The 56193-nt window shown below is 70.8% G+C and carries 50 protein-coding genes and 1 pseudogene (1 of these 51 running past the window's edge); 17 read left to right on the top strand and 34 right to left on the bottom strand.

The annotated features are described in order from the left end of the window. Positions 1 to 12 precede the first annotated feature (12 nt). Positions 13 to 939, top strand: a complete 927-nt coding sequence (locus tag J7I98_RS05715; RefSeq protein WP_214919461.1) for a cyclase family protein — start codon at positions 13 to 15, stop codon at positions 937 to 939. Between the two features lie 222 nt (positions 940 to 1161). Here J7I98_RS05715 and J7I98_RS05710 read toward each other — a convergent pair whose 3' ends face one another. The 4 genes from J7I98_RS05710 to J7I98_RS05695 all read right to left on the bottom strand — a co-directional run bounded on the left by J7I98_RS05710 (position 1162) and on the right by J7I98_RS05695 (position 5316). Next, positions 1162 to 1629, bottom strand: coding sequence for an ATP-binding protein (locus tag J7I98_RS05710; protein WP_214919460.1), 468 nt, complete (start codon positions 1627 to 1629; stop codon positions 1162 to 1164). A gap of 461 nt (positions 1630 to 2090) precedes the next feature. Next, a complete protein-coding gene (locus J7I98_RS05705; protein ID WP_214919459.1) occupies positions 2091 to 2966 on the bottom strand; it encodes an acyl-CoA dehydrogenase family protein in 876 nt (291 codons plus the stop codon). Next, positions 2966 to 4120 (bottom strand): acyl-CoA dehydrogenase, encoded by a 1155-nt coding sequence (locus J7I98_RS05700; RefSeq protein ID WP_214919458.1) that lies wholly within the window; start codon positions 4118 to 4120, stop codon positions 2966 to 2968. The genes J7I98_RS05705 and J7I98_RS05700 overlap by 1 nt, the downstream gene beginning before the upstream one ends. Next, the gene (locus tag J7I98_RS05695; RefSeq protein WP_214919457.1) at positions 4120 to 5316 is read right to left on the bottom strand and encodes an amidohydrolase family protein; all 1197 of its coding nucleotides are present in this window, start codon (positions 5314 to 5316) and stop codon (positions 4120 to 4122) included. The genes J7I98_RS05700 and J7I98_RS05695 overlap by 1 nt, the downstream gene beginning before the upstream one ends. Before the next feature lie 149 nt (positions 5317 to 5465). On the opposite strand from J7I98_RS05695, the gene J7I98_RS05690 reads away from it, so the two are divergent. Then, positions 5466 to 7001 (top strand): class I adenylate-forming enzyme family protein, encoded by a 1536-nt coding sequence (locus J7I98_RS05690; protein ID WP_214919456.1) that lies wholly within the window; start codon positions 5466 to 5468, stop codon positions 6999 to 7001. A 59-nt stretch (positions 7002 to 7060) separates the two neighbouring features. Here the strand turns inward: J7I98_RS05690 and J7I98_RS05685 are convergent, their stop codons facing one another. After that, entirely contained in the window at positions 7061 to 7591 is a 531-nt protein-coding gene (locus J7I98_RS05685) for an EF-hand domain-containing protein (RefSeq protein WP_214919455.1), read from the bottom strand. 40 nt (positions 7592 to 7631) lie between these two features. Then, positions 7632 to 8006, bottom strand: a complete 375-nt coding sequence (locus J7I98_RS05680) for an STAS domain-containing protein (RefSeq protein WP_214919454.1) — start codon at positions 8004 to 8006, stop codon at positions 7632 to 7634. Between the two features lie 256 nt (positions 8007 to 8262). Here J7I98_RS05680 and J7I98_RS05675 point away from each other — a divergent pair, with 256 nt between their 5' ends. Further along, positions 8263 to 8886: a sigma-70 family RNA polymerase sigma factor gene (locus tag J7I98_RS05675; RefSeq protein WP_214919453.1), complete on the top strand. Its 624-nt coding sequence runs from the start codon at positions 8263 to 8265 to the stop codon at positions 8884 to 8886. Continuing rightward, positions 8883 to 10256, top strand: coding sequence for a zf-HC2 domain-containing protein (locus tag J7I98_RS05670; RefSeq protein WP_214919452.1), 1374 nt, complete (start codon positions 8883 to 8885; stop codon positions 10254 to 10256). Before J7I98_RS05675 ends, J7I98_RS05670 begins: the two co-directional genes overlap by 4 nt. Before the next feature lie 53 nt (positions 10257 to 10309). On the opposite strand, the gene purU is transcribed toward J7I98_RS05670, so the two are convergent. Both purU and J7I98_RS05660 read right to left on the bottom strand, forming a co-directional pair. Continuing rightward, positions 10310 to 11185 carry a formyltetrahydrofolate deformylase gene (gene purU, locus J7I98_RS05665; RefSeq protein ID WP_214919451.1) on the bottom strand — a complete coding sequence of 292 codons (876 nt, stop codon included), beginning with the start codon at positions 11183 to 11185 and terminating at the stop codon, positions 10310 to 10312. A gap of 29 nt (positions 11186 to 11214) precedes the next feature. Then, positions 11215 to 11661 carry a hypothetical protein gene (locus J7I98_RS05660; RefSeq protein WP_214919681.1) on the bottom strand — a complete coding sequence of 149 codons (447 nt, stop codon included), beginning with the start codon at positions 11659 to 11661 and terminating at the stop codon, positions 11215 to 11217. A 171-nt stretch (positions 11662 to 11832) separates the two neighbouring features. Between J7I98_RS05660 and J7I98_RS05655 the strand changes: the two genes are divergently transcribed. After that, positions 11833 to 13164 carry an ABC transporter substrate-binding protein gene (locus J7I98_RS05655; protein ID WP_214919450.1) on the top strand — a complete coding sequence of 444 codons (1332 nt, stop codon included), beginning with the start codon at positions 11833 to 11835 and terminating at the stop codon, positions 13162 to 13164. Between the two features lie 55 nt (positions 13165 to 13219). On the opposite strand, the gene J7I98_RS42530 is transcribed toward J7I98_RS05655, so the two are convergent. Continuing rightward, entirely contained in the window at positions 13220 to 14350 is a 1131-nt protein-coding gene (locus J7I98_RS42530; protein WP_308377681.1) for a hypothetical protein, read from the bottom strand. On the opposite strand from J7I98_RS42530, the gene J7I98_RS42525 reads away from it, so the two are divergent. Continuing rightward, positions 14342 to 14971, top strand: a complete 630-nt coding sequence (locus tag J7I98_RS42525; RefSeq protein WP_308377680.1) for a hypothetical protein — start codon at positions 14342 to 14344, stop codon at positions 14969 to 14971. The genes J7I98_RS42530 and J7I98_RS42525 overlap by 9 nt on opposite strands. Positions 14972 to 15330: 359 nt before the next feature. Here the strand turns inward: J7I98_RS42525 and J7I98_RS05645 are convergent, their stop codons facing one another. Next, positions 15331 to 16716 carry a transcriptional regulator gene (locus J7I98_RS05645; RefSeq protein ID WP_214919448.1) on the bottom strand — a complete coding sequence of 462 codons (1386 nt, stop codon included), beginning with the start codon at positions 16714 to 16716 and terminating at the stop codon, positions 15331 to 15333. 258 nt (positions 16717 to 16974) lie between these two features. Between J7I98_RS05645 and J7I98_RS05640 the strand changes: the two genes are divergently transcribed. From J7I98_RS05640 to J7I98_RS05630, 3 genes are read left to right on the top strand one after another with little or no spacing between them, the layout of a single operon-like run. Beyond that, complete coding sequence (locus J7I98_RS05640; RefSeq protein ID WP_214919447.1) at positions 16975 to 17673, top strand: bifunctional DNA primase/polymerase; 699 nt, start codon at positions 16975 to 16977, stop codon at positions 17671 to 17673. Positions 17674 to 17714: 41 nt separating this feature from the next. After that, the gene (locus tag J7I98_RS05635) at positions 17715 to 18536 is read left to right on the top strand and encodes an ABC transporter ATP-binding protein (protein ID WP_214919446.1); all 822 of its coding nucleotides are present in this window, start codon (positions 17715 to 17717) and stop codon (positions 18534 to 18536) included. Continuing rightward, on the top strand, positions 18533 to 20158 hold the full coding sequence (locus tag J7I98_RS05630; protein ID WP_308377679.1) for a transporter: 1626 nt from the start codon (positions 18533 to 18535) through the stop codon (positions 20156 to 20158). Before J7I98_RS05635 ends, J7I98_RS05630 begins: the two co-directional genes overlap by 4 nt. A gap of 207 nt (positions 20159 to 20365) precedes the next feature. Here the strand turns inward: J7I98_RS05630 and J7I98_RS05625 are convergent, their stop codons facing one another. Together J7I98_RS05625 and J7I98_RS05620 are read right to left on the bottom strand one after the other, a co-directional pair. Then, entirely contained in the window at positions 20366 to 21241 is an 876-nt protein-coding gene (locus J7I98_RS05625) for an alpha/beta fold hydrolase (RefSeq protein ID WP_214919445.1), read from the bottom strand. A 631-nt stretch (positions 21242 to 21872) separates the two neighbouring features. After that, positions 21873 to 22565 carry a metal-dependent transcriptional regulator gene (locus J7I98_RS05620; protein WP_214919444.1) on the bottom strand — a complete coding sequence of 231 codons (693 nt, stop codon included), beginning with the start codon at positions 22563 to 22565 and terminating at the stop codon, positions 21873 to 21875. 155 nt (positions 22566 to 22720) lie between these two features. Here J7I98_RS05620 and J7I98_RS05615 point away from each other — a divergent pair, with 155 nt between their 5' ends. Beyond that, positions 22721 to 23476: an SIS domain-containing protein gene (locus J7I98_RS05615; protein WP_214919443.1), complete on the top strand. Its 756-nt coding sequence runs from the start codon at positions 22721 to 22723 to the stop codon at positions 23474 to 23476. Positions 23477 to 23511: 35 nt separating this feature from the next. Here the strand turns inward: J7I98_RS05615 and J7I98_RS40775 are convergent. The 3 genes and pseudogenes from J7I98_RS40775 to pdxH form a co-directional block, all read right to left on the bottom strand. Next, a pseudogene (locus J7I98_RS40775) lies at positions 23512 to 23640 on the bottom strand (two-component sensor histidine kinase); the annotation flags it as partial. A gap of 237 nt (positions 23641 to 23877) precedes the next feature. Beyond that, positions 23878 to 25254, bottom strand: coding sequence for a PAS domain-containing protein (locus J7I98_RS05610; protein WP_214919442.1), 1377 nt, complete (start codon positions 25252 to 25254; stop codon positions 23878 to 23880). Between the two features lie 378 nt (positions 25255 to 25632). Continuing rightward, positions 25633 to 26295: a pyridoxamine 5'-phosphate oxidase gene (gene pdxH / locus J7I98_RS05605; protein WP_214919441.1), complete on the bottom strand. Its 663-nt coding sequence runs from the start codon at positions 26293 to 26295 to the stop codon at positions 25633 to 25635. A 319-nt stretch (positions 26296 to 26614) separates the two neighbouring features. Here pdxH and J7I98_RS05600 point away from each other — a divergent pair, with 319 nt between their 5' ends. After that, a complete protein-coding gene (locus tag J7I98_RS05600; protein WP_214919440.1) occupies positions 26615 to 27715 on the top strand; it encodes a citrate synthase 2 in 1101 nt (366 codons plus the stop codon). A gap of 119 nt (positions 27716 to 27834) precedes the next feature. Here J7I98_RS05600 and J7I98_RS05595 read toward each other — a convergent pair whose 3' ends face one another. The 10 genes from J7I98_RS05595 to J7I98_RS05550 all read right to left on the bottom strand — a co-directional run bounded on the left by J7I98_RS05595 (position 27835) and on the right by J7I98_RS05550 (position 42399). Beyond that, positions 27835 to 28428 (bottom strand): TetR/AcrR family transcriptional regulator, encoded by a 594-nt coding sequence (locus J7I98_RS05595; RefSeq protein WP_214919439.1) that lies wholly within the window; start codon positions 28426 to 28428, stop codon positions 27835 to 27837. Beyond that, positions 28416 to 29159 carry an enoyl-CoA hydratase family protein gene (locus J7I98_RS05590; RefSeq protein WP_214919438.1) on the bottom strand — a complete coding sequence of 248 codons (744 nt, stop codon included), beginning with the start codon at positions 29157 to 29159 and terminating at the stop codon, positions 28416 to 28418. The genes J7I98_RS05595 and J7I98_RS05590 overlap by 13 nt, the downstream gene beginning before the upstream one ends. Further along, positions 29156 to 30733, bottom strand: coding sequence for a 4-coumarate--CoA ligase family protein (locus J7I98_RS05585; RefSeq protein WP_214919437.1), 1578 nt, complete (start codon positions 30731 to 30733; stop codon positions 29156 to 29158). Before J7I98_RS05585 ends, J7I98_RS05590 begins: the two co-directional genes overlap by 4 nt. Positions 30734 to 30871: 138 nt before the next feature. Next, positions 30872 to 32029: an acyl-CoA dehydrogenase family protein gene (locus J7I98_RS05580; protein ID WP_374225075.1), complete on the bottom strand. Its 1158-nt coding sequence runs from the start codon at positions 32027 to 32029 to the stop codon at positions 30872 to 30874. Continuing rightward, positions 32026 to 33924: a biotin carboxylase N-terminal domain-containing protein gene (locus J7I98_RS05575; RefSeq protein WP_214919436.1), complete on the bottom strand. Its 1899-nt coding sequence runs from the start codon at positions 33922 to 33924 to the stop codon at positions 32026 to 32028. Before J7I98_RS05575 ends, J7I98_RS05580 begins: the two co-directional genes overlap by 4 nt. Before the next feature lie 47 nt (positions 33925 to 33971). Beyond that, positions 33972 to 35576 (bottom strand): acyl-CoA carboxylase subunit beta, encoded by a 1605-nt coding sequence (locus J7I98_RS05570; protein ID WP_214919435.1) that lies wholly within the window; start codon positions 35574 to 35576, stop codon positions 33972 to 33974. Positions 35577 to 35862: 286 nt separating this feature from the next. Beyond that, complete coding sequence (locus J7I98_RS05565) at positions 35863 to 37551, bottom strand: acyclic terpene utilization AtuA family protein (RefSeq protein ID WP_214919678.1); 1689 nt, start codon at positions 37549 to 37551, stop codon at positions 35863 to 35865. Then, positions 37548 to 38432 (bottom strand): TIGR03084 family metal-binding protein, encoded by an 885-nt coding sequence (locus J7I98_RS05560; protein ID WP_214919434.1) that lies wholly within the window; start codon positions 38430 to 38432, stop codon positions 37548 to 37550. Before J7I98_RS05560 ends, J7I98_RS05565 begins: the two co-directional genes overlap by 4 nt. A 122-nt stretch (positions 38433 to 38554) precedes the next feature. After that, complete coding sequence (locus J7I98_RS05555) at positions 38555 to 39505, bottom strand: DMT family transporter (protein WP_214919432.1); 951 nt, start codon at positions 39503 to 39505, stop codon at positions 38555 to 38557. A 44-nt stretch (positions 39506 to 39549) separates the two neighbouring features. After that, positions 39550 to 42399, bottom strand: coding sequence for an FAD-binding and (Fe-S)-binding domain-containing protein (locus tag J7I98_RS05550; RefSeq protein WP_214919430.1), 2850 nt, complete (start codon positions 42397 to 42399; stop codon positions 39550 to 39552). A gap of 126 nt (positions 42400 to 42525) precedes the next feature. Here J7I98_RS05550 and serC point away from each other — a divergent pair, with 126 nt between their 5' ends. Then, complete coding sequence (gene serC / locus J7I98_RS05545) at positions 42526 to 43644, top strand: phosphoserine transaminase (RefSeq protein WP_214919428.1); 1119 nt, start codon at positions 42526 to 42528, stop codon at positions 43642 to 43644. 121 nt (positions 43645 to 43765) lie between these two features. On the opposite strand, the gene J7I98_RS05540 is transcribed toward serC, so the two are convergent. The 4 genes from J7I98_RS05540 to J7I98_RS05525 all read right to left on the bottom strand — a co-directional run bounded on the left by J7I98_RS05540 (position 43766) and on the right by J7I98_RS05525 (position 47341). Then, the gene (locus tag J7I98_RS05540) at positions 43766 to 44356 is read right to left on the bottom strand and encodes a hypothetical protein (RefSeq protein WP_214919426.1); all 591 of its coding nucleotides are present in this window, start codon (positions 44354 to 44356) and stop codon (positions 43766 to 43768) included. A gap of 178 nt (positions 44357 to 44534) precedes the next feature. Next, positions 44535 to 45842 carry an ATP-binding protein gene (locus J7I98_RS05535; RefSeq protein ID WP_214919424.1) on the bottom strand — a complete coding sequence of 436 codons (1308 nt, stop codon included), beginning with the start codon at positions 45840 to 45842 and terminating at the stop codon, positions 44535 to 44537. Between the two features lie 230 nt (positions 45843 to 46072). Further along, on the bottom strand, positions 46073 to 46264 hold the full coding sequence (locus J7I98_RS05530) for a DUF6381 family protein (RefSeq protein ID WP_214919417.1): 192 nt from the start codon (positions 46262 to 46264) through the stop codon (positions 46073 to 46075). A gap of 84 nt (positions 46265 to 46348) precedes the next feature. Then, positions 46349 to 47341, bottom strand: coding sequence for a WD40 repeat domain-containing protein (locus J7I98_RS05525; RefSeq protein WP_214919414.1), 993 nt, complete (start codon positions 47339 to 47341; stop codon positions 46349 to 46351). 58 nt (positions 47342 to 47399) lie between these two features. On the opposite strand from J7I98_RS05525, the gene J7I98_RS05520 reads away from it, so the two are divergent. Continuing rightward, positions 47400 to 48113 (top strand): GDSL-type esterase/lipase family protein, encoded by a 714-nt coding sequence (locus J7I98_RS05520; RefSeq protein WP_214919412.1) that lies wholly within the window; start codon positions 47400 to 47402, stop codon positions 48111 to 48113. On the opposite strand, the gene J7I98_RS05515 is transcribed toward J7I98_RS05520, so the two are convergent. After that, positions 48091 to 49299, bottom strand: a complete 1209-nt coding sequence (locus J7I98_RS05515; protein WP_214919405.1) for an alpha/beta hydrolase — start codon at positions 49297 to 49299, stop codon at positions 48091 to 48093. The two genes, J7I98_RS05520 and J7I98_RS05515, sit on opposite strands and share 23 nt — an antisense overlap. Before the next feature lie 123 nt (positions 49300 to 49422). On the opposite strand from J7I98_RS05515, the gene J7I98_RS05510 reads away from it, so the two are divergent. Continuing rightward, positions 49423 to 50421: an aldo/keto reductase gene (locus J7I98_RS05510; RefSeq protein ID WP_214919403.1), complete on the top strand. Its 999-nt coding sequence runs from the start codon at positions 49423 to 49425 to the stop codon at positions 50419 to 50421. Between the two features lie 159 nt (positions 50422 to 50580). Here the strand turns inward: J7I98_RS05510 and thpR are convergent, their stop codons facing one another. From thpR to J7I98_RS05495, 3 genes are read right to left on the bottom strand one after another with little or no spacing between them, the layout of a single operon-like run. Beyond that, on the bottom strand, positions 50581 to 51150 hold the full coding sequence (thpR, locus tag J7I98_RS05505; protein ID WP_214919401.1) for an RNA 2',3'-cyclic phosphodiesterase: 570 nt from the start codon (positions 51148 to 51150) through the stop codon (positions 50581 to 50583). Positions 51151 to 51195: 45 nt separating this feature from the next. Beyond that, on the bottom strand, positions 51196 to 52515 hold the full coding sequence (locus tag J7I98_RS05500; protein WP_285437993.1) for an MFS transporter: 1320 nt from the start codon (positions 52513 to 52515) through the stop codon (positions 51196 to 51198). Between the two features lie 37 nt (positions 52516 to 52552). After that, a complete protein-coding gene (locus tag J7I98_RS05495; RefSeq protein ID WP_138898141.1) occupies positions 52553 to 52990 on the bottom strand; it encodes a MarR family winged helix-turn-helix transcriptional regulator in 438 nt (145 codons plus the stop codon). 131 nt (positions 52991 to 53121) lie between these two features. Here J7I98_RS05495 and J7I98_RS05490 point away from each other — a divergent pair, with 131 nt between their 5' ends. Continuing rightward, the gene (locus J7I98_RS05490) at positions 53122 to 53304 is read left to right on the top strand and encodes a ribbon-helix-helix protein, CopG family (RefSeq protein ID WP_214919391.1); all 183 of its coding nucleotides are present in this window, start codon (positions 53122 to 53124) and stop codon (positions 53302 to 53304) included. Here the strand turns inward: J7I98_RS05490 and J7I98_RS05485 are convergent. Continuing rightward, positions 53297 to 54754 carry an NCS2 family permease gene (locus J7I98_RS05485; protein ID WP_214919389.1) on the bottom strand — a complete coding sequence of 486 codons (1458 nt, stop codon included), beginning with the start codon at positions 54752 to 54754 and terminating at the stop codon, positions 53297 to 53299. The genes J7I98_RS05490 and J7I98_RS05485 overlap by 8 nt on opposite strands. A gap of 127 nt (positions 54755 to 54881) precedes the next feature. Between J7I98_RS05485 and J7I98_RS05480 the strand changes: the two genes are divergently transcribed. Both J7I98_RS05480 and J7I98_RS05475 read left to right on the top strand, forming a co-directional pair. Then, complete coding sequence (locus J7I98_RS05480) at positions 54882 to 55178, top strand: DUF2530 domain-containing protein (protein ID WP_214919382.1); 297 nt, start codon at positions 54882 to 54884, stop codon at positions 55176 to 55178. Positions 55179 to 55208: 30 nt separating this feature from the next. Continuing rightward, positions 55209 to 56193 carry the start of an HAD-IC family P-type ATPase gene (locus J7I98_RS05475; protein WP_214919380.1) on the top strand. Its footprint extends 1439 nt past the window's final position, so the window shows 985 of its 2424 coding nt (coding positions 1–985); it begins with the start codon at positions 55209 to 55211; the stop codon falls past the right edge of the window.

Raw genomic sequence — 56193 nt, 5'->3', positions numbered from 1 at the left:
CGAGGAGGCCCCATGTCACTGCCGGCCGAGTTCCACGACATAGCCAAGCGCGTGAACAACTGGGGCCGTTGGGGCGCCGACGACGAGATCGGCACCCTCAACCTCATCACCGACGAGGTCGTACGCACCGCAGCCGCCACCGTCCGCACCGGCCGCCGGATACCCCTCGCGCTCCCCCTCCAGGAGGACGGCGTGCAGGTCGGACTGATCCCCGGCCGCGTCAACCCGCTCCACACCATGGTCCAGATCAACCAGGAGCTCTTCGGCCCCGGCACGGTCGCCACCAGCGACGACGCCGTGACCATGGGACTCCAGGCGGCCACTCACTGGGACGCCCTCACCCACGCGTCGCACTCCGGGAAGATCTACAACGGCCGCCCCGCCGACTCCATCACGCCCCACACCCGGGCCCGTTTCAGCGGCATCGACAAGGCCGGGCATGTCGTCTCGCGCGGTGTGCTGCTCGACGTGGCGCGCGCGAAAGGAGTGGACCGGCTGCCCGGGGACCATGCCGTGACGCCCGAAGACCTCGAAGCCGCCGAGGAGTTGGCGGGTACGACCGTCCGGGGCGGCGACATCGTTCTCGTACGGACCGGGCAGATCCAGGTCTACCTGAGCGGCGACAAGCACGCCTACGGCTACCCGTCACCGGGGCTTTCCGTCCGTACGCCCGAGTGGTTCCACGCCCGCGACGTCGCCGCGGTCGCGAACGACACGCTCACCTTCGAGATCTTCCCGCCGGAGATCGAGAACCTGTGGCTGCCCGTGCACGCCCTCGATCTGGTCGAGATGGGCATGCTCCAGGGGCAGAACTGGAACCTGGAGGAGTTGTCCACAGCCTGTGCGGAAGAGGGGCGGTACGCCTTCCTGCTCTCTGCGATGCCGGAGCCGTTCGTCGGCGGCACAGGAACCCCGGTCGCGCCCGTGGCGATCCTCTGAAGCGGTACCGCATGAACACGGATGAACACCGGGTGGCGACACGCTCTGCGCGCCCCGAGCACGGCACGGCCGCCGCCACCCGGTTCCGGCGTACGCCCTGACGCCGAACAGCGATCCGCACTCGCCAAGGCAGGGTCCTCGGCGTCCCCTCGCAGCGAATCGCTTCACCCAAGGGTCATCAGACCGCCATGAACCGTCAACACCCAGTCGGCAATTTACGCGTTACGCACTATTTGTGACAGCGCACGACGGCTCACGCCCAGGCGCCTCATACGCCCCCGGCGCCACCACGGGCGCCCCCCGGTCCACCTCGCACCAGATGCGCTTTCCAGCACCTTCCGACTGCCAGCCCCACCGGTCGGCCAGCCCGTCGACGAGTTCGAGGCCACGCCCGTTGGTGTCTTCACCCTCCGCATGGCGCGGCTTCGGCGGGCGGGCGCTGGCGTCGGCGACCTCGACCCGCACCGTGCCGTCGTCGGCCGTACCGAAGAGCATGCGCAGGACGGCCGGACAGCCTGTATGCACCACGGCATTGGTGACCAGCTCCGAGATGAGCAGGATCAAGGTCTCGGCCAGCGGCTCGTCGACCCTTATCCCCGAGCCGGCGAGCCGCGAGCGCGCCCACCTCCGGGCCCGCCCCACCTCGGCAGGATCGGCCCCTACCTCCAACTGCACCTGAAGCACCTGCACCGCTCACACCATCCGAACCGGCGGACACATCGCCTCGCGTCTCCACAGGGTCACGGAACGTGATTCCCTTGTGGGACAGCATGGTTGACGTACAGTCACCGCAACAAGCGCTTCAGGCATATTCCAGCGCGAAGGAGTACGCGTGGTGCATACTGTGCGACGCACGCTGCGGGTAGTCGAACAAGGGCGCACACGGCGCCTTCGCACTACGCGAACGGCGCACATTCCGGACCCGGCAGTCACCGCACTGGCGACACCGGGACAGCTGCGCATCACAACCACTCGCATCCCACGGAGAGTACCGGAGGGCACCCCCGACTCCGGCCCGTGACGAGTCACGCAAAGGACACAACCCGATATCGACGCACGGTAGTCGTTCGTGAGTCGCAGCATCGCGTGACCGTCCGATCACTCGCAGGTAAGAAGCACAGGGCGCAGCAAGGCACCACAAAGCACAGAGCTCACAGCGCCCCCGCCAGTACCTCCGCCGCCGCCCCCGCCGTCTGCCACCGTTCGGCGCGCACCCAGGCCCGCTTCAGGTGGAGGTGGACGTCGGCCTCCCAGGTGAAGCCCATGCCGCCGTGGACCTGGAGGCAGTCGCGCGCGTTACGGACCGCCGCGTCGTCGGCGAGCAGCTTGGCCCCGGCGATCTCCACCGGGTCGGCGGTGACGGCGGCCGCGTAGACGGCGCTGCGGGCGAGCTCCGCCCGTACCAGCATCTGCGCGCACAGCTGCTTGACCGCCTGGAAGACGCCGATGGGGCGGCCGAACTGCTCGCGTTCGCGCGCGTACTGGACCGCCGCGTCGGTGGTACGGACGGCGCTGCCGAGCTGTTCGGCGGCGGTCAGCAGGATCGCCTCGGGGTGCGGAGCCGTCCGGGCAACGCCCGGTACGCGGTGCAGCGGCGTCAGCGGGTCCACGGAGCGTACGGGCACGGCTCCCGCCGCATCCCCCAGCACCCGGTCGGCGGCGTCCAGCCACTCCACCAGCCCGCCGTCCACCATCGTCACGACGGTTTCGCCGGTGGCGGCCCCGGCCACCGTGCCGGCCGCGAGGTGCGTGGCCACCAGGGGGCCGGGCAGCAGCGCGCGGCCCGCCTCCTCGAAGACCAGGACCGCCTCGGGCAGGCCGAGGCCCACCCCGCCGTCCTCCTCCGGCAGCCGCAGCGCGAAGAACCCGGCGTCTCCCAGTTCCCGCCACAGGGCCCGGTCGAGGCCAGGGCCCAGACCCGGCCCGTCGACGGCGGCGCGCAGCCGCTCCCGCCCGAAGCGGCCCTCCAGGAGATCCCGCACGCCTGCCTGCAATGCCCGCTGGTCGTCCGTCGGCCGGAAGTCCATCAACGCCCCTTCGGCAGGCCGAGGATGCGCTCGGCGACGATGTTCTGCTGGATCTGGGACGTACCGGCGGCGATGGTGTACGAGAGGGACGACAGGCGGTCCAGGGTCCAGTCGTGGGACAGGTCCAGGGACTCGGGTCCCAGTACGGCGGCCGCCGCGTCGTACAGCTCCTGGCGGGCGTGCGAGTAGCGCAGCTTGAAGACCGAGCCGCCGGTCCCCGGGACGCCTCCGGTCTGCTGTGCTTCGCTGACGTTCCACTGGGTGAGCCGCCACAGGGCCGTGAATTCGGCGTTCAGCCGCCCCAGCCTGCGGCGCAGTTCCTGGTCGTCCCAGCGGCCGTTCGCCCGTGCCGCCGCGGCGAGTTCGCCGAGGGTGCGGCGGCAGGCGACGACCTCGCCGACGAAGGCGGTGCCGCGTTCGAAGGAGAGGGTGACCATGGTGACGCGCCAGCCGTCGTTCTCGTCGCCGACGCGGTTGGCGACCGGGACGCGTACCTCGTCGAGGAACACCTCCGCGAACTCGGCCGATCCCGCGAGGGTGCGCAGCGGCCGCACCGTGACCCCGGGCGCGTCCATCGGCATGGCGAGCCACGAGATCCCGCGGTGCTTGGGCGCCGCCGGATCCGTACGGACGAGAAGCTCGCACCAGTCGGCGACCTCCGCGTGCGAGGTCCAGATCTTGGATCCGCTGACCACATAGTGGTCGCCGTCGCGGACCGCCCTCGTACGGAGCGAGGCGAGGTCCGAGCCCGCGTCCGGCTCGCTGAAGCCCTGGCACCAGACCTCGTCGCCGCGCAGCACGGGCGGCAGCCATCTGGCGCGCTGCGCGGCCGTCCCCTCGGCTGCGATCGTGGGGCCCGCGTGCAGCAGCCCGACGAAGTTCGCGCCGACGTACGGGGCCCCGGCGCGTTCCGTCTCCTCCAGGAAGATCAGGTGCTGGGTGGGCGTGGCGCCCCGGCCGCCGGCGTCGACTGGCCAGTGCAGCCCCGCGTACCCGGCGTCGTACAGCATCCGCTGCCACGTCGTGTCGTACGCGCGCCGCCCCGGCCAGTCCATCGGGTCGGGCTTGGCGGGCAGTTTGGGGAGCGCTACGCCGAGCCACGCCCTCAGGCGGGCTCTGAAGTCCTCTTCCTCCTCGGTCCAGGTGAGGTCCATCAGCGGTCGCGGTCCAGGTCGAGCCCGAGCATGCGGATCGCGTTGCCGCGCATCAGCTTGTAGACCGTCTCGTCGTCGAGGCCCTTGACGTGGTCGAGGGCGACGTCCTTGGTGTGCGGGAACGTCGAGTCGACGTGCGGGTAGTCGGTCTCGAAGGTGGCGTTGTCGCGGCCGACGACGTCCAGCGACGCGATGCCGTGCTTGTCGCGGAAGAAGCAGCAGAACATCTGCCGGTAGTAGTACGTCGACGGGGGCTCGGGGATCAGGTCCCTGACCCCGCCCCAGGCCCGGTGCTCCTCCCACACGTCGTCGGCGCGCTCCAGGGCGTAAGGAATCCAGCCCATCTGACCCTCGCTGTAGGCCAGTTTCAGGCGCGGGAACTTCACCAGTACGCCGCTGAAGAGGAAGTCCATCATCGAGGCCATGGCGTTGTTGAAGCTGAGCGACGCCTGGACGGCGGGCGGGGCGTCGGGGGACGCGGCGGGCATCTGGGACGACGACCCGATGTGCATGTTCACGACCGTCCCGGTCTCCTCGCAGATCGCGAAGAACGGGTCCCAGTGGCCGGAGTGGATGGACGGAAGGCCGAGGTAGGTGGGGATCTCGGAGAAGGTCACGGCCCTGACCCCGCGCGCCGCGTTCCGCTTGATCTCGGCGACGGCCAGCCCGATGTCCCACAGCGGGATGATGCACAGCGGGATCAGCCGGCCGCCGCTGTCGCCGCACCACTCCTCGACCATCCAGTCGTTGTACGCGCGGACACACGCGACTGCCACTTCTTTGTCCTGCGCTTCGGCGAACGTCTGGCCGCAGAAGCGCGGGAAGGTGGGGAAGCAGAGGGACGCCTCGACATGGTTGAGGTCCATGTCGGCCAGCCTGGCCTTGGGGTCCCAGCAGCCGCGCCGCATCTCGGCCCGGGTGATGCCTTCGAGGGTCATGTCGTCGCGGTCGAAGCCGACGGCGGCGATGTTGCGCTTGTACGGGAACTTGAGGTCCTCGTAGATCCACCAGTCGGCCGGCGGCCCGTCCGGGTCCATCGTGATCTGGTATTTGCCCGCTACGTACGCGAGCTCGCCGATGCCGGCGGTCAGCGGCTGCGGGCCGCGGTCGCGGTACTTCGCCGGAAGCCAGGTCTCGAAGAGGTGCGCCGGTTCGATCACATGGTCGTCGACGCTGACAATCCGGGGCAGTTCCATGGGCGTGTCCCTCCGGCTGCGCGATGCGCGTATCTGATGACCCGTCAGAAATCAGGCTAGCCCCGCACCCCTGGACCGACAAGGCGCACGGCCCTACGCTCTCGGCGTGATCTGACTGTCCGTCAGCTACGAGGGACCAGGAGACTGCCGTGACCGACACCGCACACGCACTGGGCGCCTCCCGTACCTTCTGGGAGCTCGTCGACCGCCGCGCCGCTCTCACCCCGGACCGGCCGGTCCTCCTCCAGGACGACCGCACCCTCACGTTCGGCGAGCTCAGGGACCGTGCCGAGCGTGTCGCGGCGGGGCTCTGCGGGCAGGGCGTGCGCCCCGGCGGCGTCGTCGCCTGGCAGCTGCCCACCAGGATCGAGACGGTGCTCCTGTCGGTCGCCCTGGCCAGGCTCGGGGCCGTACAGTCGCCGGTCATCCCGTTCTACCGGGAGCGCGAAGTCGGCTTCGCGCTGCGCGAGTCGAAGGCGGAGTTCTTCGCCGTACCGGGCGAGTGGCGCGGATTCGACCACACCGGGATGGCTCACCGACTCCGTGCGCGGGGCGTTTTCGAGGCGTACGACAGCCTGCCGGACGGCGACCCGTCCGTACTGCCCCCACCACCATCCGACGGCACAGCGGTCCGGTGGATCTACTGGACATCGGGGACGACCTCCGACCCCAAGGGCGTGCTCCACACCGACCGTTCGCTGATCGCGGGCGGCTCGTGCCTGGCGCACGCGCTGCAGCCGGCCTCCGACGACATCGGCTCGATCGCGTTCCCGTACGCCCACATCGGCGGCCCGGACTATCTCGTCATGCTGCTGCTCTACGGCTTCCCGGCCGTCCTCTTCGAACAGTTCGCGCTGCCCGGCGCGCTGGAGAGCTACCGCAGGCACGGCGTGACGGTGGCGGGCGGATCCACAGCCTTCTACTCGATGTTCCTGACCGAGCAGCGCAAGGACCCGTCGCGCAAAATCATCCCCACCCTGCGCCTGCTCGCGGGCGGCGGGGCGCCCAAACCGCCGGAGATCTACCATGCGGTCGTCCGCGAACTGGGCTGCCTGCTGACGCACGGGTACGGCATGACCGAGGTCCCGATGATCACGATGGGCGCACCCGACGACACCCCGGAGAACCTCGCGACCACGGAAGGCCGGCCGCCCGAGGCCATGGAGATACGCATCACCGACGAGGCCGGGAAGCCGCTGCCGGCCGGCACGGACGGGGAAGTGCGGCTGCGCGGCGAGGCCGTCTGCCGGGGCTACCTGGAGCCTTCGCAGACCGAGGCCGCGTTCGACCGGGACGGCTTCCTGATCACGGGCGACGTCGGGCACCTCACCGCGAGCGGCCATCTGGTGCTGACCGGGCGGCTGAAGGACATCATCATCCGCAAGGGCGAGAACATCTCGGCCAAGGAGATCGAGGACCTGCTGCACCAGCACCCGGACATTGCCGACGCGGCGGTCATCGGGCTGCCGGACCCGGCGCGCGGGGAGCGGGTGTGCGCGGTCGTCGAACAGCCGGAGGGGGCGGCGGCCTTGACCCTGGAGGGGGTCACCGCACACCTGAGGGCGGGAGGGCTTTCGGTGCACAAGCTGCCGGAGCAGCTGGAGGTGGTGGACGCACTGCCGCGCAACGAGACGCTGCGGAAGGTGCTGAAATACCGGCTTCGGGAGCGGTATTCGGGTGGGTAGGGCGCGGGACTGCCTGCGGCGCTGCCCGCCGCAGGCGCCCCGCACCCCACAGGCGCCGGCTACGCGCCGGGAAGGTCCGGCTCCGCCGTCGTGTAATACAGGGCGAAAGCCGCAAGGATCTCGTCCTCGCCGATCAGCCCGTCCCCATCCGCATCGAGCGCGATCGCAACCTCACCAGCCACGTCCGCACCCACCCCCAACACCCGCAACACACGCTCCGCAGCCCGGGGAGTGACCCCCGTCCCGTCGTCCTCCGCCGCGATCGCGATGACCGCGTGCAGGAACGGCCGTGCGATCTCGGCGAACCGCTGCGGATTGTCGCGCAGCCGCTTCACCGCCCCGGTGACGAACTCCTCGCGGTTGACCCGCTGGTCACCGTCCACGTCGGCGATGCCCGCCATGCCCTGCCAGAAGGCCTCCGCCCCGCTGTAGAGCGCCTGTCCCTTGTCGGAACGGGCTGTCGTACCGAACTCGGCCAGCAGTGCCGCGGCCGCGGCACTGAAGTCCTCGCGGTCGATGTAGCCGTTGCCGTCCTGATCGAAAGTTGCGAAGCGCGCCGCTGTCTTGCGCTCGTACTCTGCGCTGTCCATGTGCGGAGGGTACGACGTCGAGGGCCGGACCGGGGCATTCTCAGGCGGAGAGGGACTGACTCCCGTCGTCGGCGGCGGTGGGCACATCGGGATAGACCTCGAAGAGGCGGCGTACGCCGAGGGCGGCGAGCACGCGGTTGACGTGGGAGCCTTCGACGGCGCCGCGGGCGGGCAGGATCAGCCGGAGATCTCCGCCGCACGAACGCATCAGGCGGCGGGCGGCTATCAGGACGCCGACGCCGCTGGAATCGCAGAAGAGAACGTTCGACAGGTCGAGCACCACGCGGTGGCGGCCGTCCGCGACGGCGTTGTGGACGTGCTGGCGGACCGCGGGCGAGGTCACCAGATCCAGTTCTCCGGATACGTGCAGCACGGCCCAGGCGTTGTGCTCGGCCTCCATCACCTTCAGCGTCACGCGTGGGACCTTTCGTTCTGCTGATGCGGAAGTTGTCCTTCCATCTCGCGGCTGCCCCCGCCGTCCTCCCACGAAACACAACCGTCCCGGCGGAACTTGCGGAGCATTATCATCCCGGACCGGACCAACGCGCACTTACCGTAAAGGAGCGTGCGTTGTCAGCGGCTCGCACTACATTCGAAGGAAGTGGCGACAGACATACGGTGAGTACGGGCACGAGCACAGAGACAGGCACGCGCACAGGGCTGGGGGCCGCATGGCGAAGGACACACCACCCCGCTGGGACCGCAGGATGCAGCAGCGGCTCGCACGCGGGGAGGCGGCGGCGCTCGGGGAGTTGTACGACAAGTTCGCTTCGCTGGTGCACAGCCTCGCCCATCGGGTGCTCGACAACGACGCGGCCGCCGACCAGATCACGCGCGAAGTGTTCGGTTACGTATGGGAGAACCCGGACGCGTACGACCCCAAGCAGGGCTCGATGAGGTCCTGGGTGGCCGGGCTCACACACCGGCAGGCGGTGCACCGGCTGCGGCAGACCGAGGCCGCGGCGCTGATGAACGGTGGCGAAGGCAGCGCGGAGGAGCTGGAGCTGAAGGTGCGCAGGGCCTCGGCAGCGGCCCGCGCGGATTACATCGTGACATCGATGCCCGCGCCGCTGCGGGCCGCGCTGGAGCTCGCGTACTTCCAGCGCAGGGACTACCGGCAGACGGCGGCCGACCTGGGCGTCACGGAGGACGAGGCGCGCAGGAGGCTGCGGCTGGGGCTGCAGCTGCTGTCCACGGCGAACCCGGGGCGTCCGGAGGCGGCGGCCGAGGGTGCGGCATTTCCGTCCGGAATGTATGGATTTGGGCATACCGGGCAGCAGGGGCTGCCACGATGAGCGGGCTCCACGAGCCCGGCCGCCCCGACGACGCAGCCGACAGGGCCGAAGAGGCCGGCGCGGCCCACGAAGCCAGTGGAGCCGATCGAGCCGACGGCTCCGGCGGCTCGATCGGCTCCGACGGGCGCGACCGGCCGGGGGACCAGGCCCCGCGCATACCGTGGCCGAGAGCGGCGCCGGACGACCGCGAAGTGCTGGACCCCGCACCCCCGGCGCCCGTACCGCCACCCCCTCCGCGCACTCACAAGGTGCTGAAGTCGCTGCTGGGCGCGTGGGCGCTCTCCGCGTGCGCGCCCGAGGAGACAGCGGCCGTCGAGGAGCACCTCACCGCCTGCGCGCCGTGCGCCGACGAGGCCCTGCGCCTGCGGGACGCCGTCGGCCTGCTCCACACCGAGCGCAGCCTGGACCTCGACCCGCTGCTGCGCAACCGCGTGCTCGACGGCTGCCTCGGCCGCAGACCCGCGCGCATACCCGTCCCCGGCTGGGCCACACCGTACGACGCGGAGACGGCACGCCTCGACGCGCTGCTGCGGGACATCGGCGACTCGGAGTGGCACGCTCCGGTGCGCCTCAGGTGGTTCGCGGGCACGAGGGCAACGAACCGCAAGACGACTGTCGCCGGGGTCATCGGGCACCTCATGACCGTCGACGGCCTCGTCGCGACCGCCCTCGGCCTCGACGACCCTTCCCCAGGTTCTCGGCTTCGCTCGAACAGGGGAGACCCCATTGGCGCGGACGCCCCCGCCACCCCGGCCGAGCGCACCGAGGCGTACTGGCGAGGCTCCCACTTCCCGCCGACCCGCACGGTCCGTGAGCCGTGGCGCGAGCAGAGCCACGCACTGGTCCGCACGGTCTCGTTCGCGGGCCGCGGAGTGGCCGAACTGTCGGTCTCGTACGGCGACTTCGCGCTGCCCCTGCGCGACGCGCTGCTCGACCGGGCCTTCGAGTGCTGGGTGCACGCGGGAGACATCGCGGACGCGGTGGACTATCCGTACGAACCGCCGGCCGCCGGGCACCTGAACCGCATGATCGACCTGGCGGCCCGGATGATCCCCGCAACGCTCGCGGCCCGCCGCAGGGCCGGCCTCGCGGCGCCCGCGCGGGGCCTGGTGACGGCGGGCTCGCCCGGCCGGTCCCTGCACCTGGAGATCGAGGGCGCGGGCGGCGGCGACTGGTACATCGCACTGGACTCGCCCGCGGCGGTCGGCTCGCGCGACCACGAGGTGGCGCATGTGGCGCTGGACGGGGTCGAGTTCTGCCAGCTGGCGTCCGGGCATGTGCCGCCGGAGGACGCGGCGGCGGGCCAGACGGGCGATCGCGAGGCGATCAGGGACGTGCTGTTCGCAGCGGCGTCACTGAGCCGGATGTAGGGGGCCGGTAGGGGAAGGCCCCGCCGGAAGGCTTCGCCACAGGCACTCGCGTGCTACGCGAACACCACCGTCCGGCGCCCGTTCAGCAGCACGCGGTGCTCGCTGTGCCACTTCACCGCCCGCGCCAGCGCCTGGCACTCCACGTCCCGCCCGATCGCCACCAGCTGCTCCGGCGTCACGTCGTGGCCCACCCGCTCGACCTCCTGCTCGATGATCGGGCCCTCGTCGAGGTCCGCCGTCACATAGTGCGCGGTCGCGCCGATGAGCTTCACACCGCGCGCATGCGCCTGATGGTACGGCTTCGCACCCTTGAAGCTCGGCAGGAAGGAGTGGTGGATGTTGATGATCCGGCCACTCAGCTGCTTGCACAGGTCGTCCGAAAGAACCTGCATGTAGCGGGCGAGCACGACCAGCTCGACGTTCTCGGAGCGCACCAGCTCCAGCAGCTGCGCCTCCGCCTCCGGCTTGTTGTCGCGTGTCACCGGAATGTGGTGGAAGGGGACGTCGTACGAGCCGACCAGCTCCGCGAAGTCCGTGTGGTTCGAGACGACCGCCGCGATCTCCACCGGCAGGGCGCCGCTGCGCGACCGGAAGAGCAGGTCGTTCAGGCAGTGCCCGAACTTCGAGACCATCAGCACGATCCGCATCCGCTCCTGCGGGCGGTGGATCTGCCAGTCCATCCGGAACGAATCACCGATCGCCGCAAAACTCGCCCGCAGCTTCTCGACCGTCACCGGCGTGTCCGCCGAGAAGTGGACCCGCATGAAGAAGAGTCCGGTGTCGCGGTCGCCGAACTGCTGGCTGTCCATGATGTTGCAGCCGGTCATGAAGAGGTAACTCGACACGGCATGGACGATGCCCTGCTTGTCCGGGCAGGACAGGGTGAGGACGTACTGGTCTGCTGGGGGGACGGGCTGCGCGACGCTCATGCCCCCGAGGATTTCATACCCGGCACCGGTCAGGGGGAGCTGGTCAGGATGCGGATGACGTCCAGCGTGCGCGGCACCGTGTCCGGGTCGTCCCCGTCGTTCACCGCCAGCCGTACGTGCGCCTCGCGGGCCGCCCGTACCGCCTCCGGCCAGGCATGGTGCTCCAGGTACGCCGATACGGGCGCGTCCGCCCCCACCTGGTGCATGATCCGCAGCACCCGCAGGACGGCGACGTCGACGAGCGACGCCTCCTGGGAGTCCCGGAAGATCGTGCCGACGTACTTCTCGGCCGACCAGTTGTCCAGCCAGGTGTCCTCGACCAGGCGGTACACAGCGTCTGTCACGTCCCCGTAGCCCTCGAGACCGGCCAGCCAGCACTCCTGCTGGAAGACGGGGTCGGAGAGCATGTGCAGCGCCGATCGCACGTTCGTGCGCCAGCGCCACCACGGCATGTCATTGAGCGGCATGCCGCCCATGGTGGGGGAGCGACGGCCGCGACGGGAAGAGTTAACCGAACCTTGCACGGTTGCAGATCGTACGTTCCCGGATCGAGCGGACGTAGAGCCCCCCGTAATTCACCTCGATGTCACTCATCGTTGGGACATGCTCACTCCGCCGTTACCCGTGGGGCGGAAGCGTGCTTGCACATGACCGGACGGCGAAGCCCTTCCTCCCACCGCCCACGCCTTACCAGGGCCGCGACGTTATTCGCCGCCTGCACAGCAACGGCGGTGGGGGCGTCGTTGCTGGCCGGTTGCGGGCTGATCCCTGGGGGCTCGGGGGGCTCCAGGGAGCCCGTGACCGTAATGACCTGGGCGCCCGAAGGCACCCAGGCCACGAACATGCCGGGCATGCCCGCCATGGCCAAGGCCTACGCCCGCTGGGTCAACGCGAACGGCGGCCTCTCCGGCCACGAGCTCCGGGTCGTCACCTGCAACGAGCACAACACGACGGTCGGCGCCGCCAACTGCGCCAGGCAGGCCGTCCGGCAGAACGCGATCGCGGTGGTCGGCTCGTACAGCCAGCACGGCCGGGCCTTCATGGCCCCCCTGGAGACCGCCGGCATCCCGTACATCGGTGGCTACGGCGTCTCTGACGAGGAGTTCACGAGCCCGCTCTCGTACCCCGTCAACGGCGGTCAGGCGGCGCTCCTCGCCGGCAACGGCAGGCAGCTCGCCCGCGACTGCGACCGTGTCTCTCTCGTACGCCCCGACACCGTCGCCGGCGACGACATGCCCGCACTCCTCGGCTCCGGTCTCACGGCGGGCTCCCGCAAGCCGGCCGCCGACATCCGGGCGCCGGAGGACGCGGGCGACTACACGGTGCAGGCACGCGAGGCGCTCAAGAGCGCGGGCGCGTTCAATGCGTTCGGCACCGGGAAGGGCTGCGTCACGTCGGTGCTCGGCGACCGTACGGAGACGTTCTTCGACTCGTTCCGGCGGCTGGAGAGCGAGGTCGTCAACGACGTCGGCGTCGCGTCGGTCCTGGGCAGCGTGGGGCAGCCGCTCCTCGACCGTACGGGCGGCAAGAACGGGCCCTTCGAAGGCGCGTACGTCACAGGCTGGTACCCGGTGGCGAGCGACTCGCGCTGGGACCCGATGCGCAAGGTCATCCGCGAGCACGCGTTCGCAGACAACCGGATCGACCCGGCGGACCCCGGGGTGCAGACGACGTGGATCGCGTACACCGTGCTGAACGAGACGCTCAAGTCGGTCGCCGAGGGCGGCGGGGACGGCAAGGGCGGGATTACGGCGTCCGACGTCTTCCGCGCGCTGAACGACGACGCGGGCGTGGAGACGGGCGGCCTCACACCGACGCTCAGCTGGCGCCTGGAGGACATGCTGGCGGCACGTGACTTCCCGCGCATCGTCAACAGGGACGTGACGTTCCAGGTGGTACGGAAGGGACGGCTGGTGTCCGTGAAGAAGGGCTTCGTCAACGTCGGCGAAACGCTCGTACGGGCGCCGTCAGCGGGCTGAATCCTCCGGCCCGGCATGGGGCGGCCGGCGACGCCGGCCGCCGCCGCCCGACCCGTCAGAGCTGCGTCGGGACGCGCTCCGTCAGCCCGTGCTGCTTGGCGATCGCGTTCCACAACCCGACCGCCTCCTTCTTCGCCGCCGACGCCTTGCCGCTCTCACGGTTGCCCGCCTGCTGCTGCGGCGTCGACCGCGCGTGGCCCTTCTTGCAGCCCCTCTTGCCCGCCACCTGGTCTGCCCAGGCCGCGTAGTGGTTGTCGGCCGCGGCCGACGCCTTCCACGCGGTCGTGAGCGAGGCCGACAGCTGCTCGTGCTTCGGCAGCTTGTCGATGGTCAGGCCTTCGAGCCTGGTCACCAGGCCGTTGCGCTGCTTGGCGGCGGCGCGCAGGTCGCCGGCCGCCTCGGACAGGTTCTTGCAGGCCCCGATAGCCTGGACCGCCTTGATCACGGAGTCGCGGCTGTTGTTGCTGTCTGCGAGCAGCGCGTCGAGCGATTCGGCCTGCGGCTCTGCCGGGTCGTCGGCGGCCTGCGGCGAGTTGTCGCCGGCGGGCGAACTCGCCGCTGCGACGGGGGTCTTGTCGTTGTCCTTGTCGTCGCCCCCGCTGAGCAGCGCTCCGGCACCGAGGCCGAGCAGGGAGCAGCCGATGACGACGGCGGCGATCAGCGGCACGCGCGACGACGTGCGGCGCGGAGCGGCGGTGTCGGCGTGCGCGTCCGGTACGCCGTAGGCGTCGGGGGCGTTACGGCGCGCGGCGCGTCCCTGGGGCTGCTGGGGCGGCGGCTGCGGGCTGAAGCGCGGCATCTGCTGGGTGGAGTCCGGCGTCTGCGGGTCGGCGTCGGCCCGGAAGAGGCTGTCGAACTCGGCGGGCGGCGTGCGGTCCTCCGGAGCGCCGGGCCGGATGCCGTACGGGGCGCCGGGGGGCGGTTGCGGGGCGTTCGGCACGGGCGGCAGGTACTGGGTGGCGTCCGCGTCGGCGGGAGCCGGGCCGGGAGCCGGGGCCGACTGGGACCGGCCCAGGAACTGCGTTGATTCCGCGGGGTTTTCGGGAGGCAGGGCGCCGGGCCCGGTCGGCGGTACGTAGGGGATGTACTGAGTGGCATCCGCCTCGCCCCCCGACGCTCCCGGACCGGCCTCCTGCGGCAACGGCTGCGCACCGGGCAACGGCTCCCGGTGCTGCTGGTGCGGCACGGGCAAGGACGACCCGGGCTGCGGCGCCGAGTGCTGCGGCAGCGGCTGGGCACCGTACTGCTGCGGCGACTGCGCTCCGTGCGGCGGCTGCGCCCCCGGCTGGGCACCGTACTGCTGCGGCTGAGTCCCGGGCTGCGGCTGGCTGCCGTACTGCTGCGCTGCTTGCGGCGGCTGCGCACCGTATTGCTGCGGCGGCTGCGGCTGCTGCTGCTGCTGCTGGGCGCCAGGCTGAGGCTGCGCGCCGGGCTGAGGCTGCACGCCGGGCTGAGGCTGCACGCCGGGCTGAGGCTGCACGCCGGGCTGAGGCTGCACGCCGGGCTGAGGCTGCACGCCGGGCTGAGGCTGCACGCCGGGCTGAGGCTGCACGCCCTGCGGCGGCAGCGGCGCCCCCGGCTGCCCGCCGTACTGCTGCGGCTGCTGCCCCCCGGGCTGCGCGCCGTACTGCTGCGGCGACTGCGCTCCGTGCGGCGGCTGCGCCCCCGGCTGGGCACCGTACTGCGGCTGCGCCCCAGGCTGAGGCTGGCTGCCGTACTGCTGCGCTGCTTGCGGCGGCTGCGCACCGTATTGCTGCGGCGGCTGCACCGGCGGGGCTCCGTACTGCTGCTGCGCCTGCTGCTGTGACGCCGCCTGAGGGCCCCACGGATCGCCCCACGGCCGGCCGCCCGCCGGAGCCACCTGCTCCTCGGACGTCCCGGGTATCCAGGGTCCACTGCCATCTGCGGGCAGCACGACACCTTCGTGCGCGGGCGGTCGCGCAGCGGGAAGCTGCGAGTCGTCACCCTGTCCGCTCTGCGTCACCGGGACTCCTACGTGTGGATCTACATGTGGACCTACGGAACCGTCGGTTCACGCTACCGGGTGACAACACCCCTCTGCCACGCACCCACAGTCCCCACACACGCACCCGGCGCCCCGGTAACAAGATCCACGCCCATGACGCTGTTAAAGCCCTGCCACCTCCAGCTCCCGCGTCGCCCCCCCTACGCCGCCTGGATCTCCATCCGTGCCCCGAATTCCCGCACCACCGGCTCGTCCCGGTACGGGTCGAGCCGCTGCTGGAAGTCGTCCAGATATTCCGCGCCCCGGTTCGACCGCAGCCTGCCCAGCAGTTCCACCGCGCGCGTCCCCGTGTGGCAGGCCTGCTCGACCTCGCGCTGCTGCACCTGGGCCGTGGCCAGCAGGACCAGGCCGATCGCCCGGCGCCGCGCCCGCGTTTCCGGGTGACCGTCGAGGGCGTCCTGGGCGCGACGCGCCGCAGCCTCGCCCTGGCCGAGGTCGCGGTGGCAGTGCGCCAGCTCGTCGGCGAGGTAGGCGTGGTCGAAGTGCGCGATCCACGCAGGGTCGTCGCCCGTGTCGGCCTCCGAACGCTCCAGCGCCCCCAGCGCCCGCCCCGCCACCGCGTTGCACGCCCGCGCGTCGCCCATCAGCGCATGCCCGCGCGCCTCCGCCGCCCAGAACATGGCCTCCGCCCGGGGGGTCACCTGTCCCCGCGCCCCCTCCTGCGCGGCCCGCGCCAGCTGCGCGATCTCGCGCGGATTGCCGAGCTGGGCCGCCAGGTGGCTCATGGACGCGGCCAGTACGTACCCGCCGTAGCCGCGGTCGCCCGCCGCCTGCGCGAGCCGCAGGGCCTGGATGTAGTAGCGCTGGGCGAGCCCCGGCTGCCCCGTGTCGACGGCCATGTAGCCCGCGAGCTCCGTCAGCCGCGCGACCGCCGCGAAAAGGTCCCGGCCGACCGATTCGCGGTACGAGCCGGACAGCAGCCCGGACACGACGCTGTTGAGGTAGTGGACGACGATCGGCCGTACGTGCCCGCTGCCGAAGCGGTGGTCGAGGTCCACCAGGGCGTCCGTCGTCGCCCGTACCGCCTCCACGTCGGACGCGCCGACCCGCCCGCCGCCCGCGGTCCTGGCCACCTGGGAGTCCGCACCCGTGATGAGCCAGTCGCGGCTCGGCTCGACGAGCGCCGACGCGGCGACCGTGGACCCCGAAAGGAAATCGCGGCGCCCCACGTCACTGCGCCACAGCTCACAGACCTGCTCGATCGCGCCGAGGACGGTCGGCGAGAACTGGAGCCCGATCCCGGAAGTCAGGTTCTTGCCGTTGGCCATGCCGATCTCGTCGATCGTGACCGTACGCCCGAGTTTGCGCCCGATCGCTTCCGCGATGATGCCGGGAGCGCGCCCGCGCGGCTGCTGTCCGCGCAGCCAGCGGGCCACCGACGTCTTGTCGTACCGCAGGTCCAGCCCGTGTTCGGCGCCGCACATATTGACGCGACGGGCCAGCCCCGCGTTGGAGCACCCGGCTTCCTGAATGAGCGCCTGCAACCGTTCGTTCGGCTGACGGGCGATGAGAGGCCTGGCTGCCATTGACTACCCCCTGGTGCCGCAGTGATCAACGCGTGGACTGATCATTTATCACTGCCCGGCAGATATGCAGAGAATGCCGAACATGCCGGAAGACAGGGCATTGACAGTCTTATGACCGGCATTCCCTGGCTTCCACACATGTGGCTACCCGCCCGCCGCCGCCCGGCCCCCCGCGCGCCCCCACCCATGCACCGGTGCGCCCCGTGTGCAGGATCGATGTTCCTCTCCGAGGGCACCACACGCCCGTAACCCAAGGTGATGCCTGGAGTTGAGCTCTGCGTGGAAGAGACCATCGCAGTCACGGACGCCGCCCAGATTCCCAAGCAGCGCGGCGATCAACTGACGGACAGCGCTGTGCGGTACGCGGAAGAACGGCACTGGGACGTGTTCCCCGGCACCTGGCTGGAGGCTGCCGAGGGCGTCGAGAACTGCTCGTGCGGCGTCCCCTCCTGTGCCTCGCCCGGCGCGCACCCCGCCCGCGCGGACTGGGCGACGCAGGCGACAGGCAGCGCCACCGCGGCGCGCCGGCTGTGGTCGAAACAGCCGAGGGCGTCGATTCTGCTGCCGACGGGCCGCACGTTCGACGCCCTTGAAGTGCCCGAGTCGGCAGGGTTCCTGGCGCTGGCCCGCATGGAGCGCATGGATCTGACACTCGGCCCTGTGACCTGCACGCCCGACCGCAGGATGCTGTTCTTCGTACTGCCCGGCGCCGGCGTCAAGGTCCCTGATCTGGTACGGAAGCTGGGCTGGACACCGACCGCGATCGACCTGATCACGCGCGGCGAGGGCGACTATGTCGCGGCGCCGCCGACCCGGCTCGGCGGGATGGGCGCGGTGCAGTGGGCACGCCGCCCCACGCCCGCGAACAGGTGGCTTCCCGACGCCGAAGAACTGATCTGTCCGCTGGCCTACGCCTGTGGGCGCGAGGCAGCCACGGCGCGCACACGCCGACCGTAGGGTGTCCCCCGTAGGACGGGGACACCGGGAGGCTGTGCGACATGCCGGACCAGGCAGTGGGAGCAGAAGAGGCGGGCGGAGCGCGGAATGCGCCGCCCGCCGCCGTACGTGTTGAGGGCCTGTGGAAGCGCTTCGGTGAGCAGGTCGCCGTCGCGGGAATCGATCTGGCGCTGCCCGCGGGCAAGTTCATCGGCCTGGTCGGGCCGAACGGCGCGGGCAAGACGACCACGCTGTCGATGGTTACGGGGCTGCTCCGCCCCGATGCGGGGACCGCGGTGGTCGGCGGTCACGACGTATGGCAGGACCCGGTCGCCGTCAAAGCGCGGATCGGCGTACTGCCCGAGGGGCTGCGGCTCTTCGAGCGGTTGTCGGGGCGTGAACTCCTCGCGTACTCCGGGCGGCTGAGGGGGCTGCCCGGCGACGAGGTCGACAAGCGGGCGACCCAGCTCCTCGACGTACTGGACCTGGCCGGGGCGCAGCACAAGCTGGTCGTGGACTACTCGACCGGCATGCGCAAGAAGATCGGCCTCGCCGCCGCCCTGCTGCACAATCCCGAAGTCCTCTTTCTGGACGAGCCGTTCGAGGGCGTCGACCCGGTGTCCGCGCAGACGATCAGGGGTGTCCTGGAGCGGTACACGGCGTCGGGCGCGACCGTCGTCTTCTCCAGCCATGTGATGGAGCTCGTCGAGTCGCTGTGCGACTGGGTCGCGGTGATGGCGGCGGGCCGTATCCGCGCGCAGGGGACGCTCGCGGATGTACGGGGCGACGCGCCGTCCCTCCAGAGCGCCTTCCTCGAACTGGTCGGCGCGAACGGGCGCGGGCCCGCGGAGAACCTGGACTGGCTGGGCGGCGGCGCCCGGTGACGGCATCTCAGCCCGCGTCCGGGATCACCTCCGTCTTCGTACGGCTCAAGCTGTCGCTGCTGCGCAATGGGCTGCGGCAGTCGTCCGGCCGCAAGGCCGCGTACATCGCGTCCGGTCTGATCGCGCTGCTCTTCGCGGCGCTCCAGCTGATCGGTCTGATCGCGCTGCGCGGCAGCGAGCACGCGACGACGGTCGTGGTGCTGCTGACGGCCGTGCTGGGGCTGGGCTGGGCCGTGATGCCGCTGTTCTTCCCGAGCGGCGACGAGACGCTCGATCCGACCCGGCTGGTGATGCTGCCGTTGCGGCCCCGGCCGCTGATCCGGGCGCTGCTGACGGCTTCGCTCGTCGGGATCGGGCCGCTGTTCACGCTCTGCCTGGCGCTGGGTTCGGTGATCTCCGTGGCGCACGGGGCGGCGGCCACTGCCGTCGGTGTGCTCGCCGTGGGGCTGACGCTGCTGGTGTGCGTGGCGCTGGCGCGGGCGGTCGCCGCGGCCAACGTCCGCTTGCTGACCAGCCGCAAGGGGCGCGATCTGGCAGTACTGAGCGGCCTGTTGATCGCGGTCGGCATCCAGGTGGTGAACTTCGGCGCCCAGCGGCTGAGCACCGGGCGCGGGCTCGCGAAGCTCGACCCGGTGGCGGACGTCCTGAGCTGGGTGCCGCCGGCGTCGGCGATCGGCGCGGTGGACGCGGTGAGCGAAGGGGCGTACGTCCGCGGCGCGGCGCAGCTGCTGCTTGCCGCGGCGGCGCTGGCTGCGCTGCTGTGGGTCTGGGAGCGCAGTCTGGTCAAGCTGATGACGTCCCCGGACGGCTCGACGCTGGCGGCCGCCTCGGCGCCGTCCCGCAAGGAGTCCTCCGGCAAGGAGTCGTCGGCGGGGCTCGGCGCGCGGTTCCTGCCGGAGGGGCGTACGGGCACGGTGATCCAGCGCAGTCTGCGCTATGTGTGGCGAGACCCCAAGACCAAGTCGGCGTGGGTGACTTCGCTGGCCATCGGCGCAATCGTGCCGGTCTTCAACGCGCTGCAGGGCACGGGCACGATCTACTTCGCGTGCTTTGCGGCCGGGCTGCTCGGCATCCTGATGTACAACCAGTTCGGCCAGGACACCTCCGCGTTCTGGATGGTCGCGATGACGATCTCCACGACGCGGGACGCGTACGCCGAACTGCGGGCGCGGGCGCTGGCGCTGCTGGTGATCACCCTCCCGTACTCGACGCTGGTCACTGTGGTCACGGCGGCGCTCGTGGGCGACTGGCGGGCGCTCCCCGAGGCGCTCGGGCTGTCGTTCGCCCTGCTGGGGGCGATGCTGGCGACGGGCGCTGTGGCTTCGGCCCGCTTTCCGTACTCGATCCCGCAGGACAGCGGCCTCAAGAACGTCGCCCCGGGACAGGCCGGCCTCGCCTGGATCTCCATCCTGGGCGGCATGATCGCGGCGGCCCTGATGTGCGCGCCGCTGATCACGCTGACGGTCTGGCTCCATGGGGCGGGCGAGCAGGGCTGGTTGTGGCTGGTGCTGCCGCTGGGGGCGGCGTACGGGGTGCTGCTGACGTGGGCGGGCCTGCGCTGGGCGGCGCCGCAGACGGCGGCGCGGCTGCCGGAGATCCTTACGGCGGTCAGCAAGGGGTGAGGTGCCGCGTGCGGTGCGCGTGGCGCTGCGGTGCGCGTGCCAGTGCGGTGCGGGCTGCCTGCGGCGCTGTTCCCCTACCCGCCCCTTTCCCGAAACTGAGGGCAAGCCCCCAGACCCCCGGACGAAGTCTGGGGGAGTGTCCTCAAACGCCGGACGGGCTGAAGATCCCCGCAGGAGCGGGGTCTGGGGCGAAGCCCCGGTTCGGGGTCACGGAGCGACGCGCTCCTCCGCGTTCTCCTCCAGGAACGGCTCGATCGCCGCCCGCCACCCCTCCGGCTGGTCGTAATGCACAAGGTGCCCCGCATCCACCACTTCCGCGTACTGCCCGCGCGGCAGCACCCGGACCATCTCCTGCGCCTCCGCGCGCCCCAGTTCGCCGTCGAGGCCACGGACCACCAGGGTGGGGCACTGGACCAGCGCCAACTCCTCCCAGTGCGCGTCGTACACCCAGGTCTCGCGGGACGTGAGCATCTGGCGCCGGGAGAAGACCGGGCGCCAGCCGTCGGCCCGTTCGGCCATGACCTCGGCAAAGAAATCGCCCCGGGCGGGGCTCGGACGCTCCACCCACGGGTCGTCCTCGCCGAACCACTTGCGGACGTCGGCCAGCGTGGCGAACGGGACGGGCCAGGACCGGAACCAGTCGTCCCACTCGCGCTGCGATGCCGCGCCGAGCGCGGTGGCCCGCATGTCGCAGATGACGACCGCGCGCACGAGGTCGGGGCGCTTGGCGGCGAGTTGCCAGGCCGTGAGCGCGCCCATGGAGTGGCCGACGAGGGTGACGGGCGCGAGCCCCAGCTGTTCCACCGCGGCTTCGGCATCGGCGACGTACGCATCGCGGGTGTACGGGCCTTCGGCCGGCTTGTCACTGCGGCCGTGACCGCGCTGGTCGAGGGCGACGGCGCGATGGCGCTCGGAGATCCAGCGGGCGGTGCCCGCCCAGTGCGAGGCGCGGCCCATCAGTCCATGGAGCAGTAAGACTCCTGGGGCGGGGTCCGTCTCGCCGCTTCCCTTGGGAGGGTCCGCGAACTCCCAGGCCGCGAGGCGTACGCCCCCGGCTCCGGTCACGTCGATGCGCCGCACCATATTCCTGGCACCCCCTTCATCCCCCGGGTGGTCCATCCATGAGTGGTTGAGCCCCGCCAGACTATCGAACCCGTATTCGAAAACACGGTTCCCGCGCGCAAGACCCCTCGTTCGAGTGACCACCATCAAGGATTGACGCCCGCTGCCGAGGGGAGATCTTCAGCGGGAGGCGGGCCGCTCGGGGAAGACGGTCCGAGGGGATTGACCCTGAGAGCTCGGGGCTCCGGGTCAGCACAGGGGAGGACAGGCTCCGGCGCCTCAGGGCGCCGGAGCCATCCCCGGCCGAATGCACCGAATGACCGACGCGGACAGCGGGGGCACCGCGCGCAGCGTGAGCAGCACAAATCGCACGAACACGAGCCGCACCTAACCGGTGCCTGCGCGACGGGCGCATCCCCTGCCCCCTCCCCGACCGTACCGGCAGAGCCGGTCGGCGGTCCTCACGTCATGTGCCTCGGTCACAGCCTGGCACGCGATCCGCCCGGTCGCTGGGATTCCGGCGTATCGCCGGAATCAGCGCCGTCCGGCCCCAACTGCCTTGGGACCGGAGGGCGTTGATGCCACAGTGATCGCGCTGCGCTGCGTGCGTCCCCCTGTTCGCGCTTCGTCGCTCGCGTCCCGGCGCCCGGTGTCAGCGCTTGGCGACGAAGACGTGCGACGCCACCTCGGCGTCGAGCTCCGCGGCCTCGCCGCTGCTGCCGACGAGGACACCACCGGGCGACTCCGTCACGCTCACCACCGAGCCGGGCTGCACGCCCGCCCTGCGCAGCGTGTACATCAGCTGGGCGTCCGTCTGGATCGGCTCCCCGATCCGGCGTACGACCACGGTCTTGCCCTCAGGTCCCGGCGCCAGGTCGTTCAGACTGACCATGCTGTCGTCCAGGAAGGGGTCGGCCTCCGCCTTCTCCCCCAGCTCCTCCAGGCCCGGGATCGGATTCCCGTACGGAGACTCCGTCGGGTGACGCAGCAGCTCGAGGACGCGCCTCTCCACCGCCTCGCTCATCACATGCTCCCAGCGGCAGGCCTCCGCATGGACCTGCTCCCACTCCAGGCCGATCACGTCGACGAGCAGGCACTCGGCGAGCCGGTGCTTGCGCATCACGCGCGTCGCCAGCATCCGGCCCTCGCCGGTGAGCTCCAGGTGACGGTCGCCCGCGACCGTCACGAGGCCGTCGCGCTCCATGCGCGCCACGGTCTGACTCACCGTCGGTCCACTCTGGTCGAGCCGCTCGGCGATACGGGCGCGCATGGGGACCACGCCTTCTTCCTCGAGCTCGAGGATGGTGCGGAGATACATCTCCGTTGTGTCGATCAGTCCGGACATACGTGCCCCTCGATTACTCGTGCGCTGGCCCTGACCCAATTCTGACGCATAGCGCTGACAACCGTGCCGCGCCAGTGTGAAGCCGTATTGACAGCGCACTGGTCCAGACCGCAACGTGAGCGCACCGACGTACCGCTGGAAGGGGCTCCTCCGCGATGAGCGAGAGCAAACTGGCAGGTCAGTTCTTCGACGCCGCGATCGGTCTGCTGCAGCGCGTGCGCGACGAGGAGGCCGACGGCATCGTGGCCGCCGGGGCCGCGATCGCCGACACCGTGGAGGCGGGCGGCCGGCTCTTCGCCTTCGGCGCGGGCCACTCCTCGCTCGCCGCCCAGGACGTCGTCTACCGGGCCGGCGGCCTGGCCCTGATGAACCTGCTCGCCGTGCCCGGCGTCGTCGGCGTTGACGTCATGCCGGCCACACTGGGCTCCGCCCTTGAGCGTGTCGACGGGCTCGCAGGTGCCGTGCTGGACAGCAGCCCCGCCAGGCCCGGCGACGTACTCGTGATCATCTCGCTGTCCGGGCGCAACGCGCTGCCGGTGGAGATGGCGATGAACGCGCGGGCGCTCGGCCTGAAGGTCATCGGCGTGACGTCGGTGGCGTACGCGAGGGAGACGAAGGCCCGGCACAAGTCGGGCACGTACCTCAAGGACCACTGCGACATCGTGCTCGACAGCAAGATCGCGGTGGGCGACGCGGAGCTCACGGCAGAGGGAATCGAGGCACCGTTCGCCCCGGCGTCCACGGTCGTCACGAGCGCGCTGATGCAGGCGGTCATGGCTACGGCGGCGGGGGAGCTGGCGGAGCGGGGCATCGAGCCGCCGTTGCTCCGGTCGGGGAATGTCGACGGGGGCCACGAGTGGAACGGGCGTGTGATGACGGAGTACGGGGACCGGATCTTCTTCCGGCACTAATGGGGTGCGGTGCGGGCACGGCCGCCCGCACCGCATCAGCCCGTCACCCGGAATCGCACCCACACCGTAAGCCCGCCCCCCTCATTCGCCTCCGCCGTCGCCTCCGCGTCGTACGCACGGGCGATCGACGCCACGATCGACAGGCCGAGGCCCGCCCCTTCCCCAAACTGGGGGCAAGCCCCCAGACCCCCGGACGCCCTTCGGGCATGTCCTCAAACTCCCCCAAGGACTTCGTCCAGGGGGGACCCCCAACGGGCTGGTGTGCCGAGGAGCGGGGCCTGGGGCGGAGCCCCCACTCGGCGGAAGCCCGCAAAATGTCGAAGCGGGAAGGGGGCGGGGGAACAAGCCCGCCGCGGGCGCCCGCACCCCACCGCGCCCCAGGCGCGTCGCAGCCACCTGCGTCAAGGCGACACGCACTGGGCAAGATCGATCGCCGCCGCCACCCTTACCGCCATGCTCTCCGCGTACGCCGCGTCCGCCCGCTCGAACGCCGCCCGCGTCGGCCCCCGCAGGAACGTCGCCACGCCCAGCGTCCGGCCCCGGCTGCGCAGCACCGTGCACAGGGCGTGCACCGTGTCCTGGGGCCACTGGCGTTGCGTCGCCCAGTCCTCCTGCGCCGGCCCCTCTCCCCCTGCGCTCGCCCGTACCGATCCGTTGCGGTCCAGGCACTGGAGCGCGGGGTGGCCCTGGGTGTAGCGGACGGGGAGGCCCGCTGTGTCGTTCACCGGCAGGCACGGGCCCGGTGCGCCGCCCGACGGCGTGGCCGCCACCCGTACCAGGCGGGTCGGATGCTCCCCCACGGTCAGGTCGATCAGCGCATGGTCGGCGAAGCCCGCGAGCGCGAAGTCCAGGTACGACCTCGCCGCCTCCATCGGGTCCTCGCACTCCGCCGCCGCCCGCCCGGCCCGGTGCAGCTGATTGCCGCGGAAGCGCAGCTGCGCCGCCTCCTGCTGGGCCAGCTTCACCTCGGTGATGTCCTGGAACAGCCAGCCGACCCCCAGCGGCACAGGCTCCTCCGCCAGCGGCGAAGCCAGCCGCAGGAATCCGCTGCGCCAGCACCGCCGCCGCTCGCCCTTCCTGCCGCCCTCGGCCGTACGCAGCGTCACCCACAGCTCGGCGGGGGCGGGCGGCGCCCCTTCTGCCAGCACGTGCTGGAGGGCGCCCTCCAGTTCCTCCACGCCCTGGACGACGAGCTCCCCCAGGGGGCGGCCCAGCAGCGACGTACGCCCCGCGCCCAGCGCACGCGCCGCGTGGGCGTTGACGACGGTGGGGCGCAGGTCGACATCCACGAGCACGACCCCCCAGGACGCGTCCTCGAAGAGCGCCTCGCTCAGCGCGATCGCCCGTTCCAGATCGATCTGCGCATGCACTTCGCTGAACGCGCAGTACACCCCAGCCGGCCTGCCCTCGGCGCCCCTGACCCCCGCCGACTGGGTCCGTACGAGAACACGCCCGCCGTCCTTCCTCAGTAACGCGAACTCGTGCACCTGGCGCCCCAGCGCATGCATCGCCGACATCAGCCGACCCTGCACCTCGTCCGCGTCCGCAGCCCGCGCCGCCCAGCCTGCGAACCCGGCCCGCCCGACGGCTTCGTCGGCCGTCCAGCCGAGAATCCGCTCGGCCTCGCGGTTCCAGTGGGTGATCACCCCGTCCGCGTCGAAGGCGCAGAGCGCGGCGTCCATGCCGTCGAGAAGCGCGGCAAGAAGATCGTCCGAACCGGGTCCTGGCTCGTCGGGACCGAACGCATCGGTGGTCTCGCCAATCCGGGAAGCACTCACCTGGCACCCCCTGCAGGTGTTCACCTGTGCTGCACTGCACTGAACTTGAAGTGAGGATCATTCAACTGGAACGTGACGCAGCACACACACCGTTCAGGGAAATTCGAGTTTGCCGAAATTCGGTTGAGCGGCGTCGGAACGGCTCCTAGTGTGTGGCTCACACCGAAAGGAGGTGATCGGGAAGTGATTTCTTTCCGGACTCGTGAGGTGGCTGCGGGCTGACTGCCTGCTGTCGCACTCAGTGCGGTGCCGGCGCTGCCGGCCCAATCCCAAGCAGTCACCGACCCGCGGGCTCGCCGGTAAGTCCGGCCGGCTCCTCCGCAAGGAGGAACCAGAGCCCGCGGGTTTCTGCGTTCCCAGGGGCGCCGGCCCCGCGCCCTACGGGCAGAGCCGCTCCACCCGCCACGTGCTGCCCTCCGCCACGTACCGCAGGCGGTCGTGCAGGCGGTTTTCGTGGCCCTGCCAGAATTCCACCATTTCTGGTGCTACGCGGTATCCGCCCCAGTCCGGCGGCACGGGAACCCGTTCGGTTTCCGGATATCGGGCGGCGAGTTCCTCGTAGCGGGCCAGCAGTTCCTCGCGGGATGCGATCACCGAGGACTGTGCACTCGCCCACGCGCCCAGTTGCGAGCCGTGCGGGCGGGTGCGGAAATAGGCTGCCGTTTCGTCGCGGCCGATACGGGCGGCCCTGCCGGTGACGATCACCTGGCGGGCGATCTGGTGCCACGGGAAGAGCAGCGAGACGTACGGATTGGCTTCGATTTCGCGGCCCTTGCGGGAGGCGTAGTTCGTGAAGAACACGAAGCCCCGGCCGTCGTACTGCTTCAGCAGGACCGTGCGCGACGAGGGGCGGCCTTCGGGGGTCGCCGTGGAGACGATCATCGCGTTCGGCTCGTGGAGACCGCCGCGGGCGACTTCCTTGAACCAGTGGTCGAACTGGCCCATGGGCTCGGCCGCGAGCTTCGCCTCGCTGAGGGCTTCGCTGCGGTAGTGCTCACGCATGGCGGCGGGATCGAAATCTCGGTTCGGCACAGGTGCCATCCTGCCGCAGTGCCTCAGTCTGCCCGGCACCCGGTGCCGTCAATCCTCCGCGCGGGAAATGGAGCAGTGTGCCGGTAATCACGCTTCCCCGCATAGGCGGAACCCGCCAAAATCTCCCCGTAGGCCACTGTGGCCTCCATACAGCAGGGGATATCGTGCCTGCTCCCGCAGAGGTTGGGTGACCACCGGCCGCGCGGGGCATCACCGGGGTGACCGCCGGCACCTGACAATCTGACGCCGGCGCCTGACACCCAGAGCCGTTCTAGACCTGACATTTGGTCATAAGCCGCTTGTCGCACACATCATGAGGAGCCGCCTGATGTCCGACTTCGTACCCGGACTCGAAGGAGTCGTCGCGTTCGAAACGGAGATCGCAGAACCGGACAAGGAGGGCGGTGCTCTCCGTTACCGGGGGGTCGACATCGAAGACCTCGTCGGGCACGTGTCCTTCGGGAACGTGTGGGGCCTGCTGGTCGACGGTGCGTTCAATCCCGGCCTGCCGCCCGCCGAGCCGTTCCCGATCCCGGTCCACTCCGGTGACATCCGCGTCGACGTGCAGTCCGCGCTGGCGATGCTCGCCCCCGTCTGGGGCCTGAAACCGCTGCTCGACATCGACGAGCAGACGGCGCGTGACGACCTGGCCCGTGCTGCCGTGATGGCGCTGTCGTACGTCGCCCAGTCGGCGCGCGGGCAGGGCCTGCCGATGGTCCCGCAGCGGGAGATCGACAAGGCGGACACCGTCGTCGAGCGCTTCATGAAGCGCTGGCGCGGGGAGCCCGACCCCAAGCACGTCAAGGCCGTCGACGCCTACTGGACGTCGGCCGCCGAGCACGGCATGAATGCCTCCACCTTCACTGCCCGGGTCATCGCGTCCACCGGCGCCGATGTCGCGGCCGCCCTGTCGGGCGCGGTCGGTGCCATGTCGGGGCCGCTGCACGGTGGTGCTCCGTCCCGTGTGCTCGGGATGATCGAGGAGATCGAGCGCACGGGTGACGCGACGGCGTACGTGAAGCAAGCCCTGGACAAGGGCGAGCGCCTGATGGGCTTCGGTCACCGCGTGTACCGGGCCGAGGACCCGCGCGCGCGGGTTCTGCGGCGTACGGCGAAGGAGCTCGCGGCGCCGCGCTTCGAGGTCGCCGAGGCGCTGGAGAAGGCGGCTCTGGAGGAGCTGCACTCGCGGCGTCCCGACCGGGTGCTGGCGACGAACGTGGAGTTCTGGGCGGCGATCGTCCTGGACTTCGCGGAGGTCCCGGCCCACATGTTCACGTCGATGTTCACGTGCGCGCGCACGGCCGGGTGGAGTGCCCACATCCTGGAGCAGAAGCGGACGGGGCGCCTGGTGCGGCCCTCCGCGCGCTACGTCGGTCCCGCGTCACGCAGCCCGCGCGAGGTCACGGGCTTCGACGACATCGCGCGCTGATCCCGCACGCGCTTATCCCGTAAACGAAAGCCCGTACGCGAAAGTCCGTACCCGAAACGGCGCCGCACACCCGCGTGGAGGGTGCGGCGCCGTTCGGCTGCTCCTGCGGCTCCGGCCGTTCACCGGGTCGTGAGCGCGTCGTCCAGGAGTGTCGCCCACTGCGCCACCACCCTCTTGCGGCGTGCCGCGTCGTCGGTGAGGAGGGTGGCGAGGCCCAGGCCGCGTGCCATGTCGAGGAAGCCCTGGACCGTTTCGCGTACGCCGGGAACGGACTCGTCCGCGCCGAGCAGTTCCACCGCGATCCGGTGCGACTCACGTCCGACGCGGGCCTCCAGTTCCGTGACGCGGTGGCGGAGCTGCTCCTCGTTGGAGGCGGCGACCCACAAGTGGAGGGCGGCGCGGAAGAGCGGGCCGGTGTAGAGGTCGACGAGGGCGGTGACGACGGCGGTCCGGTTCTGTACGGGGAGGTTGCGCAGGGCGTGCGAGCGTTCCTCGGCGACGTACTCGACGGCCGCCGTGAACAGGTCTTCACGGGTCGGGAAGTGGTGTTGGGCGGCGCCGCGCGAGACGCCTGCGCGTTCCGCGACGACGGACACCGTGGACCCTGCCCAGCCGCGCTCGGCCAGGCAGGACACGGCGGCTTCGAGCAGCCGCTGCCGGGTGGCCCGGCTGCGGTCCTGCTTGGGTTCCTTCGGAGAAGTCACCACACCCATGCGGGGTCCCGTCGTTCGAGGAATGCCGTCATGCCTTCGCGTGCCTCCGCCGAGGCGAAGAGTGACGCGGACCGCTCGACCAGGTCCTGTGCGTAGCGGTCGAAGGCATCCAGCACCCTAGCCGTGACGAGGCGCTTGGACTCCGCCAGCCCTTGCGGTGAGGCTCTGCGCAGCCCGTCCAGTACGGGGGTGAGTGTGTCGTCCACATCGTCCCCTGCGGCTGTCAGCAGCCCGATCCGTACCGCCTCGGCCGCGTCGAAGCGTTCCCCTGTGAGGTAGTAGCGGGTGGCGCCGCGCGGGTCGAGGCGGGGCAGCAGTGGCATGGAGATGACGGCGGGGGCCAGGCCGAGGTGGGACTCCGTGAAGGCGAAGCTCGCGCCCGGCCCGGCCGCCGAGATGTCGCACGCGCCGAGGAGCCCGAGGCCCCCTGCGCGTACGTGCCCGGTCACCCGTGCCACCACCGGTTTGGGCAGTTCGACCACGGCCCGCATGAGGCCGACGAAGGCCCCCGGGTCGGGCGGCGACCTGAGGTCAGCGCCCGCGCAGAATGTGCCCCCTGTATGGGTCAGCAGAACGGCCCGTACAGCGGGGTCCTTCGCGCACGAAGAGAGGGCGTCGCCGAGCTCGCCGACGAGCTGCGCGGAGAGCGCGTTGCGGTTCGCCGGCGAGTCCAGGGTGAGGGTGGTGATGCCGCGTTCATGGGCGGAACGGATCAGCTGCGGCGGAGTCATGCACGCTCCCTTTCGCGCAGTTCGCGCCTGAGGATCTTGCCGGAGGCCGCCCTCGGCACGCCGTCGACGAATTCGACGCGGCGGACCTTTTTGTACGGGGCGACGCGCTGGGCGACGTACGCCATCACGTCGTCCTCGGTGAGCTGCGCCGACGGCTGCCGGACGACGTACGCCTTGGGTACTTCGTTGCCGTCCTCGTCGTACACGCCGATGACGGCCGCGTCGGCGACGGCCTCGTGGGTGAGGAGGAGGGCTTCCAGTTCGGCCGGTGCCACCTGGAAGCCCTTGTACTTGATGAGTTCCTTGACTCGGTCGACGACGAACAGCCAGCCGTCGGCGTCGGTGCGGCCGATGTCGCCCGTGTGCACCCACCCCTCGTCGTCGATCATCGCGGCGGTCGCGTCGGGGCGGCCCAGGTAGCCCTTCATCACCTGCGGGCCCCGGACGGCGACTTCGCCCTCCTCTCCCACGCCGAGCTCCTTGGTGGGGTCGTCGAGGGAGAGGATGCGCATTTCGGTGCTGGGGAGCAGCTTTCCGACGGCTCCTGGGGGCGGATTCCGAGCGCCGACGGGGACGACATGTGTGCCGGGGGACAGTTCCGTCATGCCGTACGCCTGGAGGACGGGCGGCAGGCCCAGGCGGCGCGAACAGGCCTGCGCGAGCTGAGCGTCGAGCGGGGCGGCGGCGCTGACGATGTAGTCGAGGGACGACAGGTCGTAATTCGCTACGGCGGGGTGCTTCGCGAGGGCCAGGACGATCGGCGGGGCGACGTACAGGCCGGTGATGCGGTGCTTCTCGACGGCCGCGAGGAACTGGTCGAGTTCGAAGCGCGGCAGTACGACGACGGTCGCGCCGCCGCGCAGGGGCGCGTTCATGAGAGCCGTGAGGCCGTAGATGTGGAAGAAGGGCAGTACGGCGAGGATGCGGTCGCCGGGGCCCACGGGGATGAAGGGGTACAGCTGCGCCAGGTTGGTGGCGATGCTGCGGTGCGTGAGCATCACGCCCTTGGGGACGCCGGTGGTGCCGGAGGAGTACGGGAGGGCGGCTGTGTCCTCGGCCGGGTCGATGGTGATCTGCGGGTCCGGCGCGTCGGTCGAGGCGAGCATGTCGAGGAGCGAACGGTGCGCTTCCGCCGGGTCTCGGTCGCAGACGAAGATCTCCTCGATCCCGCCGACCATTTCCGCTGCCCTGCGGGCCACGGAGAGGAGCGGCGAGATCGTGACGATCCAGCGGGCGGAGGAGTCGCGGAGCTGTTTGGCGAACTCCTCCGCTGTGGAGAGCGGATGGACGGTGGTGACGGAGGCACCGGCGCGAGTGGCGCCGAAGAAGGCGGCCGGGAAGGCGATGGTGTTGGGGCTGTGCAGGGCGAGCACGTCGCCCTGCCGTAGCCCAGCGTGGGCCAGGCCAGCGGCGATACGGCGGTGGTGGAGGTCGAGTTGGCGGTACGTGACGGTGGTGCCGTTCGTTCCGTCGATCAGGGCGGGGGTGTCGCCGTACTGGGCGGCGTGGCCGAGTACGGCTTCGTGGATGGGCAGTTCGACGGGCTCTATGGGTGCGAACTCGCTCTGGAACACGGTGACGGTCCCCTCCGGCGCGCAGTAATGGGTGGGTGGGGCGTGGAGTGACGGCGGTGTTTTTCCTTCCCCGCCTCGCCCCTTCCCGCCCCTTCCCGCTGTGACATTTTGCGGCTGCCGCCGCGTGGGGGCTCCGCCCTAGTACGACTTCGGCAGGCCCAAAGACTGGTGGGAAACGTAATTCAGGATCATTTCGCGGCTTACCGGTGCGATACGCGCCACCCGTGCCGCCGTGATGAGCGAGGCCAGGCCGTACTCGCGGGTGAGGCCGTTGCCGCCCAGTGTGTGCACCGCCTGGTCGACCGCCTTGACGCAGGCCTCGGCAGCGGCGTACTTCGCCATGTTCGCCGCCTCGCCCGCGCCGACGTCGTCCCCCGCGTCGTACAACCGGGCCGCCTTCTGCATCATCAGGCGAGCCAGTTCGAGCTCGATATGGGCCTGGGCGAGGGGGTGGGCGATGGCCTGGTGGGCGCCGATGGGGGACTTCCACACCTGGCGGGTCTTGGCGTACTCGACGGCCCTGGCGAGGGCGTAGCGGCCCATGCCGATGGCGAACGCGGCGGTCATGATGCGCTCGGGATTGAGACCGGCGAAGAGCTGGAGGAGACCCGCGTCCTCGTCGCCGACGAGGGCGGACGAGGGCAGCCGTACATCGTCGATGACGAGCTCGAACTGCTTCTCCGCCGCCTGGAGTTCCATGTCGATCTGCGAGCGCCGGAAGCCTTCGGCGTCGCGCGGGACGATGAAGAGGCAGGGTTTGAGGCTGCCGGTCCTGGCGTCCTCGGTGCGGCCGACGATGAGCGTCGCGTCGGCGATGTCGACGCCGGAGATGAAGACCTTGCGGCCGTTGAGGACCCAGCCGTCATCGGCTTTGCGGGCCGTGGTGGTGATGCGGTGGGAGTTGGATCCCGCGTCCGGTTCCGTGATGCCGAAGGCCATCGTGATGGTGCCGTCGGCGAGGCCGGGCAGCCACTGCCGCTTCTGCTCCTCCGTGCCGAAGCGGGCTATCACGGTGCCGCAGATCGCGGGTGAGACGACCATCATGAGGAGGGGACAGCCCGCGGCGCCCAGCTCTTCGAGTACGAGGGAGAGTTCGGCCATGCCGCCGCCTCCGCCGCCGTACTCCTCGGGCAGGTTCACCCCGAGGTAGCCGAGCTTGGCGGCTTCCGACCACAGCTCCTGCGGTTCGAATCCGCGTCCGTGGCGCCGGCCGAGGGCGGCGACGGCGTCGCGCAGTGCCTGGTGGTGCTCTGTCGGGTCCGTGTACGTCGTTTCTGAGCTCATTTCCGTGCTCATTTCTGGGCCTCCTGTGCCTCTTCTACGACAGCGAGCAGGGCACCGACCTCGACCTGGCGGCCGACGGCGGCGTGGAGTGCGGTGAGCGTGCCGGAGGCGGGAGCGGTGATGCGGTGCTCCATCTTCATGGCCTCCAGCCAGACGAGGGCCTGCCCCGCCTCGACCCGGTCGCCGGGCGCGAGCCCTTCGGCGATGCGGACGACGGTGCCGGGCATGGGCGCGAGGAGCGAGCCGGGTGCGGTGCGGGTGGCGGGGTCGGGGAAGAGCGGCCGGGGGGTGAGGGTGTACGTCCCGTCGGCGCCGTCGACGTACACCTGGCCGGGGTGTGCAGTGACGTCGAAGTGCCGTACGACGCCGTCGGTTTCGAGGGTGACCCGGGTGGGCGTCGCGCTGATGACCCGTACGCCCGGGGCGTCTTCGACGGCGAACCCCTCGCGGGTGGCGCGGTAGCGGACCTCGTGATCCCCGTACGCCTTGGTCTGCGGCTGCGAGGGGACGTTCCGGAAGCCCCCGAAGCGGCCGCTGCGACGGGCGGCGTCTGCGAGGGCGGCGGCTGTGGCTGCGAGGCGTTCGCCGTCGGCAGGGGCCGGGGCGGTGAGTTCGCCGAGGTGGCGGTCGTAGAAGCCGGTGTCGATACGGGCGTCCGCGAACTCCGGGTGTCGGAGGGAACGTACGAGCAGCTCACGGTTGGTGACGGGGCCGTGGATCCGGGCCCGCCGCAGGGCGTGCGCCAGCTTGCGGACCGCTTCGGCGCGGGTGGGGGCGTGGGCGACGATCTTGGCGACCATGGGGTCGTAGTGGACGCCGATGCGGTCTCCGTCGGCGTACCCGGTGTCGAGCCGGACGCTGCCCGGGACGTCCAGCCGGCGCAGCAGTCCCGTCTGGGGCTGCCAGTCCCTGGCCGGGTCCTCCGCGTACAGCCGGGCCTCGACGGCGTGGCCGCTGGGCGCCGGCGGCTCGGGGTCGAGGCGCTCGCCCTCGGCGACACGGAGCTGCAGGGCGACCAGGTCGAGGCCGAAGACCGCCTCCGTGACGGGGTGTTCGACCTGGAGGCGGGTGTTCATTTCCAGGAAGTACGCCCGCCCTTCGGCGGAGACGAGGAACTCGACCGTGCCCGCGCCCCGGTAGCCGACCGCGCGGGCGGCCGCGGTGGCGGCGTCGTGGAGTTCGTGCCGCAGGGCGTCGGGGAGACCCGGAGCGGGGGCCTCCTCGATGACCTTCTGATGGCGGCGCTGGAGGGAGCAGTCGCGGGTGCCGAGTGCCCATACGGTGCCGTGGTCGTCGGCCATGACCTGGACCTCGACGTGGCGGCCTCGTTCGACGTACGGCTCGATGAAGACCTCGCCGTCGCCGAAGGCGCTCGCGGCCTCGGCGCGGGCAGCTTCCAGCTCGGCGCGGAGGGCGCCGATTTCACGTACGACGCGCATACCGCGGCCGCCCCCGCCCGCCGCCGCCTTCACCAGCACGGGGAGGTCGGCCTCGGTGACCTCCGTCAGCGGGGCGAGCAGCGGTACGCCCGCCGCCGCCATCAGTCCCTTGGCGCGGGTCTTGGACGCCATGGCCTCGACGGCCTCGGGCGGCGGCCCGATCCACACCAGACCGGCGTCGAGGACGGCGCGCGCGAAGTCGGCGTTCTCGGACAGGAAGCCGTACCCGGGGTGGACGGCGTCCGCGCCAGCCGCGAGCGCGGCCTTCACGATCAGGTCGCCGCGCAGGTACGTGTCGGCGGGGGCCGCGCCGGGGACTCGTACGGCGGCGTCCGCCTCGCGTACGTGCAGGGCGTCCGTATCGGCGTCGGAGTGGACGGCGACCGTTTCGATGCCCAGCTCACGGCACGTGCGGAAGACGCGGCAGGCGATCTCGCCACGGTTGGCGACCAGGACTGAGTCGATCATCTTCACTCCCTTCACATCCATCGCTCCCATCACTCCCATCGCTCCCCTCACATCCGGAAGATTCCGAAGCCGCTGCGGGCTCCTTCGACGGGCGCGGTATGGATGGCCGACAGGCAGAGGCCGAGGACGGTGCGGGTGTCGCGCGGGTCTATGACCCCGTCGTCGTACAGCCGCCCGGACAGGAACATGGGGAGCGATTCGGACTCGATCTGCTGCTCCACCATGGCGCGCAGCCCGGCGTCGGCCTCGTCGTCATACGGCTGCCCCTTCGCGGCGGCCGACGCCCGGGCGACGATCGACAGGACGCCAGCGAGCTGCTGCGGGCCCATGACGGCGGACTTGGCGCTCGGCCAGGCGAAGAGGAAGCGCGGGTCGTACGCCCGGCCGCACATGCCGTAGTGACCGGCTCCGTACGAGGCGCCCATCAGGACGGACAGGTGCGGGACCCGGGAATTGGACACCGCGTTGATCATCATGGCGCCGTGCTTGATGATGCCACCCTGCTCGTACTCCTTGCCGACCATGTAGCCGGTGGTGTTGTGGAGGAAGAGGAGCGGTACGTCGCGCTGGTTGGCCAGCTGGATGAACTGCGCGGCCTTCTGCGACTCGGCGGAGAACAGCACGCCCTGGGCATTGGCGAGGATGCCGACGGGGTAGCCGTGGAGCCGGGCCCATCCCGTGACGAGGCTCGGTCCGTAGAGCGGCTTGAATTCGTCGAAGTCCGAGCCGTCGACGATACGGGCGACGACCTCGCGGGGGTCGAAGGGGGCTTTGAGGTCGCCGGGCACGATGCCGAGGAGTTCGTCCTGGTCGTACTTGGGCGGCTGCGCCTCGCCCGGGCCCGGATCGGCTTGTGCTTTGCGCCAGTTGAGGCGGGCGACGATGCGGCGGGCCTGGCGCAGGGCGTCCGGCTCGTCGAGGGCGAAGTAGTCGGCGAGGCCGGAGGTGCGGGCATGCATGTCGGCGCCGCCGAGCGATTCGTCGTCGCTCTCTTCGCCGGTGGCCATCTTCACGAGCGGAGGGCCGCCGAGGAAGACCTTCGAGCGCTCCTTGATCATGACGGTGTGGTCGGACATTCCGGGGACGTACGCCCCACCCGCCGTCGAGTTGCCGAAGACGACCGCGATGGTCGGGATGCCGGCGGCGGAGAGCCGGGTGATGTCGCGGAAGAGGGCACCGCCGGGGATGAAGATCTCCTTCTGGGAAGGCAGATCGGCGCCGCCGGACTCTACGAGGCTGATGCAGGGGAGGCGGTTGGCGTACGCGATTTCGTTGGCCCGCAGTGCTTTTTTGAGGGTCCAGGGGTTGGAGGCTCCGCCGCGTACGGTCGGGTCGTTGGCGGTGATGAGGCACTCGACGCCTTCCACGACGCCGATGCCGGTGACGATGGATGCGCCGACGGGGTAGTCGCTGCCCCACGCTGCGAGCGGCGAGAGCTCCAGGAACGGGGTGTCGGGGTCGACGAGCAGCTCGATGCGCTCGCGGGCGAGGAGTTTGCCGCGTTTGCGGTGGCGGTCGACGTATTTCGGGCCGCCACCGGCGAGGGCTTTGGCGTGCTCGGTGTGGAGCTCGGTCAGCTTGGCTTGCATGGCGGTGCGGTTGGCGGCGTATTCGGGGCCCTGTGTGTCGAGGGCCGAGGGCAGTACGGTCACGCGATCCCCTCCTGGTTGTGAACGTGGCCGGCCGGGGTGCTGTGCGTGCGGGTTGCCTGCGGCGCGTTTCCCCTACCCGCCCCTTCCCGCTGTGACATTTCGCGGCTGCCGCCGCGCGAGGGGCTCCGCCCCAGCCCCCGCTCCTCAAACGCCGGAGAGGCTGGTAATCCGGGGGGCCTGGGGGCTTGCCCCTCACGCCGCGGAGCCGCAAATGTCGCAGCCGGGACGAGTGGGGTCTCCCCTGCTCGAACGAAGTTGAGAGCTTGGGGAAGGGGTGGGGAAACCCTCACAGCAACCCCACCGGCACATCCACCCACCGCGACCGCAGCCACTCCCCCACCGCCTTCGCCTGCGGGTCGAAACGGGACTGCGCGGCCGCCCCCTCGCCCAGCAGGCCCGTCACCACGAAGTTCAGCGCCCGCAGGTTCGGCAGCGCATGCCTCGTCACCGGCAACCCGGCCGTCTCCGGGAGCAGTTCGCGGAAGCGGTCCACCGTCAGCTCGTGCGCCAGCCACGCCCACGCCTCGTCCGACCTGACCCACACCCCGACGTTCGCGTCCCCGCCCTTGTCCCCGCTGCGAGCGCCCGCGACCAGCCCCAGCGGCGCCCTGCGCGTGGGCCCGGCGGGGGCCCTCGGTGGCGCAGGGGGCTCCTCCACCGGCTCAAGTGCCTGCGTACACACCGGGTGCCGCACCTCCACCCGCGCCCCGCCCGGCAGCACCGCGACGTGCGCCACCTCCGCCGCGTCCACGTACTGCGCCTCGAACACCCCGTAGGGCGCCCCCTTGCCCGGCGGCGCCGTCACGTGGAAGCCGGGGTAGCTGCCGAGCGCCAGCTCGATCGCCGCGCTGCTCACCGCCCGCCCCACCGCCGCCGGATCCGGGTCCCGTACGACCAGCCGCAGCAGCGCGCTCGCGCTCTCCTCCGTGGCTGTGTCTGCGTACAGCCCCTCCGTGCGGGCGAGTTCCCACCGCACCTCCGCCGGCCGGCGCTTGCCGAAGGCGTCGTCCAGTTGCTCGCGCACCAGCCGCGCCTTGGCTTCCACGTCGAGGCCGGTGAGTACGAACACGACCTCGTTGCGCCACCCGCCGATCCGGTTCAGCCCGACCTTGAGGGTCGGCGGCGGCGCCTCGCCCCGTACGCCGGAGATCCGCACCCGGTCGGGCCCGTCCTGTGTCAGCCGTACGGTGTCGAGCCGGGCCGTGACGTCGGGGCCCGCGTAACGGGCGCCCCCGGTCTCGTACAGCAGCTGCGCCGTCACCGTGCCGACGTCCACGACGCCGCCCGTACCGTCGTGTTTGGTGATTACGGATGTGCCGTCCGCGTAGACCTCCGCCACCGGAAAGCCGGGGCGCCGCACATCGTGCTCGCCGAAGAAGGAGTAGTTGCCGCCGGTGGCCTGCGTCCCGCACTCCAGCACGTGCCCGGCGACCACCGCCCCGGCAAGTCGGTCGTAGGCGCCCGGGTCCTCCGGCACCCACCCGTACCGCCACGCCGCCGGCCCGCCGACCAGCGCCGCGTCCGTGACGCGCCCCGTCACCACCACGTCCGCGCCCGCCCTCAGACACTCGGCGATTCCGGCGCCGCCCAGATACGCATTGGCGGTCAGCGCGCCTTCGGGCAGCGGCAGGCTGTCGCCCTCGACATGCGCGACCCGCACCGGCACGCCGACCCGGTCCGCCAACTCCCGTACGGCTTCGGCCAGTCCGGCCGGGTTGAGCCCGCCCGCGTTGGCGACGATCTTCACGCCCCGTTCGTGCGCGAGCCCGAGGTTCTCCTCCAGCTGCCGCAGAAACGTCTTGGCGTAGCCGAGCCGGGGGTCCTTCAGCCGGTCCCGGCCGAGGATGAGCATGGTCAGCTCGGCGAGGTAATCACCGGTCAGTACGTCGAGTTCGCCACCGGTGAGCATTTCCCTCATCGCGTCGAACCGGTCGCCGTAGAAGCCGGACGCGTTCCCGATGCGGAGCACCCTCAGGCCTCCTTGTGCCGGGTACGCCGAGGCGCTCGCCCCGCGCCCGCCGGTCCCGCGAAGGCCTGCGCGATGTCCAGCCACCGGTCCGCGTCGGGGCCCTCCGCCCGTACCGCCAGATCGTCGCGGTGCGCCCGCTGGGTCACCAGCAGGCAGAAGTCGAGCGCGGGGCCGGTGACGCGCTGCGGGGCGTCCTCAGGGCCGTACGCCCAGACTCCCGCACCGTCTGAACCGCCCGACGCACCGTCCGACCCTTCCCCAAGTTCTCGGCTTCGCTCGAACAGGGGAGACCCCATTGGCGCGGACGGTGCGACCAGCTCGACCCGGAACTCCTCCTCCGGCACCGCGAGCCCCCGCACAAAGAACGCGTAGCCGCGCGCCCGCACCCCGATGCGCGCCACGTGCCGCAGCCGCGCCGTCGGTTCGCGTCGTACGCCCACCGCGTCGGCGATGTCCTGCCCGTGCGCCCAGGTCTCCATCAGCCGCCCTGTGGCCATCGAGGCGGCGCTCATCGGCGGCCCGTACCAGGGGAAACGCGCCCCGGCCGGTGCCGCCCGCAGTGCGCGCTGCAGCTGCTCGCGCCCGTCGCGCCACCACGCCAGCAGTTCGTCGACCGGCAGCTCCGCCCCCGATTCGGCGCCTTCGTCGACGAAGCGCTCGGGCGCGGCCAGCGCCTTGTCCGTCTCCGCCGCGAAGGCCTCGGGGTCGGTGACGGACAGCAGCGCCGCCGTGTCCGTCCAGGCGAGGTGCGCGATCTGGTGGGCGACTGTCCAGCGCGGCGCGGGTGTGGCGAGCGACCACTGCTTGTCGCTCAAGCCCCCGACCAGCTGGTCGAGTTCGTCCCCTTCCGCACGGAGATCGTCGAGCACGGCTGCCGGATCGGACACGTTGCGCTCCCCTCGGGGTAGGGCGGTGTGTCCGGGAGCATGGCAGCCCTCCGAGAAACAAGCAAGCGTGCTTGCATTGTTTATTTCAGCGCTTGCGGCTGTTTGTTGGAGGGGCTTGCGCCTTATTGGAGGGGCTTGCGCCGCCGCTGACGCGACTGGCTCCGCACCGCGCCCATGCTCGCGCCGATGACCAGCGCGATCGCCAGCGCGTCGGTCGTCGAGAGGGCCTGGCTCAGGACCAGGAAGCCGGCGACGGCCGCGATGGCCGGTTCCAGGCTCATCAGTACGGCGAACGTCGCGGCAGGCAGCCGGCGCAGCGCCAGCAGCTCCAGCGTGTAGGGCAGCACGGACGACAGCAGGGCGACCGCCGCTCCCAGGGCCAGCGTCATCGGCTCGAACAGCTTCGTGCCCGACTCGGCGAGCCCGAGCGGCAGGCTCAGCACCGCCGCCACCGCCATCGCGAGCGCCAGCCCGTCCGCCTGCGGGAACCGGCGCCCGGTCCGCGCGCTGAAGAGGATGTACGCCGCCCAGCAACCGCCCGCCCCGAGCGCGTAGGCGGCGCCGACCGGATCCAGCCGGTCGAAGCCGCCGCCACTGAGCAGCGCGACCCCGCCCAGGGCCAGCGCGGCCCATACGACGCTCATAGCGCGCCGGGACGCGAACACCGAGAGGGCGAGCGGACCGAGCACCTCCAGGGTCACGGCGACGCCCAGCGGGAGCCGGTCCAGCGACTGGTAAAAGAGGCCGTTCATGCCGGCCATCGCGAGCCCGAAGGCGCCGATGGTGCCCCAGTCGGCGCGGGCGTAACCGCGCACCCGGGGGCGGCACACGACGAGCAGGATCACGGCCGCGACGGCGAGCCGTACGGCGACGACGCCCGCCGCGCCCGTGCGGGGCATCAGCGTGACGGCGACAGCCGACCCGAACTGCACGGAAAGGCCCCCCGCCACCACCATCGCGACCGGCCCGAGCCGGGCACCGATGCCCGCCGTACGGGCGGGCGCGGGTGCGGCAGCCCCCGGTATCTCGGGGGCGGTGGTGCGGGCTGGGGCGGCAGAGGTGGGCTGGTCCATACGTCCACGTTAAGGGGAACAGGACCGTCACCCGTCCACACCCATTACCAGCGCTCCGCTTCCGGCCCCTCCATCGGCCCGTCTTCCAGCGCCTCCGCCAGCACCTCCGCCAGGTGCCTGGCCCGCCGTCCCGCCAGCTGCTCCAGCTGCGTACGGCACGAAAAACCGTCCGCCAGGAGCTCCGTCCCCTCCGCCGCCTCCCGTACCGACGGCAGCAGCTGCTCCTCCGCGCAGGCCACCGACACGTCGTAGTGGCCGCGCTCGAAGCCGAAGTTCCCGGCCAGGCCGCAGCAGCCGCCGCTCAGGCCACCCGTAAGGCCCGCGCGCTCGCGCAGGCGCTGTTCCGCGCCGTCGCCGAGGATCGCGTGCTGGTGGCAGTGCGTCTGGCCGGCCACGGGGCGGTCGATCCTCGGCGGCTGCCAGTGCGGGGCGTACTCCTCAAGGACCTGGGCGAAGGTCCGTACGGACCGGGCGAGGGCGGCGGCCCTCGGGTCGTCGGGGAGCAGCTCGGGGAGGTCGGCCTTGAGCGCGGCCGCGCAGCTCGGCTCCAGGACCACGAGGGGCAGTCCGGCGGCCCGTTCCATGCCGTCCAGGGTGCGGCGCATGACGGCGCGGGCCCGGTCGAGCTGTCCGGTCGACACGTACGTCAGCCCGCAGCACAGCTGCTGCGGGGGCATCGCGACCCGCAGCCCGGCCGCTTCGAGCACGCGCACGGCGGCCCGGCCGACGTCCGGAGAGAGGTGGTTGGTGAAGGTGTCGGGCCACAGGACGACGGTCGTCGAACCGGCCGGCACACCGCCGCCACCGTCCCGGCTCCTGTTCCGGGCGCGCCACCAGGCCCTGAGCGTCCTGGGCGCCGGGCTCGGCAGGTCCCGTTCCGGCGCGATGCCGCCCAGGCGCTTGGCGACGGCGGCGAGCGGCCGTACCCGGGCGGCGGGGCCCAGTACGCGGGCGAAGGGGGCCGCCGCGCGCAGCCACAGGGGCAGCCATCCCATGGCGTAGTGGGCGGCGGGGCGCAACCGCCCCTTGTAGTGGTGGTGCAGGAATTCCGCCTTGTACGTCGCCATGTCGACGCCGACCGGACAGTCGGTCCTGCACCCCTTGCAGGACAGGCACAGGTCCAGGGCGCCCCGTACCTCCTCCGACCTCCAACCGTCGGTGACGACTTCGCCCGCGAGCATTTCGTGCAGCAGGCGGGCCCGGCCGCGCGTGGAGTGCTGTTCGTCGCCCGTGGCGCGGAAGGAGGGGCACATGACGCCGGGACCGGCCGCCGATTCGGTGCGGCACTTGGCCACGCCCACGCAGCGGCGTACGGCGGCCGAGAAGTCGCCGTCGTCGTGGGGGTAGCCGAAGACGACGTCGACGGGCTTCTTGGGGAGGACGGCGAAGCGGAGGTTCTCGTCCAGCCGGGCGGGGCGGGCCAGCATGCCCGGGTTCATGCCGCCGGCCGGGTCCCACACGTCCTTGAAGCGGCCGAAGAGGGCGACGAGCTCGTCGCCGTACATCTTGGGCAGCAGCTCGGCGCGCGCCTGGCCGTCGCCGTGTTCGCCGGAGAGCGATCCGCCGTGCGCGACGACGAGTTCCGCCTGCTCCTGCGAGAAGTTCCGGAACCGCCGTACGCCGATTTCGCTGAGCAGGTCGAAGTCGATACGGACGTGGATACAGCCGTCGCCGAAGTGGCCGTACGGCGTACCGCGCAGGCCGTGCTCGGCGAGCAGGGCCCTGAAGTCGCGCAGGTAGGGGCCCAGCCGGGCGGGCGGTACGGCGCAGTCCTCCCACCCCGGCCACGCCTCGCTCCCGTCGGGCATCCGTGTCGCCGTGCCGCTGGCGTCCTCGCGGATGCGCCACAGGGCGCGCTGTCCCGCCGCGTCGGTGACGACCGCGCCGTCCAGTGCCTGGGCCGCCTTGACCAACTGTTCGGCGTGAGAGCGGGCTTCGGCCGGCGAGTCTCCGCCCATCTCCACGAAGAGCCAGGCGGTGCCGCGCGGCAGCAGCGCCCGCTCCTGGGCGGGCACCAGGTCCTCGGCCATGCCTTCGACGGTCAGCGGCCCGTACGGGAGGAGGGTGGGCGCGGCTTCGGCGGCGGCGCTCTCACCGGCGTAACCGAGCACGGCCAGCGCCCGTGCACGGGGCGCTTCCACCAGCCGTACGGTCGCCTCGGTCAGCACGCCGAGGGTGCCTTCGCTGCCGCAGAACGCGCGGGCCAGGTCGACGCCCTTCTCGGGGAGCAGGGCGTCCATGGCGTATCCGGAGATACGGCGGGGCAGTTCGGGGAATCCGGTGCGCAGGAGGGCGAGGTTGCTGTCCACCAGGGTGCGCAGTCCTTCGGGCGCCCCTTCCCACCCCTCCCTCAGATGCAGGAGATCGCCTCCGTAACTGACGACCGACAGGCGGCGGACATTGTCGGCGGTCGTTCCCCAGGCGACCGAGTGCGAACCGCACGAGTTGTTGCCGATCATTCCGCCGAGCGTGCAGCGGCTGTGCGTGGACGGGTCGGGACCGAAGGTCAGGCCGTGCGCACCGGCCGCCGCCCGCAGGTCGTCGAGGACGACACCCGGCTGGACCACGGCGGTTCGGGACGCCGGGTCCAGGTCAACGATGGTCCGCATGTGGCGGGTGAAGTCGAGGACGACGCCCGTACCTGTCGCCTGTCCCGCGATCGACGTCCCGCCTCCGCGCGGCACGACAGGCACCCCGTGCGCCCGGCAGACGGCGAGGGCGGCGGCCACGTCGTCGGCGTCGCGCGGTGCGACGACGCCGAGCGGGACGCGCCGGTAGTTGGAGGCGTCCATGGTCATGAGGGCGCGGGCCGCGGCGTCGAAGGCGACCTCTCCGCGTACGGCCTGGTTCAGCTCACGTGCCAGAGCTGCCGTGTCGTCCCGCTTTTCAGCCATGCACTACAGGATGCCCCCGGGGCCTTCGCCTCACCTCGTATCCGGCCGTCTCACCCGCCGGAGCGCACGTCTCATCCGGCGGACACACGTCTCCGGCACCTCTCCCGACCCGCTACGCTCCGGCTCGTGGCTGAGATCCAGATTCCCGCTGACATGAAGCCCGCCGACGGCCGTTTCGGCGCGGGCCCCTCCAAAGTGCGTACGGAGGCGCTGGACGCCCTGGCCGCGACCGGCACATCCCTCCTCGGCACGTCCCACCGCCAGGCCCCGGTCAAGAACCTGGTCGGCTCGGTGCGTGACGGCGTACGCAACCTCTTCTCCCTTCCCGAGGGTTACGAGGTGATCCTGGGCAACGGCGGCTCCACCGCCTTCTGGGACATCGCGACCCACGGCCTGATCGAGTCGAAGTCCCAGCACCTGACCTTCGGCGAGTTCTCGTCGAAGTTCGCCAAGGCCGCGAAGCTCGCGCCCTGGCTGGCCGACCCGAGCGTCATCTCCTCCGACCCGGGCACGCACCCGGACCCGGTCGCGGAGGCGGGTGTGGACGTCTACGCCTACACCCACAACGAGACCTCGACCGGTGTCGCGGCCCCGATCAAGCGCGTCGCGGGCGCGGACGAGGGCTCGCTGGTCCTCGTCGACGCGACGTCCGGTGCGGGCGGCCTGCCGGTCGACATCACCGAGACCGACGTCTACTACTTCGCCCCGCAGAAGTCCTTCGCCTCCGACGGCGGCCTGTGGCTCGCGGTGTTCTCCCCGGCGGCCCTGGAGCGCGCGGCCCGGATCCACGGTTCCGGCCGCCACGTCCCGGAGTTCTTCTCGCTGCCGACGGCGATCGACAACTCCCTCAAGAACCAGACGTACAACACCCCGGCGCTCTCGACGCTCTTCCTGCTCAACGAGCAGCTGGAGTGGATCAACGGCCAGGGCGGCCTGGAGTGGTCGACGGCCCGCACTGCGGACTCTTCGCGCCGTCTGTACACGTGGGCCGACAAGGCTTCGTACGCAACTCCGTTCGTCACGGACCCGGCGAAGCGGTCGCAGGTCATCGGCACGATCGACTTCGCGGACGAGATCGACGCTTCGGCCATCGCGAAGGTGCTGCGCGCGAATGGCATTGTCGACACGGAGCCGTACCGGAAGCTGGGTCGCAACCAGTTGCGGATCGCGATGTTCCCGGCGATCGATCCGGCGGATGTCGAGGCGCTGACAGCGTGCGTCGATTACGTGATCGAGAAGCTTTAGCGGTTGCTGCTCGGCAGGTTGCGTTCGGTGGGGCCCCGGCATTGGGATGCCGGGGCCCCACCGGCGTGAGGGGCGAAAGCCCCGCGCACGGGACCCGGGGCCGAGCGGTGCGAGAGCTGCGTCAAGCAGGAGCCGCCTGCGCCTCGGCCTCTTCCCTCTCCCGCGCCTTGATGATCAGCACCACGCCCGCCGCCAGCATCCACAGCGCCATCAGCAGCGGCGTGACCCATGCACCGAACGGCCCTGTCAGCGACAGGATCGCGACCACGAACCCGAACCAGCCGAGCCACCCCGGCACGCCGGAGACGGCGTGCGAATCGCGCGACACGCGCCAGAGCGCGAACAGCAGCACCGCCGCACCGGCCATCGCCCCGATGAGCGCGCCGTACGACACGTCCAGCAGCAGGATCGCGATGAGCGCCGTCCCCGGGCCTACGAGGAACACGTCGGAATGGGTGGCCGTGATCGCGTACATGTTTCCGGCGATCGCCGCGACCATGATCAACACGGCGAACACCGTTCCGCCCACCAGCACGAGGTGCGAACGGTTGCCCGCCAGACGGGCCAGCGCGACCAGGAAGAACATGAACAGCAGGCTCGACGCGAGCAGCATCAGCGCCGCCGCTTCCGCCAGGCCCTGGTTGCTGTCCTTCGCATAGAAGGTCACGACGTCCTGGATCGCGTCCCGCCCCTCGGTGTCGGGCGTACGCATCCACAGCACATGTCCGGCAATCAGAAGCCCTGCGGACACGATCCCGGCGATCCCGGGCCACAGGTCCCTGTGCGGAGGGGCTTCTACGCTCTGCGACGCTGCCACCATCGTGGCCTCCTACGAGGGCATCCCCGAGCCTTCACGGTTCATCCCATTTTGACACCGATGGCCGATCCGCTCAGAACCGGGCGTGGGCGGTGATGTCCGCGCCGAACTGATCGATCATGGCCGGCGTCACCGTCGGCCGGCACTGGGCGACGGCCGCCAGGTAGTCCTTGGTGGTCGCGCCGAGCTCCCGCTGATCCCTGAGCCCGGCCGCAGGCCCGGACGACGCCCCGGCCTCCTCCAGGTCCCGCTCGAAAGCGCACTGCGCTGCGATACGGGCCGCGTGCTCGATGTCGGCCGGGGTGAACAGTTCCGTGGCTTCCACCAGGACCGCCACATCCACGTCCGCCCGGCCCTCGGTGTACCGCGACCAGATCGCGGCCCGCGCCGCCGCGTCCGGGGTGCCGATCGGGATCACGTAGTCGAACCTGCCGGGGCGCAGGAACGCCGGATCGAGCGACCGGACGGAGTTGGTCGCGCACACCAGCAGACGCTCGTCCCGCTCCCGGAAGCCCGGTATGAGCTTGAGCAGCTCATTGGTCACCCCGTGCATCCCGCCGGGCTGCGCGGGCTCGGTGCGTACCGGAGCGATCTCCTCGACCTCGTCGATGAAGACAAGGACCCGCTCCAGCTCCGCGATCCGGGCGAACGCGCTGCGCAGTGCCGCGGCGAGGTTCCCCTCGTCCGCCAGCCGGGAGGGCAGCAGCTCCACGAACGGCCAGCCCAGCTTGGAGGCGATGCCCCGGGCGAATGTCGTCTTGCCCGTTCCGGGCGGGCCGAACAGGGCGACGGCCCGCGGCGGCCTGACCCCGTGCCTGGCGGCCCGCTCCGGCTCCGCCAGCGGCAGTACGACGCGCCGCTCGATCAGGTCCTTCTCCGCCTCCATGCCGGCGACCTTGGCCCACAGGTCGTTCGGCAGGAAGCGTCCGCCGAGGTCCTCCAGGAGGCTGGCGGCGGGGCCGTGGAGCGGCTCGACCTTCTCGAAGTACGCCACGGCGGGCTGCCGCGTGTAGCCCGCGTTGAGCAGTCCTTCGCCGAGCAGGTCCTCCTCGGGCAGGACGTAGGCGATACGGCCCACCCGCGCGGCGACGAGCCGTCGCTCCAGCTCCATCAGGAGGGCGCTCGCCAGGCCCCGGCCGCGCCAGGCCGACGAGATGGCGATACGCATCACCCAGCCGCGCTCACCGGCCACGCACCCCAGCGCCGTACCGATGGGGACGCCCTGGTGGACGGCGACGACGGCGGGCTGGCGCGAGGTGAGCGCTCCGATGCATTCGGCGAGCGAGAAGACGGACTCCTGCCCGAGCTCGGCCGTGGTGTCGATCAGGTGGACCACTGCCGCGAGATCGCTCTCGCGGTAGTCGTGGATGAGCCAGTTCACGATTGCCGCCCCTCGTTCGTGCCGTACCGGTTCCGGTTTCCTGATCCGGTTACCGGTTCGGGTGAGGCTAGGGGCGGGGGTAGGGCGGGGCCCTTCTCCACAGTGCACAAGCCACGGCCGAAACTCCGCCGTTCCGTCTGTAGCCAGGGCCCTGTAACGGCCGATGGCCCCCGGTCCGCCTGCGCGGTACGGGGGGCCATCGCCTACCAGGTGGGGTTACCCAGGTGGGGTTACTCAGGCGGGAACTGCTCCTGCGTGCCCATCGGGCGCTCCTGCTGGCTCTGCTCCATGAGGCGGCGAGCCTTCTCCTGGAGCTTCTGACGCTCCTGGGGGTCGGTCGCGCGGTCCGCGGCCTCGTTCAGCTGCCTGGCCTTCTCGCGCATCTGCTGCGACCGGCCGCCAGTTTCGCCTGCAACGCTCATCGTCACTCCTTGACGCTAGGGAGAGCGGGCACATTCAGCGAACCAGGGCCCGGTTACTCTCGCATCTCGAAACGTCACCGTCCGTTACGAACGCCGCAACAGCCGTTTCAGGCCGGCGAACACGACAACCGCTCCCCCAAGGACGACCAGCCCCAGCGTGACCTTGCCGCCGCCGTCGCCTCCGCCGTCTCCGTCGTCGGCACCCGGCGAACCGCCCCCCGACTCGGAGGGCGACTTCCCCCCGGGCTCGTCACCGCCCTGTCCCTTCCCCTCCACGTCCACCTTCGCGACACTGCTGCCCGCCCCCTCCGAGCCGAACATCAGCGCCGATCCGTCGGCCGTGTACGTCACCGACTCGGCCTGCCCCATGAGAGGAGCCCGCACCCGCCGGTCCGCCCCCAGCCTCCCGCCCTTCCAGGCGTACGCACGGGCGCTGAAGTACGAACGCAGCGTCAGCTCCTCCCCGTCCGGCGAGAACGCCCCGTCCGTCACCCACGGCACGTCGTCGATCCGCCGGAAGACATTCGTGCCGCGCGCCGACAACTGCGCGGGCCCTTCGTACAGCCCGCCGCCGTCCTCGTTCTTGCTGGCTATGTAGACCCGGCCGGTTTTCGGATGCACCATCAGCGCCTCGGCGTTGCGCGCCCCGTCGGCGTACTTGACGGTGAACTGCGTCGCGTCGACGGCCCTGTCCGCCAGCTTCTTCGGCTCGGGGAAGCGGTAGATCCACACATGGCTCCAGCTCCCGTCGAGGTTGTCGCCGATGTCGCCGACGTACATATTCCCGTCGGCCCCGATCGAGATCCCCTCCACGTCGCGCGGCGCCCCGACCCCGCGCATGGTGAGGGTCGCCACCGTCTCGCCGGTCCTGGAGTCCACGGCGTAGATGTACGCCCCGTCGTCGCTGTCGTTGTGCGTCCAGTAGATGCCCGGGTGGGTGCGGCTGGCGGCGAGCCCGCTGGATTCGGTGATCCGCCGGTCCTTGATCGTGAAGCCGTCGTCGGCGACGGCCGTACCGGCCGCGAGCAGGACAAGGGCGGCGGCACCGGGGGCGACGACGTACGAGAGCGAACGCATGGCCCAAGTGTTCATCATCACGTGGTTGAGCACCGCACCGATCCGGGATGATGACGCAATGCGCTTCTTGTTCGTCGGCGATTCCATGACCATCGGGCGCGCCGGCGACTTCACCTGGCGCTACCGCATGTGGCAGCACCTGTCGGCGTCCTTCGGCGGCCCGTTCGGGATCACCGGCCCCCGTACCGAGTTGTACGACACCTTCGCGGACGCCCCGGTCTCCTGCGACTACGGCGACCCGGCCTTCCCCGAGCACGCCCGCCGTCACCTGGCGGGCTGGGGCGAGGGCTGGCTGCACATGGCCCCGCTGATCCGGGAGACGGTGGCCTCGACACGGGCGGACACGCTCCTCGTCTCCCTCGGCCTGATTGACCTCGGCTTCTACACGGACTCGGCGCAGACCGCCGACAACGCCGAACTCTTCATTGCCGAGGCCCGCGCCGCCAACCCTCGCGTCCGCATCGCGATCCACCCGGTCATACCCAACGTCAGGGCCGAGTCGGACGCCCCCTTCGCCGCCGAGTGCGACCGCTTCAACGAGCTGCTGGCGAAGGCGGTGGCCAACCTCGACACCGCCGCCTCGCCCCTGCTCCTGGTCTCGCCCCACGCGACGTACGACATCCACCAGGACACGTACGACGGCACCCACCCCGGCCCCACGGGCGAGCACAAACTGGCGGCGGCTTTCGCCGACGCGATGTACGTGGCGTGGGGCGTGGGCGGGCCGTACTCCGGCGACGGCTGCCGCGTCAGCGCCGGAACTGGAAATTGACCTCCGGATTGGCTGGCGTGGGACCGTCCAGCAGCGGCTGCCGCATCCCGCGCAGGTGCTGGTCGAAGAACGCGCCGACGTAGTCCCGGGTGATCTCGCCCGACCGCTGGCCGGACAGCGGAGCGTCGGGGTGGGACAGGCCCAACTGCGCGCCCAGGACCGGGAAATCAATGAAGGTGAAGTGACCGGAACCGGCCACGGTCAGCCACCGCTTCCACCCGTCCAGGCGCTCCCATCCCTCGCCCCAGCTCGTGTCCTTGCTGTCGGGGCGGTGGCCCGCATCGGTGCCGAGCATCATGAACGGACGGCCGTCGAGGCCGTCGGCCGGCACGGGGGCGAAGAAGGTGCCGTCCATGTTCACCCCCGCCCGTATCCGGCTGTCGGACGCCATGGCGCGGGCGGCGCTGTTGCCGCCGATGGAGTGCCCGGCCATCCCGATCCGCTTGCGGTCGATGATTCCGGCGTTCTTCCAGGCGGGTTGACGGCCGGTCAGCCGGTCGAGGACGAAGGAGACGTCGGCCGCCCGCCCGTTGGCGACGCCGGCCAGGGCCGCCTTGCTCTTCTCCCCCTTGGGCAGCGCGTTGATGGTGTCGCATGCGACGCAGGTGAGCGTGCGCCCGCCGGGGAAGGCCGTGCCGACCGACTCGTAGGCGTGGTCGATCAGGGCCACGACGTAACCGCGCGCGGCCAGCTCCTCGCTGAGGAGCGTGAGAGTGGCGCGGTGCACCGAGAACCCGGGCGACAGCACGACCAGCGGATGCCTGCCCGGCACGGGACGGGCGTCCGTACGCGCGGTCGCGCGGGTGCCGCTGAGCAGCTCGGGCGGGAAGACACCCCCGTACCCCTGGCTCTCCAGCAGCAGCCGGGCCTCTTCCGTCGTCATGTACGGCGCGACGTTCCCGCCGGTCCGGGGGCGGGCCGGGTAGTACATCGAGACCATCAGCTCCCGCGCCCCGGCCGACGGCACCCACGGGTCGCGCCGGCTTGTGTCGACGAGGTGCAGGGTCTGGCGGCCGGTGGCGTACGGGCCGGTGGGGCGCGGCAGTTCGAGCTGCTGGGTGACTGCGGCGGAGGCGGCCGGGCCGGGGGCGTCTGCCAACGCCGTCCCTGCCGAAGCGATCGGCACGATCGGCAGAGACAGGCTGAGCGCGAGTATGGCGGCTGCGGTACGTCGTCGAATGACCATGGGCCGACGGTAGGCAATGCCACCCCCCGAGCGCCCCTGACGAAAGTCAACTCCCGTGCGGGGCAGTGCGAGCCAGCCATGTCACTTGCTTCGAGCGCGCTCGAAGGCGTTGGCTTGTTTCCCATGAAGTACACGCAGCTCGGACGCACGGGACTCAAAGTCAGCCGGCTCGTTCTCGGGACGATGAACTTCGGGCCACAGACCGACGAGGCCGACAGCCACACGATCATGGACGCCGCCCTGGGCGCGGGCGTCAACTACTTCGACACCGCCAACGCCTACGGATGGGGCGCCAACAAGGGGCGTACCGAGGAGATCATCGGCTCCTGGTTCGCGCAGGGCGGCGGCCGTCGGGACAAGACGGTCCTCGCCACCAAGGTGTACGCCAACATGTCGCTGGACGACACGCCTCCGTGGCCCAACCACGACCGGCTCTCCGCCCTCAACATCCGGCGGTCGGTCGACGCCAGCCTCAAGCGGCTGAAGACCGACTACATCGACATCTACCAGTTCCACCACGTCGACCGGCACACACCGTTCGAGGAGATCTGGCAGGCCGTCGACGTCCTGATCCAGCAGGGCAAGATCCTCTACGCCGGGTCGTCGAACTTCGCGGGCTGGCACATCGCCCGCGCCAATGAGACGGCGCGGCGGCTCGGGTCGTACGGCCTGGTCAGCGAGCAGTGTCTGTACAACCTGGCCGAGCGCCGCGCGGAGATGGAGGTCATCCCGGCGGCGCGCGAGTACGGCCTCGGGGTGGTCCCGTGGTCGCCGCTGCACGGCGGGCTGCTCGGCGGCGTACTCCGCAAGGAGCGCGAGGGCGGGGCGGCGCGCTCGCAGGCCGGGCGGTCGGCGGCGGCGCTGGCCCGCACCGAGGTGCGGGAGCAGGTGCAGGCGTACGAGGACCTGCTCGACAAGCACGGGCTCGCGCCGGGCGAAGTGGCGCTGGCCTGGCTGCTGACCCGGCCCGGTGTGACGGGGCCGATCGTCGGGCCGCGCACGGCGGACCAGCTGGCGTCGGCGTTGCGCGCGGTCGAGCTGGAGCTGGCGGAGGAGGTGCTGAGTTCGCTGGACGAGATCTTCCCGGGGCCCGGCCCGTCTCCGGAGGCCTTCGCCTGGTAGTCGCCCGTTGGTTCTGACGGCTGCGGTCGGTCGGTCAGCCGCCGACCGCGGCCGCCACGGCGACGACTGCAAACATCAGCACGAGTACACCGGCCATGATCTGGTTTCGGATTTTAGGATTCACGTGTCGAGCGTAACCGGCCGGGACTGCGGCCTGTGTCAGTGCCCCAGCGGCCAGGAGGCGACCGTCTCGTAGCGGGGCTTTTTGCCGAGTACGCCGCCGCCCGGCAGGTTGCTGCGTACGAGCGCGAGCTCCCCCACCGTCCACGCCGCGCCCTCGAAGCAGGCGAGCGCGTCGACGTACGGCCGCAGGTCCGTGGAGGTGCCCGGCCGGGTGCGGGCGATGGTCAGGTGCGCCTTGTACGCCCGGTGCTCCTCCATCGCCACCCCGGCCCGCCGGGCCGCCGCGTCCGCCCTCTCCGCGAGGCGCCGCATGTCGTCGATCCCACCGGCGGCCCCGACCCACAGCGCCCGCTGCCCGAAGCGGCCGCCGGCGTGGAGGCGCAGCGGGAAGGAGTCCTGGCGGGCGGCGGCCCGCCCGAGCCGCCGCGTCAGATCGGGCAGGAGGTCCTCGTCGACCTCGCCCATGAAGGCGAGGGTGAAGTGCCATCCGGGCCGCCCGGTCCAGCGCAGTTCGTCCGCGCCGGGCAGGGCGTGCAGCCGGTCTACGGCGAGGCCGAGTTCGTCTATGGCCGGATCGGGCGGAAGGACGGCGGCGAAGAGTCTCATGCGACCAGTTTCCGGTACGCGCTGATCATCTGTGGCCGCCGCCCGTCATGCTGCCGTTGCGAGTTGTTCGCGCGGTACGAAGCGCACGTGCTGGTGGCCGCGGCGCATGTCGACCTTCAGGCGCAGGCCGCCGAGGCGGGCCAGTACCAGGCCCACGGTGAGGGCTGCCAGGGCGGAGATGACGCCGCCCGCGGCGAAGCCGATCCGGGCGCCGTACGTGTCGGTGATCCAGCCGAAGAGCGGGGCGCCCAGCGGCGTACCGCCCGTGAAGACCATCATGAACAGGCTCATCACCCGGCCGCGCATGGCGGGGTCCGTGGCCATCTGCACGCTGGAATTCGCCGTGACATTGACCGTCAGGCCGAACATCCCGATCGGCACCAGCAGCGCCGCGAAGATCCAGAAGGACGGTGCAGCAGAGGCCACGATCTCCAGGATTCCGAAGGCCACCGCCGCGCCCACCAGCAGGCGCAGCCTCGACGTGCCGCGACGGGCGGCGAGCAGGGCGCCCGCCAGTGATCCGGCGGCCATCAGGGTGTTGAGCCAGCCGTACATGCCGGGGCCGCCCTGGAAGACGTCGTCGACGAAGGCGGAGAGCCAGATCGGGAAGTTGAAGCCGAAGGTGCCGATGAAGCCGACGAGCACGATGGGCCAGATCAGCTCGGGGTGCGCGGAGACGTACTTCAGGCCTTCCCGCAGCTGGCCCTTGCCGCGCGGCGCGCGCTCGACCTTGTGGAGCTCGGACGTACGCATCATCAGCAGCCCGAGAACGGGCGCGACGAAGGAGAGGCCGTTGAACAGGAACGCGTAGCCGCTGCCGACGGCCGTGATCAGCAGACCGGCGACGGCGGGGCCGACGAGGCGTGCGGACTGGAAGTTGGCGGAGTTGAGGCTGACCGCGTTCTGGAGGTCCTTGGGGCCGACCATCTCGACGACGAAGGCCTGCCGGGCCGGGTTGTCGACGACGGTGACGAGTCCGGTGAGGAACGCGGTGGCGTAGACGTGCCAGACCTCGACGTGTCCGGTCAGGGTGAGGGCGGCCAGCGCCAGGCCGGTGAGGCCCATCGCGGACTGAGTGGTGAGCAGCAGGGGCCGCTTGCGCAGCCGGTCGGCGAGCACGCCGCCGTACAGACCGAAGAGCAGCATCGGCAGGAATTGCAGCGCGATGGTGATGCCGACGGCGGAGGCCGATCCGGTGAGGGAAAGGACCAGCCAGTCCTGGGCGATGCGCTGCATCCAGGTGCCGGTGTTGGAAACGACTTGCCCGCTTGCGAAGAGCCGGTAGTTACGGATCTTGAGCGAGCTGAACATGGAAGTAGGTGCGGTCGGTGCGGGTGCGGAGTCTGCTCCGGGTCCCGTACTCAAAAAGGTTCGCCTCCTCGGCGGCGCGCGGGTTGCTGGGTCAGAGGTGTGCGAGCTTCTCCAGGACCGGGGCGGCGGCACGCAGCTTCGCCCACTCGTCCTCGTCCAGGCCTTCGGCGAGTCCGGCCAGCCAGGCGTTGCGCTTGCGGCGGCTCTCTTCGAGCATCGCCTCGGCGGTTTCGGTCTGGCTGACCACCTTCTGCCGGCGGTCGTCGGGGTGCGGCTCCAGCCTGACCAGCCCCTTGGCTTCGAGCAGCGCCACGATGCGGGTCATCGAGGGCGGCTGCACATGCTCCTTGCGGGCCAGCTCACCGGGGGTGGCGGAACCGCATCGGGCGAGGGTGCCGAGGACCGACATCTCGGTCGGGCTCAGCGATTCGTCGACGCGCTGATGCTTCAGGCGTCGGCCCAGCCGCATGACGGCGGAGCGCAGGGAGTTCACGGCGGCAGCGTTGCCGTCGTGCGACAGGTCAGGCATGTAGTTAGCTTAACTCATTACCCACACTAAAGACCAGCCGGATATCCCTCCCCGTTACATCTCACCCGTACGAGTGAGCCGGCTCCGGAAAGTGACGCGTCGGCGGGCCCACTCCGGCGACCCTGTTGTTCATGGGATCGACAGTGCTCAGCCTGCGGATAGACGGTGAGCTGTTCGACCGTCTCCGGGACCATGCCGCCAAACGCGGAATGAGCGTCCAGGACTATGTGGTCCGGACGCTCATTCGCGACGACTTCGACGAACGCTTCAAGACGGCGGTCGACGAAACAGAGAAGTTCTACGGCCTTACGTGAGGTTCAGGGCCGGCATCAGGTAGTAGAAGGCGAAGACCGCCGACACCGCGTACATCGCCACCGGCACCTCGCGTCCCCGCCCGGCCGCCAGCCTCAGCACACAGAAGCTGACGAAGCCGATGCCGATGCCATTCGTGATCGAGTACGTGAACGGCATCATCACCATCGTCAGGAACGCCGGAATCGCGAGCGTGTGATCACTCCAGTCGATGTCCTTGACCGAGCCCGACAGGATCAGGAAACCCACCGCGAGCAGCGCCGGGGTGGCGGCCTGCGAAGGCACCATCGTGACCAGCGGGGTCAGGAAGAGGCCGACGGCGAAGAGGCCACCGGTGACCATGTTCGCGAGGCCCGTACGGGCGCCCTCGCCGACACCGGCGGTGGACTCCACGAAGCAGGTGGTGGCGGAGCTGGAGGTGCCGCCGCCCGCGGCGACCGCGATGCCGTCGACGAACAGGACCTTGTTGACGCCGGGCAAGCTGCCCTTCTCGTCCAGCAGCTTGGCCTCGTCGCTGACGCCGAGGATCGTCCCCATCGCATCGAAGAAGCAGGACAGCAGCACGGTGAAGACGAAGAGGACACCGGTCAACAGGCCGACCTTCTCGAACCCGCCGAACAGGCTGACCTGGCCGACCAGGCCGAAGTCGGGCGAGGCCACCGGGTTGCCGGGCCACTCGGGCGTCGTCAGACCCCATCCGCCGGCCGGGATGTCCGCGACCGCGTTGATGACCAGCGCGACGACGGTCATCACGACGATCGAGACGAGGATCGCGCCCGGCACCTTGCGGACGATCAGCGCGAGCGTGAGCAGTACGCCGAGCACGAAGACCAGGACCGGCCAGCCGTTGAGGTGGCCGTCGCCGCCGAGCTGGAGCGGGACGGTGGTCTGCGCGGCGTCCGGGATCCGGGAGACGAAACCGGAGTCCACCAGGCCGATCAGCATGATGAAGAGGCCGATGCCGATGGCGATGCCCTTGCGCAGGCTGAGCGGCACCGCGCTCATCACGCGCTCGCGCAGGCCGGTCGCGACGAGCAGCATCACGACGAACCCGGCCAGGACGACCATGCCCATCGCGTCGGGCCAGCTCATGCGGGGCGCGAGCTGGAGCGCGACGACGGTGTTGACGCCGAGGCCGGCGGCCAGCGCGATCGGCACATTGCCGATGACGCCCATCAGCAGCGTGGAGAACGCCGCGGTCAGCACGGTGGCGGTGACCAGCTGGCCGCCGTCGAGCTGGTGACCGTACATGTCCTTCGCGCTGCCCAGGATGATCGGGTTCAGCACGATGATGTAGGCCATCGCGAAGAAGGTGGCGAGACCGCCGCGGATCTCACGGCCGACGGTGGAACCCCGCTCGGAGATCCTGAAGAAGCGGTCCAGCGGTCCGGATGTTCCCTGGGGGGCGGGCTTCGGGGCGGTGGCCACGGGGGTGGGGGCCGACGTGCTCATGCGGTCCTCATTGGTGATTCATACGAAGAAAACGGGCCAAGGCCAAACCGTTTCAGTATGAACACATGAACGAGAGGGCGTCCATCTCCGCGCGTAGACCCCGCCCGCCGCCACCTAGACTGACCGCATGGCGAAGTGGACCCCCAAACACGAGGCACCCGAGCCCCTTGAGGGGCCCGTGGTCGCCACCATCGTCGGCGGCACGATCCTGTGGTTCGTCCTCTTCCTGGTGCAGCTCCCCTTCTACGGCTGGTTCGACGACCGCGGCTGGGCGTGGTGGGTATGGACCTGCCTGGCTGGCGCCGGACTCGGCCTGATCGGTATTTGGTACGTGCGCGGGCGCGAGTCGGCGATCAAGCGCGCGCAGGCGGAGGCGGCCGAAGCGGCCGAGTCGAACCCTGAGTCCGGGTCACTCGACGGGTAAACCAGCACATCTCGCCGTACCGTCGAAAACATGACTCAGCGGGCAGAGATCGACGCGGGCTCCGAGCTCGATCCCGTACACCCCATGTCATTGCCGCCGACCGCCCGCAGAGTCCCCGGGCTCACTACGGCCGAGGTCGCCGAGCGGGTGGCGCGCGGCGAGGTCAACGACGTACCGGTGCGCAGTTCGCGCTCCACCACCGAGATCATCAGGTCCAACGTCCTCACCCGCTTCAACGCCATCATCGGCGTCCTCTGGGTGATCATGCTCTTCGTCGCACCGATCCAGGACGGCCTATTCGGCTTCGTGATCGTCGCCAACACCGGCATCGGCATCGTCCAGGAACTGCGCGCCAAGAAGACCCTCGACGGACTCGCCGTCATCGGCGAGGCCAAACCGAAGGTCCGCCGCAACGGGACGTCCGCCGAGGTGTCCACCTCCGAGATCGTCCTCGGCGACCTGGTCGAGCTGGGCCCCGGCGACAAGGCCGTCGTCGACGGCGAGGTCGTCGAGACCGACAGCCTGGAGATCGACGAGTCGCTCCTCACCGGCGAGGCCGACCCGGTGCTCAAACAGCCCGGCGACCAGGTCATGTCCGGCAGCTTCGTCGTCGCGGGCGGCGGCGCGTTCACCGCGACCAAGGTCGGCCGCGAGGCGTACGCCACCCAGCTCGCCGAGGAGGCGTCGCGCTTCACGCTCGTCCACTCCGAGCTGCGCAGCGGCATCAACCAGATCCTCAAGTTCGTGACCTGGCTCATGGTCCCGACGGCGATCGGCCTCATCATCAGCCAGCTGGTCGTCAAGGACACCGACTTCAGGAACTCGGTGGCGCGCACCGTCGGCGGCATCGTCCCGATGATCCCCGAGGGCCTTGTGCTGCTGACCTCGGTGGCCTTCGCGGTCGGCGTGATCCGGCTCGGCCGCAGGCAGTGCCTCGTGCAGGAGCTGCCCGCGATCGAGGGCCTCGCGCGGGTCGACGTGGTGTGCCTGGACAAGACGGGCACGCTCACCGAGG

It is taken from the genome of Streptomyces sp. ISL-98 (assembly GCF_018614055.1).
In the GTDB taxonomy this organism is placed as follows: Bacteria; Actinomycetota; Actinomycetes; order Streptomycetales; family Streptomycetaceae; genus Streptomyces; species Streptomyces spiramyceticus.
Note: the sequence above shows the minus strand (reverse complement) of the source record. Positions and strands in the feature narration are given on the sequence as shown.

What these genes read in the sequence shown, in the direction of transcription:
- J7I98_RS05715 (WP_214919461.1), top strand. Translation starts at nt 13, where the DNA reads ATGTCACTGCCGGCCGAGTTCCACGACATAGCCAAGCGCGTGAACAAC.
- J7I98_RS05705 (WP_214919459.1), bottom strand. Translation starts at nt 2,966, where the DNA reads ATGGACTTCCGGCCGACGGACGACCAGCGGGCATTGCAGGCAGGCGTG.
- J7I98_RS05700 (WP_214919458.1), bottom strand. Translation starts at nt 4,120, where the DNA reads ATGGACCTCACCTGGACCGAGGAGGAAGAGGACTTCAGAGCCCGCCTG.
- J7I98_RS05695 (WP_214919457.1), bottom strand. Translation starts at nt 5,316, where the DNA reads ATGGAACTGCCCCGGATTGTCAGCGTCGACGACCATGTGATCGAACCG.
- J7I98_RS05685 (WP_214919455.1), bottom strand. Translation starts at nt 7,591, where the DNA reads ATGGACAGCGCAGAGTACGAGCGCAAGACAGCGGCGCGCTTCGCAACT.
- J7I98_RS05675 (WP_214919453.1), top strand. Translation starts at nt 8,263, where the DNA reads ATGGCGAAGGACACACCACCCCGCTGGGACCGCAGGATGCAGCAGCGG.
- J7I98_RS05670 (WP_214919452.1), top strand. Translation starts at nt 8,883, where the DNA reads ATGAGCGGGCTCCACGAGCCCGGCCGCCCCGACGACGCAGCCGACAGG.
- purU (WP_214919451.1), bottom strand. Translation starts at nt 11,185, where the DNA reads ATGAGCGTCGCGCAGCCCGTCCCCCCAGCAGACCAGTACGTCCTCACC.
- J7I98_RS05660 (WP_214919681.1), bottom strand. Translation starts at nt 11,661, where the DNA reads ATGGGCGGCATGCCGCTCAATGACATGCCGTGGTGGCGCTGGCGCACG.
- J7I98_RS05655 (WP_214919450.1), top strand. Translation starts at nt 11,833, where the DNA reads ATGACCGGACGGCGAAGCCCTTCCTCCCACCGCCCACGCCTTACCAGG.
- J7I98_RS05645 (WP_214919448.1), bottom strand. Translation starts at nt 16,716, where the DNA reads ATGGCAGCCAGGCCTCTCATCGCCCGTCAGCCGAACGAACGGTTGCAG.
- J7I98_RS05640 (WP_214919447.1), top strand. Translation starts at nt 16,975, where the DNA reads ATGCCTGGAGTTGAGCTCTGCGTGGAAGAGACCATCGCAGTCACGGAC.
- J7I98_RS05635 (WP_214919446.1), top strand. Translation starts at nt 17,715, where the DNA reads ATGCCGGACCAGGCAGTGGGAGCAGAAGAGGCGGGCGGAGCGCGGAAT.
- J7I98_RS05625 (WP_214919445.1), bottom strand. Translation starts at nt 21,241, where the DNA reads ATGGTGCGGCGCATCGACGTGACCGGAGCCGGGGGCGTACGCCTCGCG.
- J7I98_RS05620 (WP_214919444.1), bottom strand. Translation starts at nt 22,565, where the DNA reads ATGTCCGGACTGATCGACACAACGGAGATGTATCTCCGCACCATCCTC.
- J7I98_RS05615 (WP_214919443.1), top strand. Translation starts at nt 22,721, where the DNA reads ATGAGCGAGAGCAAACTGGCAGGTCAGTTCTTCGACGCCGCGATCGGT.
- pdxH (WP_214919441.1), bottom strand. Translation starts at nt 26,295, where the DNA reads ATGGCACCTGTGCCGAACCGAGATTTCGATCCCGCCGCCATGCGTGAG.
- J7I98_RS05600 (WP_214919440.1), top strand. Translation starts at nt 26,615, where the DNA reads ATGTCCGACTTCGTACCCGGACTCGAAGGAGTCGTCGCGTTCGAAACG.
- J7I98_RS05595 (WP_214919439.1), bottom strand. Translation starts at nt 28,428, where the DNA reads ATGGGTGTGGTGACTTCTCCGAAGGAACCCAAGCAGGACCGCAGCCGG.
- J7I98_RS05590 (WP_214919438.1), bottom strand. Translation starts at nt 29,159, where the DNA reads ATGACTCCGCCGCAGCTGATCCGTTCCGCCCATGAACGCGGCATCACC.
- J7I98_RS05580 (WP_374225075.1), bottom strand. Translation starts at nt 32,029, where the DNA reads ATGAGCACGGAAATGAGCTCAGAAACGACGTACACGGACCCGACAGAG.
- J7I98_RS05575 (WP_214919436.1), bottom strand. Translation starts at nt 33,924, where the DNA reads ATGATCGACTCAGTCCTGGTCGCCAACCGTGGCGAGATCGCCTGCCGC.
- J7I98_RS05555 (WP_214919432.1), bottom strand. Translation starts at nt 39,505, where the DNA reads ATGGACCAGCCCACCTCTGCCGCCCCAGCCCGCACCACCGCCCCCGAG.
- J7I98_RS05550 (WP_214919430.1), bottom strand. Translation starts at nt 42,399, where the DNA reads ATGGCTGAAAAGCGGGACGACACGGCAGCTCTGGCACGTGAGCTGAAC.
- J7I98_RS05540 (WP_214919426.1), bottom strand. Translation starts at nt 44,356, where the DNA reads ATGCGTACGCCCGACACCGAGGGGCGGGACGCGATCCAGGACGTCGTG.
- J7I98_RS05530 (WP_214919417.1), bottom strand. Translation starts at nt 46,264, where the DNA reads ATGAGCGTTGCAGGCGAAACTGGCGGCCGGTCGCAGCAGATGCGCGAG.
- J7I98_RS05525 (WP_214919414.1), bottom strand. Translation starts at nt 47,341, where the DNA reads ATGCGTTCGCTCTCGTACGTCGTCGCCCCCGGTGCCGCCGCCCTTGTC.
- J7I98_RS05520 (WP_214919412.1), top strand. Translation starts at nt 47,400, where the DNA reads ATGCGCTTCTTGTTCGTCGGCGATTCCATGACCATCGGGCGCGCCGGC.
- J7I98_RS05515 (WP_214919405.1), bottom strand. Translation starts at nt 49,299, where the DNA reads ATGGTCATTCGACGACGTACCGCAGCCGCCATACTCGCGCTCAGCCTG.
- J7I98_RS05510 (WP_214919403.1), top strand. Translation starts at nt 49,423, where the DNA reads ATGAAGTACACGCAGCTCGGACGCACGGGACTCAAAGTCAGCCGGCTC.
- thpR (WP_214919401.1), bottom strand. Translation starts at nt 51,150, where the DNA reads ATGAGACTCTTCGCCGCCGTCCTTCCGCCCGATCCGGCCATAGACGAA.
- J7I98_RS05495 (WP_138898141.1), bottom strand. Translation starts at nt 52,990, where the DNA reads ATGCCTGACCTGTCGCACGACGGCAACGCTGCCGCCGTGAACTCCCTG.
- J7I98_RS05490 (WP_214919391.1), top strand. Translation starts at nt 53,122, where the DNA reads ATGGGATCGACAGTGCTCAGCCTGCGGATAGACGGTGAGCTGTTCGAC.
- J7I98_RS05485 (WP_214919389.1), bottom strand. Translation starts at nt 54,754, where the DNA reads ATGAGCACGTCGGCCCCCACCCCCGTGGCCACCGCCCCGAAGCCCGCC.
- J7I98_RS05480 (WP_214919382.1), top strand. Translation starts at nt 54,882, where the DNA reads ATGGCGAAGTGGACCCCCAAACACGAGGCACCCGAGCCCCTTGAGGGG.